This is a genomic window from Occallatibacter savannae, from assembly GCF_003131205.1.
Lineage (GTDB): Bacteria > Acidobacteriota > Terriglobia > Terriglobales > Acidobacteriaceae > Telmatobacter > Telmatobacter savannae.
Genome location: NZ_QFFY01000001.1, coordinates 1,555,800 through 1,609,649 on the forward strand (window position 1 = coordinate 1,555,800; position 53,850 = coordinate 1,609,649).

The window sequence follows — 53,850 nt, forward strand, 5'->3', positions numbered from 1 at the left end:
GGGTGAGCCTGGGTCAGAGCAGCGGCCGACATTGTCGCCAGGCGCTCGGGCGACGTGAGCAGCTGGACGAGATGGTCGAGCACCTTGTCATGATCAGCAAGTTCGGGCTCCTTCACCATGATGGCCGCACCTACGTTCACCATCTCCTCGGCGTTCCAGGTCTGGTGGTCGTCCGCAGCCGCCGCAAAGGGTACGAGCAACGCAGGCTTACCCGCTGCGGCCAGTTCCGCTACCGTCGAGGCGCCGCTGCGCGCCATCACCAGATTCGCCTGCGCAAAACGCGCCGGCATGTCGTCCAGAAATCCGCTGACCCGCCACCGCCCCGGATCCGCCCCGCTTTCGCGGTATGCAGCCTCTGTGGTTTCCGCATGGCGCGCTCCAGCCTGATGCAGAATCGTGAGCCCCGGCACGGCATGCAGCAACGCAGGTGCGATGGCTGGCAGAGTGGTGTTGAAGAGGCGCGCTCCTTGAGATCCACCAAACACCAAAAGGTGCGGCGAGCTGCCCGTAGCCGGAGCAAGTTTAAAAAACTCCGGACGTACAGGGATTCCGGTGACCTCCGCATTCCGAAAATACAGCGCTGCGGCGGGAAAATTTACGGCGGCAGCCTGAACGTGCTTGCCCACCAGGCGGTTCGCAAGGCCCGGCATCGCATTCGGTTCGAAGGCCATGGTGGGAATGCCAAGAGAGATCGCAGCAGCCATTCCCGGCCCGGACGCATATCCCCCGACACCGAGCACAACTTTGGGCTTGAACTCGCCGATGAGTCTGCGACATGCAAAGACGCTGCGCGGCAGATCGAGCATGGTGTTAATGCGCGTCGCCAGAGATACGTTTTTGAGCGGACCCACTTCAATCAGACGAAGCTGAAAACCTGCCGCAGGCACCAGGCGCGATTCCATGCCGCGCGACGTCCCGAGAAAAAGTACGTCAGCGGAATACTTTGTTACAAGCTCGTGCGCAACGGCAAGCGCCGGAATGATGTGGCCGCCGGTCCCTCCTCCTGCGATCAGAACGCGGATACCGGAACCTGAAGTTCCAGTCGCTGTCTGAGCTAAGGTCGCGTCCATGCTCCTATCGTATTGCCCTGCCCCGCGCAGGCCGCGCCACCCGGCCGGCTACTGAACTCCATTTGTCAACAAAGCCTGCCGCGAGTTCTCTGGCCATCCGCGCGTGGTAACCAGATCGCAAAACCTTTGTTTGATTGACAGCAACGACACCCCACGAGATGATCGCCGAAACTCCAACCACAGGAACGAGGGCCCATGTCGACTCAGTGCAGGCTGTGCGGTTTGCATATACCCGAAGGTGTGACGTCGTGCATGATGTGCGGCAACAGGAACCTCGCCCCTGCTGCAGTTGGCGAAACCGTCGTGCCGTCTCTCGGGGTGCAGAGCGCCACAAGAGCTCCGGGACAAGCCTCGTTCTCGAAGTGGCTGTGGGCGGTGGCAATCAGCCTTATCGTCTCGCCCATCATCCGCGTGCTCGCCATCATGAACAATGAACTGCCCAGGTTGAGCAGCGACCAGTTCCAGACCTATGTGCAGAGCCATCCTGGCCTGCTGAATCTTCTCTATTTCGAGATCGGGATGAACGCGTTCCTGGTCATCTCCGCACTGGCTCTGAACTTCCTCTTTTACACCAGGCACAAGAGCTTTCCAATGCTGATGGTGGCCTACGTGTCACTCACAGTCCTGTTCAGGGTGGCCGTGGTGTCCGCGATCAACTCAATGTTTCCCGATGCGAATCTGTCCGCCGGTTACATCACCCTGGTCCGGTACCTGCTTTGGGCGGGAGCAATCATTCCCTATCTGTTGACGTCAGGCGATGTAAAGAAGCGCTTCGTCAACTAGCAGCGTATTTAGCTGTCGAACCCGCACATCCCGCCGCCGCAGCACTGGCCGGAAGCGCACGGAGGTGCAGCGGGCTGCTGGCCGCCTGCGCCCTTGGTGATTGCACCCGCTCCGCCGCTGATCAGACGCCTGACGTGACCACCGCACTCGGGGCACTGCTCGACAGCCGCATCGCTCATCTTCTGACGCTTCTCAAAGTGGCAGGAACACTCTTCGCATAAATATTCGTAGGCAGGCATCGCAACACCTCTATCCCATTCTAGACATCTTCCGCCAGCTACTCCTCCCTTAGGATGCGAGTGCCTTCCGAGCGCCCGCGGCTCAATCGGAGGGGAGCGTTTTCCCAGATTTCGCTCCGAATCTTGCCTCTCTGCGGCATACTGGAGTGCGATGAACGTAGGCAAAAGGCCGTGGCCTCTGGTCGTGATTGCATCCCTTTACCTTCTGGTAGGTGTGATTGGGTTCGTGGCGCACTTTCCGGAGTTGTGGGCGCGTCACCCAGATGCCGTCGCGATCGAGCTCACGGAGCTCACAGGAGCGATCAGCGGGGTGGGGCTGCTCATGCGTCAGCAGTGGGCCCGCTGGCTTGCTCTGGCATGGATACTCTTCCATGTCGGGCTGAGCCTGTTCCATCCGATCGGAGAGCTGGCCGTGCATGCGGCTTTCTGCGCAATGATCGTATGGGCTCTGTTCTGCGCTGAGACATCGACCTGGTTCCGCGGACCGGCCGCTCCAGCCGCATGAACTTTCGTTCATAGTTACCATCGTCAAAAAGCCGATTTAACGTGCTGCAACATTCCTGCATCCAAAGTTGTTGATGAACGCCTTAAAGAAGTCCCTAAGCATATCTACCTGCCTGATTTGCCTGGCCTGCGCGCCGCTTTCGGGACGTTGCCAAAGCGCACTGGAATTGCCCGATGCCCCCGCACCGGCCTCGGTGGCCGAGAGTGCGCGAGCCGCGGCATCACCCGAACCCTTCGGCAACCTCGCCGCCTTTGATGGATCGGCACAGCCCGGGAGACCCCAGGTCGACACCACCACCGGAGAGCCGCAACGAGAAGCCACCTGGCGCAGCATGCCCGGCGATTTCCTGCACGACCAGAAAGATCTCTGGACCTTCCCGGTACGGCTATTCAAGGGAAACGCCCTGGTCCCGACCGCGCTGGTCGTAGGCGGGACCGTCGCGCTGATCTACCTCGACCCGCATGACGCTCCCTACTTCCGCAAGCACCAGAAGAACCTGGACAAAGTCAATGACGTCTTCGATCCCATGATCACGACTGGAGAGGTGATCGCGCTGCCCGCCGGACTGCTGACCGCCGGCTATCTCCGGCACGATAACCGGGAGGTCAACACTGCGCTGCTGGCTACCGAGGCATATGGCGACAGCGTAGTCATCAACCTCGCAATCAAGGCAATCACCCGTCGTCAGCGGCCGAGCGATGTACCTCCGGGCGGCGACTTCGGCGACACCTTCTTCAATGGCGGCAAATCTCCGCTCAAAGGCAGCAGCTTCCCTTCAGGACACTCGACCGCTGTCTGGTCCGTTGCCACCGTCGTAGCGGAACGCTACAGACATCGCGGCAAGCCCTGGGTTCCGGTGCTCGCCTACACCATGGCGACGGCCATCAGCTTCTCGCGCATTACGGAATCGGCGCACTTCGCTTCCGACGTCTTCATGGGAGCATCGCTGGGGTACTCGATCGCGAAATACCAGACCCTGAAACCGAGGTAAGAACTACCCAGAAAATCAGGAACTGGAAACAGAGTCCGCCGCTGCTTGCTCCGCAGGTTTGGCGGACTTCTTCTTCGCAGCGGGTTTCTTCGCGGCGGTTTTCTTCGAGGCTGCCCCCGACGTGCCGGCAAGGAACGTCGACCAGCGGAGATCGGTTGGCGCGGCCGGCGCATGCTCGGCCTTGGCGATCGCCAGGTCGGCCACTTCACGAATGATCCACTCGAAGTTCGCCTTGCCGACTGAATGCAAGTCGGCATCCGGCGCGGGATTCATGAAGTCGATGGCATACGGAATACCGTCCTCGACGGCGAACTCGACCGTGTTGAGGTCGTATCCCAGTGCGCGGCAAAGCGCGAGCGCATCCTTCTCCACGCGGGCCAGCAACTTCGGATCGTACGCCGGCGGGTTCTGGATGTACCGCTCGTGATGCGGCCTCCGCGGGTCGTAAGGCATGATGTGGACCTTGCTCTGGCCTACCACGTAGCAGCGGAAGTACTCGTTGAAGTCAACCGCCTTCTGGTAGAGCATGCAAAGATCGCGCGACTGATCGTAAGCATGAAAGAACTCTTCGCGATTGTGGATGTGGTAGACATCACGCCACCCTCCGCCGTCCACCGGCTTCATAAACCCATGCTCGCCTACGTACTCAAACACTCCGTCCCAGTTCAGCGGGTACTCGAGGTTGCGCATCGACCGTTCCGTCGTGCCCTCTGGATGCTTCTTATGCGGAAGAATGACGGTGGGCGGCACGGCAACGCCTAACTTCTCCGCCAGAGAATAGTTGAAGAACTTATCGTCAGCCGACCACCAGAAAGGATTGTTGATGATGACGGTGCCATTGAGAGCAGCGTGCTTCAGGTACGCGCGATAGAACGGAATGTCGTGTGAGATACGATCGACGATCACCGCATAGGGTGCGGGCTTGTCCAGATGGACTGCGGAAGTTTCGACGAATTCGGCCTGGATGCCCTCTACATTGCGGGCGTTGATGTGCTCCACAAGCGCACCGGGAAAGCTGTTCTCCATGCCAAACAGGACGCCGATCTTCTTCATGCTGACCTCCGCTACCAAACTTTTGACCAGTGTACGGCAGGGAGCGGATTCCCGCGGTCAATCAGTGAGGCGGGTCACTGCCCGGCGTGAGCCGCGGGAGTACGTTGGCTTGTTCGGCGGAACGAGGAGGGCTTCCATGGAATATCGAGTGTTGACGGTATCGCGGGAGTTCGGCAGCGGCGGCGGCCGGATCGCGCAGTCGATCGCGACGCGCCTGGGTTGGAAACTGCTGGACGGCGCTCTCATCGAGGAGATCGCCGGTGAGGCGAAAGTCGATCCGGGAATCGTAAGCCGGTTCGACGAACACGTCGAAGGATGGCTTGCTCGCGTCAACCGGCAGGCGATGCGGGGAGCAGCCATGGCTGCCGGCGTCGCGCTTAAAGAGGAAAAGTGCTTCGATCCGGATGCAATGGCGGATCTTGCGAGGAAGATCATCGAGCACGCGTACGAGATCGGCGATTGCGTGATTGTGGGACGCGGAGCGCAGTGCATCCTGCAAGCGAAAGCGGATGTCTTCCACGCCTTCGTCTATGCGCCCCGGCGAATCCGGATTCATCGTCTGCGTACCCGCCTGGAGCCGGGCGCCAATTTCGAGCAGCGCCTTCAAAAGGTAGATGACGAACGCGCTCTATATCTGAAGCAGCGTTTTGGCAAAGACTGGAAGAACCCGCATCTGTACGACTTGATGATCTCCTCAGGAAACGATGAGGAGATGACTGCACACGTGATCGAGTTCGCGATGGCGGGAGGGAAAACAGCCGGTAGCTGACGGCACAAAAAGTCGCGCTTCGTCTACCCGCTGCTCGCAATCAGCCGATCTTCGCGTCCCAGTCGTAGCTGAGTCCATTGATCGCCTTGCGGAGATTCTCAACTGCCGCGTTCTTCTGCTGCTCCAGGTCGGTCGTGTGTTTGCGCGTGGACTGAAGCAGATCTTCGGCGCGATTGAGCTCATCCACAAACCGGCGGGCCGCTTCATTGCCCTTCAGCGCCGTCAGGTTTTCGCGGCAGCGTGCCTCATCTGCTGAAGCAGTCTGTTCCTGCTGCTTCGATTCGGCGATGGCCTGATCGAGATCGGCGAGCTTCGCCTGCGCATCGAGAACAGGCTTAAGCTGCGCCTCCGCGTCAGGAACTCGCTTGACGAGTTCGAGCAGATAGGAATTTGTGTTCTGGCTGGGATCGATCGTGACGGTGGTGAGCTCCGGCCCGTGCTCGCTGACTTCGAACTTCTCCGTGGTATGCGGTTTCACTGCTACCCGAAAGCGATAGAGGTCGGGCGTAGTGTCCTCGGCCTTTACGCCTTCTCCGAGAGACCAGCCGTTCATGCGGCGCGGGTGTTCGATGAGGACCGTGCGGTCATCGTCGCCTGTGTTGTTGGCCGAGTAAGTCATGGATGCCACATCCATGTAGCTCTCGATCACAAGGCCCTTGCGAATCTGCAGGTGGTGCAGCGTACGGCGCGATTTTTGATCGGCGATCTTAACACGGATCGCCTGGTCGGTCGCATAGCTCAGCAGGCGGCGCTCGCCGGGATGAATCGGATCGAGTAAGCCCTCGCCGGCGAACTCGCCACTTTCGAAGATCGAGAAGCTGCCCGAATCGAGCGTGAGCTTCGATTTGTTCTCGAGCCAGACGGCACGAAGGGGGCGGGGATTGTTCTGGCTCCAGAGCGTGACGTGTTCCGCCGGAAGCTCCTGCTGCAGAATCGGAACCATCGCCGACTCGTTCTTGTGAATGGTCACCGGCTGCGAGAGCGCGTACTCAAAAAAATCGTCGAAAGCCGAGGTGGAGACGTCGCCTTCCTGCAAGGCGTCGCTGGCGCGGTAAACACCTCCACCGTAGCCGCTACCTGCGACACCGGGCGACGCTGCGGCAAGAGCCGCAAAATTCCGGCCATTGATCGGCTGCTGAACAGGCCCCCCGATTGCGGCGTTGTAGCCGCCCTTCAGTTCCTGCCGCAACGATTTCTGTTTGGCCATTGCCGATGGCGCCGTGAGAGCTCCGCTGATCATCTCCGATTGAACTTCGACAGTCTCAGCCGCCTCATGCGTCTGTGGTGAAGTCTGCGCCGCAGTCGCAATCGCGATCTCTGGCCGTCGAGTGTAGAGCGGCTGCGACAGCGGCTGGATAAAGCTCTGCGGCGTTCCGGCCACAAGCGACAGCTGCACGTTATCCCAGTCGGCTCCGACGGTGTTATCAACAACGGCCCAACCTTGAACCGTCGCGTTTCCATTCGCTTCCCTCGGGAACACCATCCGGTAGGTCGCCTTCCACACCGGCACCTCGCTGATATAGCTGACCCGCAGTTGACGTGCGCCGGAACCAAGTGCATCCAGCGTCAGATGGCGCAGTCCGGTCGCATGCGTCGTGGAGAGAAGTTCCAGATAGCGGTCGAGCTGTCCCTGCAGGTTCGTATCAACAGGGCGGACGCTCAGCGTTGGCGTCAGTTCGACAACGCGGACTGCGCCTGAACCCGCGACCAGTGTTAGGAAGAATTTCTGCACGGACGAGGTGCTATCACCAGAGCCGGCTTTCTCCTCGCGCGTCTCGATCGACATCAGCCTGCCGGAGATCGCACCCCCCGGCGCTCCCGTCACCTCAACGCGCTGCCCGCGCAAAGCGCTGAACAGTTCAGTGGAAGTCGGATCCTCCGTCATGCCAAGGGAAAGCGTCTTCAGCTGCTCTGCGAGCGGCGTGGTCGAGTTGTAATTCACACCGGCAATACGGCCGCCACCCTCATCCAGAACCGTCAGCGACTGCAGCACGTCGTTCAGCTGCGGCGAAGTAAAGTCGATGGTCACGCGCTGATTTCCGGTGATGGAACCCGCATGCTCGAAGTAGCCCACACCGTTCTTGTAGAGCACGACCTTGCGGACTGGCAGTGGCTTTTGCGCCCCCTGCTCCACCTTCTGTGAAGTTGGCGTAGCCTTCGGCCCGGTGTGCTGAGATTGCTTGTTTTGAGCTGAAATCGTGACGGCGCTTGAAACGAGAACGAGAACTGCGGTGACCCAGAGACGCATCGATCCTCCTCGGGACTGAGTAATGGCTCAGACCGTTGTATAGCGGGCACAGATAGAACTGCGAACTTCGAAGCGCTATTGCGTTGGACCCCGCAAGTGCAAAAAAGGTTCCCCTACACAGGTCCAACTGCCCATAGAACGAGGAGGCAAGAAGATCTTGCAAAGAATTCTGCAGAGTGAAGTCGCCGTACAGGCTCGGGAGGGAGCAGCAGCGTCCCAGGCTGCTGGATTCTGCCAATTTTCTGTAAAAACGGCTTTAGCCGCGACGCATCCGTGCGAGCCTGAGTGCCCACGCCGATAGCGCGGCCTGTTCAGCCGGCCGCAATGCGCTTGAGCTGATCGAGGTGATTCAAATCGTGCCCCGCCATCGTCTCGACGATCGTCTGGAAGGTCATGGTCCCGCGCTCCGGGTGGGTTACGGGCTTCGATGCCGAGACGGCCAGAGCCTTCCTGATGAGCAGCAGGTTCCAGGTGCGCAAGGCAGTAAAGGCGCTGAGTGCCTCCTTCGCCGGCACTCCGCCGTACGGCGCAGCCCACTTCTCCTGGTCGAACGGCTGCAGCACGTGGTGATCTTCCGCGAGCGTCTGGCGCAGCCGGAACGCGAACGCCACTTCGCAATCGGCCAGATGACACACAATCTCAGCGGGCGACCACTTTCCGGGCGCTGGCGCCTGCACGGTACGGTCGGGCCCGATCATCTGCAATTTATTGGCAATCTCATGCGCGGTGCTGCCGAGAATCGTCTCGAGCGGCCGGCCATCGAGAAACTTCGCGTAGGGATTCAGTTCGGTCATGGGCAGAAAAGCAGCTTGTAGCCAGTAGCTCGTAGCTCAAGCATCAGTTCCCTTTTTACTTCGATTGGAGCGGCGGTACAAGTGAATCGTTGAACTCTTGCCGCGTTGATTGCTTATGGCTTCCGGCTACGGGCTGCCGGCTTCACAGATATTCCTGAATCATCTTCTGCCACGTCGGCCAGTCGTGCGAGTTCCATGTATCCCACGTGTACAGCTTGTGCGGAATTCCCTTGGAACTCATAATCCGATCGAGGTTCTGGTTCTGTCCCAGGCACTGATCATCCCAGCCGGTCGCCAGAATGTATGTATTGCGGCGGTAGTGATCGAAAAACCACGGATCAGCAAGGTTGGGCAGATAGTGCGTCGGCAGGTTGAAGTAGCAATCCTGGTCGTAGTAGCCATGGAGGAAGTTGCTCAGATCGAACGCCCCCGACATCGTCAGCAGACCCGTGAAAATATCAGGGTGGCGCAGCGCGATGTTGGTTGCGTGATACCCGCCGAAACTGCAGCCCAGCGACACCATATGCGCATCCCAGTTCTTCTTGCGTATCAGCGGAACGACCTCATGGATGAGGTAGTCCTCGTACTGAACATGCCGCGCAATGCGCCAGCGCGGTGGGACGCTGCGGTTGTACCAGCTCTCCATGTCCACGGAGTCGACGCAGAAAAACTGCAGATCGCCGCGCTCGACGCGATCGCCGACAGCCGCAATCATCTGCCGCTCTTCGAACTCGTAGAATCGCGCTCCCGATGTCGGAAACACGAGCACTGGGAGGCCGGAGTGGCCGAAGATGAGCAACTCCATCTCGCGGTCCAGCCGGGAGGAATACCACTTGTGGTACTCGCGATTCATGCGACGGGCGGGCTCCTGGGGGCAATATGAGACGCGGTGGTTAGCTGATACTGTAACAGGACGGAGATCAGCATTCAGAGATCGCAGAATGGAGGGAAATGCAGGAGTTGAGCTTGGAGCCACACGAAGATTTCACCTCGGAACAGGCAGCGTCGATGTCAGCGATCGATACTTCTCTGCATCCGCGGCTGCGTCTTCATCGTTCCTTCAATAGCAAGTACCTGCCCTCTGAACGCGATGTGATTGTCTACGTGCCGCCCGGCTACGACGAGGCTCCCCTCCAAAGTTACCCGGTCCTCTACCTGCACGACGGCCAGAACCTCTTCGATGCCCGAACCTCATTTGTCCCCGGTCGTACGTGGCAGGTCCTCGATCACGCGGATGCAGCCGTCGAAGCCGGGGAAGTCGAGCCGCTGGTCATCGTCGGAATCTACAACACCGGCGACCGGCGGATCGCCGAATACACCCACGAGTACAACTGGCAAATGGGCGGGGGACAGGCTGATGCCTACGGCAACCTGATCGTGCACGAGCTCATGCCCTGGATCGCGAGCCGCTATCGGGTCCGGCACAGCCGCGCGAGCGTCGGTCTCGGGGGTTCTTCGCTCGGAGGTCTCGTCAGCCTCTACCTGGGCCTCCGGTATCCAGCCATTTTCGGCAAGCTGGCTCTTCTGTCGCCGAGCGTCTGGTGGAATCACAAAAGCATCCTCGGCTACCTCAACGAGCATGCACCGCAAATGTGGGAGCGCCCGAGGATCTGGCTTGACGTAGGCGATCACGAGGGGCAGAAGACGCTGCGGGATGTCGAGCATCTGGCGCGCAGACTCAAGGGAAATGGCTGGCATCCCGGCGAGACGCTGCACTTCGACAAGGTCGAGGGCGGAACCCACGATGAGGCGAGCTGGGCAACGCGCGTCCGGCCGATGCTTGGATTCCTGTTTCCTCGAAGCCGGCCCTAGGTCAGACCTCGCTCTTGGCCGTATTTTGAGTGAGCTAGCTCACATCCAGATGCTCTAAACAGGCGCAGCATGAAGCCATGACTGAGATCCTCTGGAACACCGATTCGCCCCATTCCCCGCTTCTCGATCACGAGCTGGTTGAGCTTCGGCTCGTGGATCTCGGCGGCGCCGAAGAGCACCGTTACCTTGTCCGCGAAATCCACGCCGCGTGGTCGGCCTCTGCTCAGCAAATCGAGTGGAAGGGCTTCGAAGACCGGACGTACCTGGACGAGCGTGAGGCCGAGCGGTGGTTCGCGAGCCGCAGAGCTCACGTCGCAAATGCCGGGTTCCCGTTCGCCACGTCTCTGAACTAGCTGGCGCCAGTCTTCGCTGCGGCGGGCTCTACAGCAGCTTCTGGTAGAGGCCCCACCCGGGGTCCGGTTGCATTTTCAGGTGGATGCGATGGGTGAAGACGCGGGCCAGCACGTCGTTGTCAAACTTCTGCTGCATGGCGTCAGGATCACGCGCGTAGAAGATGAATTCGCGGATCCCGGGGATCGTGGTCGTGCCGACAAAGATGGACTCCCGGTTCCGCTCGAGCACCTCGCAGAGATCATTCTCGATTCGATTCAGCTCTTCCACTTCACCGGGATTGGGAAAGCCCGCCCTGGTGGTGTCCGTCATCGGAACCGCGAGCGAGACATATTGGCCGTACCCGGTCACTCCCTTGAACTTGCTGTACGCGGTATTGGCTCGCACTTGCATGGTCCGGCCCAGCGGGTCATGAGTCTGGCGCTGGATCCAGGCATCCGGTAAAGGCAGTTTGTCAGGACTGAGGGGCTCTTTCGTGGAAAATGGCCACATGCCGCGGCGGCTCCTGGGATCTGAGGTGAAGGTTGCAATAAGTATGCCGGATTCAGCGACCTGCGCACAGCTCAATTGAGCAGCTTCCTGCACGTTCGGCACCTCAAGCCAAAACGGGAACAGCTTGCTTCAAACGGTCTGTTTCGGCGATACTTAGGTGTTGTGTCTTACGCCCTCAGGGACAGCACTGTCCTGGGGACCCCGGTGCACCGAACAGTGAAGTCCGGGTGGAAACAGGCCGCCGCCTCAGCGCCAGCCGAGAGACCCCGAAAAGACCGCAACAGAGCACCGGAAACTGAAAGGACCTGTATCGCCGTGGTGATGATTCGTTTGGCGCGTGTTGGCGCCCCCAAGCAGCCCTACTATCGTGTCGTTGTGATTGAGAAGGACCGCGCCCGCAATGGCCGGTCAATCGAAGTGGTCGGCACCTACAATCCTCGCACCAACCCGGCTTCAGTCGACTTGAAGCACGACCGCATCGCCTACTGGCGCAGCGTCGGCGCGCAGTTCTCTCCCATCGTGGCCAAGCTGGTCGAGAAAAACCCAGCGAAAGCCGCTACTGCTGAGCCCGCCGTAGCCTAGATTTTTTCCTTTTGTGAAATTCCTCGTGTGCGCTAGATTTTTTGGCATTGCACACACAAAATGCTGACTTTAGGTGGGGTGTGCTGATACTATCTGCGCACCGCTCCAAGTCGCTTCTCCTTGGACAGTTAGGTCAGAGGCAAGTTCATGACCCAAGTTGACATGGTCGCAGTAGACGAACTGGTCCGCGAGATCGCGCGGGCCTTGGTAGACGAACCCGGCGCTGTTGAAGTCGAGTCAGTACAGCGGGACGAGAACACCGTCCTGCGCCTGAGGGTGGCTCCTGGGGATGTTGGAAAAGTAATCGGAAAGCAGGGGCGAACCGCCCGCTCCGTACGCACGATTTTGGGAGCCGTGAGTATGAAGCTGCATCACCGTTACACACTCGACATCCTTGAAGAGGACGACGAAGAGTAGGATGGGCGATCCCTTCGGGGTCACTCATCACTCTGAGCGCAATTGATGGCGTCCGAGGGCTGGGTGTGGCTTGCGCGTATCAAACGCACACAAGGCCGCAAAGGTGAAGTTTTCGCTGAGGTCCTCACCGATTTCCCTGAAAAATTTGCGGAGCGACGGAAGCTGTGGCTGCTGAAAAGCAGTTCAGCTGCCGCTTCGGACATCTCCGCGGACGCACAGGAAATCACACTCCAGCATCACTGGATGCATAAAGGCGGAGTGGTACTCCACTTTGCCGGGATCGATTCGATTTCCGCTGCCGAGCAGCTTGCCGGCTGCGTTGTCGCGATTCCCCGCTCAGAACGAGCACGACTCGATGAGGGAGACGTCTACATCGGCGATCTCATCGGCTGCACGCTGATCGATGTAGTGCGTTCGGAACCCGTTCTTATCGGCGTTATCGAAGATGTGGACCGAAGCGCCGGACCGGTTCCGATGCTGGTGATTCGGCCCGAACTTCACGATCGCAAGTCTCCGAGCGCGAAGGCAGCTGGTGACGAGATCCTGATCCCTTTTGCGAAAGATTATCTGCGCCGCGTCGACATCGAATCCAAACGGATCGAGATGGCCCTCCCTGAAGGCCTTGTGGATCTGAATCGCCCCGACGCCTGAGAACGACTACAACTGCAAACGATCACTGCCTCACGGCTGCGCCCCTGGCGGTACCAGCAATGTCAGCTTCTCGCGCGCCACTTCAATGCGAGCCGGCAGCGCGCCGAGCACCTCGCCATCCGCCTCAACAAAGACGCTCCCCTTGGCGCCATTGAGTGGGCGGCAATCGACCGAGTCTGCGTCGAGAAGCTCGATCGTGCGCGAAAACGTCTGGCGTCCAACTACAGTTGCCAGCAGAAACCGCAGGTAGTCGATGCGGCTGCGCGTTTTGAATGCCACCACGCTCAGGTCGTTCTTGTGCAGTGTGGCTCCTGGTGCAAGCACTCCCAAAGCGCCGCCAAACGAGCGGATCCGCACTGCGAGCAACTGCGAAACCTGTTCTACGCGCCCGGCTCCGTTTCCGTTGCCCGAGAAGCGCGCGTCGAAAAGCGGAAACGGGTTCGTTGCCCAGATCTTGAGTGCTTCCAGAATGTAGAGCGCGTACCCGTACCGGCGCTTTAACTCCGGATCCATGCTCGACATCAGCAGCGCGTCCGCGCCGATACCCGCGGCGACGGTAAAGTACCGCCACCCATCCGTCCCGTTTGTCTCCTTAAAGAAGATGCGCCCCACCGGAACCTGCTGCGGCTTCGCACTGAGGAGCGATTGCATGGCTTTCACCGGATTGCGGCCGAGCCCCAGGTTCTGCGCCAGCGCGTTGGCTGTGCCCAGCGGAACAACTCCGAGCGCCACGTCGGTCCCTACCAGTCCTTGAAGGACCTCGTGCACCGTCCCATCGCCGCCGCAGGCCAGCACGGTATCGTGCCCCTGTTTCACCGCCGCTGCAGCCAGCGCCTTCCCGCTTCCCGGCGCATGCGTCTCCAGCGAATCGGCCTCCACTCCAGCATCACGAAGCACAGCCTTCACGCTCTCGATGCTGGACGAACGCCGCGCCGAGTGCTGGCCAGAAGCTGGATTGTAGATAAGCGCGACGCGGCGCATGGACAGGGCTCTACCTTCGCTCTATTTCCTCTGGTTAAAGCTGCTCGAAGTCGAGGATGGCTTCATTCTACAGACCAGATGTTTAGATGCAGGTGAGCAGAGCATTGAGTTTCAGCAGCCACCCGGCGGCGCATCTACAATCATCCCGATGCTCCTCTGCGTACTCACTGTCTCCGATCGCTGCTCTCAGGGCCTCATGACAGATACTGCCGGCCCGGCCGTGGCCGATCTTCTCCGCCAGCATTGGCCAGGCTCCCGCGTCGCAAACGCCCTCGTCCCCGACAAGGAGGATGAGATCATCGCTCGGCTGCTCGAGTGGTCCAGCATGCATGCTTCGCTCATTCTCACCGTCGGCGGAACCGGCCTCAGCCCGCGCGACCGTACGCCCGAGGCGACCGTCCGCATTCTTGATCGCCTTGTTCCCGGGATCGCCGAAGCCATGCGCGCAATCGGTTCCGCGAAAAATCAGTTTGCCTGGTTGTCGCGTGGAATTGCCGGCCTGCGCGGAAGCACGCTCATCGTAAACCTGCCCGGCAGCAAGCGCGGCGCGGAAGAAAGCCTCTCAGCCGTGATTCCGCTCCTGAACCACGCCATCGAGGTCGCTGGCGGAGGCCAGAACCACCCATCTTGACTAATGGCGGCGGAAACGTTTGCCGGTCCGCTGCCTATTTCAGGTGGCTTTGAAGTCCCTGATAGGCCCGCTCGAGACCCTAACCCGCTCGCTCACCTTCACTTCCCTGCAGATAGCGGCCCCGAAGATTGTTCGTGAAACACGAGAAAATGTCGTAGAATCGTCTCGTCCGTGGGTGGTCCCAGAAAAAACACGAATCGCCTCCGCGCGCCGAGTGCCAGCATCCGCGACGTCGCCCAGCGCGCAGGCGTCTCCATCGCCACGGTTTCGCGGACCGTAAACGGCATCTCCACCGTAGCCCCCGACCTTGCTGAGCGTGTCTGGAACGCAATCCGCGAAGTCGGCTACGTCCCCAATACGCAGGCGCGCGCACTCGTCTCCGGCCGCAGCCGCCTGCTTGGCCTCGTCGTTTCCGAGATCACGAATCCCTTCTTCCCGGAACTGGTGCAGGAATTCGAGAACCTCGCCGTCGAGCAAGGGTACGAGGTCTTCATCGGCTCCACGAATTACGATCCTGCCCGCACCGAGACACTGGTTCGCCGCATGCTCCAGCGCAGCGTTGACGGCGTCGCCATCATGACCTTCGGTATTGAGCAGGAGCTCATCCAGAAGCTTGTCGATCGCGCCTTTCCCATGGTGTTCGTCGATTCCGGGCCAGACATGCCCAACATCCGCGTCCTCAAGGTCGACTACGGCGAGGGCATCCGCGAAGCCGTCCAGCATCTAGCCGCACTCGGTCATCGCAAGATCGCGTTCATCAGCGGCCCTCTGCACATGCGCTCCGCAGTGGCGCGACGCGACGCATTTCTGAAGTCCATGTCCGAGCTCGGCCTCACCGTTCCGGGCGAGCACATCATCGAAGGCACGCACACAATGGAGGGCGGCATCCGAGCGACAGAGAGCCTTCTGCAACTCGGTGAGATGCCCACTGCCATTGTCTGCTCCAACGACATGACGGCGATCGGCGTATTACACGGCCTTCATCGCACCACGCACGAAGTGCCCGATGACGTCTCCGTGATCGGCTTCGACGATATCCACCTTACGCAGTTCGTGCTGCCTCCGCTCACCACGGTCCAAATGTCGTGCAAGCATCTTGCTGCAGCCGCGATCCAGGCGCTGCGTGCCGGCATCGAGCCGGATCTACCCCATGCTCAGCAAACCGAATGGCAGATACCCACTCGCCTGGTGGTTCGCCAATCCACTTCATTTCCGCGGGGCAGCCTCCCCGCTCTCGCCAAAACTCGCCTGACGTCTCGCCGCAGTGCCGCAAAGGTTTAGGGCCCGTTTTCTTCCTATCGAACTTGGTCCAGCTCGGCTGTAACTTGTTCCAGCCCCCGGGTGTCTAATAGATGCTGTAAGGTTCCCCAGCGAGGTCATCATGCTCATCCGCAAGCCCTCCGACATTCCCTCTTCGGAGATCACATCTGAGTCGAGCTACAAGGATTTTCTCAGCAGGCGCCGCTTTCTGCGCACCGCGATCTCAGGCGCTGCCGCCGCCGGAGGAGCCGTCCTCGGAGCGGACCGCGTCGCTGACCTGCTCTCGCCGGGCACAACCGCCCTCGCGGACGCTACGAAGCTTCAGACCGTGAAGAGCCCGCTTTCCACAACGGGCGAGCAGCTCACCAGCTTCGAAGACATCACGCACTACAACAACTACTACGAGTTCGGAGTGCAGAAGAGCGACCCCGCGAAAAACGCAGGCGTCCTTCCTACTCGCCCGTGGACCGTAAAGGTGGACGGGCTCGTCAAGCAGCCGAAGACCTTCGATATCGACGCTCTCCTTAAACTGCGCCCCCTCGAAGATCGCGTTTACCGCCATCGCTGCGTTGAAGCATGGAGCATGGTGATTCCCTGGGTCGGCTATTCGCTCTCTGAGTTCATCAAGCAATGCGATCCGCTACCCAGCGCGAAGTATGTTCAGTTCCTCTCCTACTACGACAAGAAGGTCGAGAAGTGGACCGACGAGTCCAGTATCTTCTGGCCCTACAGCGAAGGCCTGCGCATGGACGAAGCCATGCACCCGCTCACGCTTCTCACCTTCGGTCTCTATGGCCAGGTGCTGCCCAATCAGGATGGCGCGCCCGTCCGCATCGTTGTGCCCTGGAAGTACGGATTCAAATCAGCCAAGTCCATCGTGACCGTGCGCTTCGTCGAGAAGATGCCGGAAACCACCTGGTACCAGCAGAACCCCCGTGAATACGGCTTTTACTCCAACGTGAATCCCAACCACGACCACCCACGCTGGAGCCAGAAGACGGAGCGCCGCATCGGCCAGCCTTTTTACGCCCAGCGCCGCACCACGCTGATGTTCAACGGATATGCCGAGCAGGTCGCCTCGCTCTACAACGGCATGAACCTCGACAGAAACTACTGAGCGGAGTTCGCTGCGCTTCGCACAAAGCATCGGAGTTAGTAACCTCGTCACGAACTCCGCTAACACGCGCGAAGCGCGGCTAGCCCCGCTAACAGGCGCGGAGCGCCGCTGAAATCCCATGTCCCGCAAGACTCTCATCACGCTCAAGACCCTCACCTGGATCGCCTGTCTCGGTCCATTTCTAATGCTCGTCTACGAGGCCGTCACCAACAACCTCGGCCCCGATCCGTCATCAAACATTGCGCTCACCACCGGCTACAACGCGCTCCTGATCCTGATTCTTTCGCTCGCCGTTACGCCTCTGCGCCTTCTCTCTCCCCGGCTCTCGTGGCTCATCAAGTTCCGCCGCCTGCTCGGCCTGTTCGCCTTCTTCTACGCGACCATCCACCTCGCCACGTATCTCGCGCTCTATCTCAACTTCGACTGGAACGTCTTCAAGACGGACATCACGAAGCGCCGTTTCATCATCGCGGGATTTGCTGCCTGGATACTTCTCGTCCCGCTTGCGCTCACATCCACGACCTGGGCTATTCGCAAGCTCGGCGGCAAGCAGTGGAACCGTCTCCACAAACTCGTCTACCTCGCCGCAATCGGCGGGATCATTCACTACTGGTGGCAGGTGAAACCCGGTGTCCTCAGCCCGATGAATCTGACGATCTCGCTCGCCGTGCTGCTCCTCGCGCGCCCCGTTCTGCTCTTCATCCAGAAACGAAAAACGCGCCGCGCTGTCGCGGCTTGATCGAAAGCACTCGGGAAGTCAGTTGTGAGCTGGCGACCGAGTAAGCAGAATGTTCACATCGTTTACATCGCTGTGCACGCGCAAGGGCATCTCTTTCTCCAAATACAGGCGTTCGCCTCGGCCGGTCCCCTCCTCAGCGTCGTCTTTCGCCCCACCTACGCGCAGAACGTAGCTATCCTCCGGAACGTACTCGAATCGAAAACTGCCGTCGTTGTCGATCGAAGCCGTTCTGGCCTGCTCGTGATCATCTGCGTACAACAGCGTCACCGTCGCATGAGAAGGAGCGTGGCCATCCTCCACCGCTTCCACACGGCCGCCGACCGTGCGAAGTCCTGAAACGGGGATCACGATATCCGCTCCATGCTCCACTTCGCCCTCGCTCACCTTGATCGAATTTGCAGCCTTCCGGCGCAACACATTTCCCAGGCACACGCGCGGCGCAATGTCTTCTGAGTCAATCGGCATCAATGCGCACACGATGTATTCACCGGCCGCAAGATTCTCCACTGCATAATGACCGTGGCTGTCGCTGGTCGTATCGATCGCCCAATTGTTGAAGAGCGGAAGCCCCACCGGACCCCACTCCTTATTCGCGTTCTTCCTGAACAGCTGAAAGCGCATGCCGATTGCCGGACTTCCATCATCGAAGCTGACTGTCCCTTCGATCTCCGCAGCCCGCCGCAACTGGATCGTGATCTCTGAAACTCGGCGCACTGCAACCTTCACGGCGGTCAGATTCTCTTTCCATTGCTTGACCGCGGCCCATTCCTGTTCCGATGTCGTACCCTTCGCGCTGATCTGCCCGAAGTCGAGCCCGCGCATGGGATCGAGATACCCATCGAGCGTCCCAAACGCGTAATATTCACCGGGAGGTACAGCCTCCATGCGAAAGCGTCCATCAAGCCCGGTTTGAATCGTCGCTACCGGCGCCAGCGGTGGATCATCATTCGGCTCTGAGTGTATCTGTGGAATCGGCGTCAGGTTCACAGTAGCGAATCGAGCAGGCTTGGCGGTGTCAGCACAGATGACAAGGCCGCTCACCACGCCCTTCGTTGGATCAGGCTTGTTCGAGCGCTTTTCGCAACCGGCAAGTAAGACGAGCGGAACAGCAATCCAGAGCAGCTGCAGACGTTCCATGGCGCAGCCTCCGCGATCTAATCGACTGCGATCTCCATTGTCTCGCTGAATCCGAAGGTCGTCTGTATCACCGGGCTCCAATTCTTCCGATGCAGGGGAGTGGGTCCCAGCCGGTCCAGCGCCGCCCGATGCTCACGCGAGCAGTATCCCTTGTGCTTTGCCAGCCCGTATCCGGGGTACACCGCATCCAGTTCCACGAGCATTCGGTCGCGATATACCTTGGCCAGGATGCTCGCCGCAGCAATGGAATAGCTTGTCCCATCCCCGTGGATCACCGACTCCTGCGGGCACGGCCAGTCGATCGTGTCGCATCCGTCGATGAGCAAGTAATCCGGCTCCATTCCAAGCTGCTGCACGGCAGTCCGCATGGCAAGCAGGGACGCATTGCGAATGTTAATCCGGTCGATCGTCTCCACATCGATGGCTGCGATGGCAAATGCCAGAGCCTTCGCCCGGATGATCACGTCCAGTTCATTGCGCTTGGCTTCAGAAAGCTGCTTCGAATCGTTCAGCCCCGGGATCCTGCAGCCCAGCGGCAAAATGGCAGCGGCGGCAACCACCGGCCCGAACATGGGCCCGCGGCCCACCTCGTCGCACCCGGCAATCCGCAGAAAGCCGCACTTCGCCGCAGCCTTCTCCAGCTTCCAACCGCAAACGACCTTCGCCATGCACCCAGTATAGAAACGAATTGAATCTGCGAAACGACCCTCTCCTGCGGAAAACCCGTACCGTGAAACGAACTCGTTACGCCATCGCCGGCTCTGGGCTCAACTCGACGACTCTGAGACCTTTCTTCTGCTGCCGGAACTGCGCCGGCGGGGCATTGTAGGCACGCTTGAACGCACGGTTGAAGGCGGCCTCGGAGTTGTATCCCACATCCATTGCCACCTCCACCACGCTTTTGTCCGTCTTCTCCAGCGCGTCCGCTGCAATTCTCATCCGCCAATCTGTCAGGTAAGCAATCGGCGACATTCCCAGGAAATGCCGGAACCGCTCCGCCAGCCTGGTGCGTGAGAGCCCCACATCTTTTGCCAATGCTTCTACAGTCCAGTCGCGCGCTGGATCGCGATGCATCAGAGCCAGCGCCTTCGCCAGGTTCGGATCCCGCAGCCCCGCAAGCCATCCGGTCTGTTCCTTGGGCAGCAAACTGATGTACGAGCGCAGCGTTTCGACGAAGAGAACCTCTGACAGCTTACCGACCACCAGAGAACTGCCCTCGTTTGATCCGGTCGACGCATCGACTGAAAACCGAATTGAGTTTTCGATCCATTTGCCCGATGGTCCGGCCGCCACCGGCACCCTCAAAAGCCGAGGCAATCCCGACAGAAATACGTCGGCAAGTCGCGGATCGCAAGCCATATACCCACACACGAACTTGGTCTTCTCCCCACCGCCTCCGAACTTCACCGCCCTCAGACCTTGTGCCAGGCTTGCGGCAAACTCACGGAACGAATCGACAGGCTCGCCCCGGAGCGGGCCGTTGCCCAGCAGGTGAGAGTCGCCGCCCGGCAACACCACAATGTCACCAGCGTCGAGGTCCACGCGCAACTCTCCAAGCCTCGCGTATGCGCGTCCCTCCGTGAGGAAGTGAAACATGATCAAATGCGCATTCGGAAAAGGAAGATGCGGCTCAATACCGGCTGCACCGGACGAGCTGATGCACCACGGCGCACTGAACTCGGCGTTGAAAAAGATCGCGCCACGCAGTCGAACGGTACTCAACACCTCTGACAACACGTCCATTGCACTTGCACGCTTTCAGAAAAATGGGCGTTTGAGCTAACCATGCGGGCGGTTCAGTCAAGTAGGCAAGTCCGCTTCCGCGCATAGTAGAGCTTGATCTTACTTGATCAAATCCCCGCCGAGGAAGATTCAAAACATGAGTACAGGAGCCGCGGTTTCCCCCAGCACCAGCAATTCCGTCAGCGAAATCAACCAGTTGAAGGCACGTCTGAAAGCCACCTGGATGACCGGAGACTACGACGTCTTCTCCCGTTACCTCGAGCCCGACGCACACCTCTTCTTCCGCCGCATCGGAGTGGAACCCGGGCAGAAGGTTCTCGACGTCGGCTGCGGCACCGGCCAGCTTGCTCTCATCGCAGCGCGCGCTGGAGCCGTTGTCACCGGCTGCGATATCGCCACCAACTCACTCGAGCGGGCTCGCTCCCGGGCTCTCCAAGAGAAGCTCGCCGCAACCTTCGACGAAGGCGATGCCGAAGCTCTCCCCTACCCCGACGCGCACTTCGATGTAGTAACAAGCCTTGTTGGAGCAATGTTTGCCCCGCGTCCAGACCTCGTCGCGTCCGAGCTCGTCCGCGTATGCAAGCCGGGAGGCAAAATCGCAATGGCCAACTGGACCCCCCAGGGTTTCGTCGGCCAGATGTTCAAGATTATCGCCCGCTACATTGCGCCAAATGGAATGCCCTCCCCCGTACTCTGGGGCGATCAAGCGACAGTACACGAGCGCTTCCGTGAGGGAGTCCTCGATCTGCGATGCACTTATCGCCACTACCAGTTCGAATATCCGTTCCCGCCCGACGTGGTGGTCGACTTCTTCCGCGAGCATTACGGCCCTATGACACGCGCGTTTGGAGCGCTCGATCCGGAAGGTCAGAAACAGCTCAAGGCCGACCTCGTCGCTCTCTGGAGTGCCAACAACCGCGGTGTCGGCAACGCAACCCTCGTCGACTCGGAGTACCTCGAGATCATCGCCATTCGCGGTGATCGCGATCCCGATCTCCCGTTCATCCACTCAATCCCGGTCAAGAGCCGGAAAACGAATCACCGTGCGAAGCTGCTCGCCGATCGCATTGAAGAAGGCGCGGCCCGTCTCGCCGACTTCGCCGGCCGCTTAACAGATGCCGAGTGGGCCACACCCACCATCGAGGGCGGCAAGCAGGGTCGTACAGCCGGCGTCATCATCCATCACGTCGCCAGCATGTATCCCATTGAGATTGGGGTCGCGCAGTCGGTCGCTTCCGGCAAGACCGTCACCGATGTCACATGGGAGGTTGTTGCAGGAATAAACGCCCGACATGCAGCCGACAGCGCCAGCGTGGGACGGGCAGAAACGATTGAACTGCTTCTCAAAAACAGCAGGGAGGCCGCCGATGTTGTTCGCGCTTTCACAGACGAAGAACTCGACCGCGCCGCACCCTTCTCGCTCAACTCGGGTGCCCCGGTGACAGCGCAATTTGTGGTGGAAGACCATGCGCTCCGCCACAGCTGGCACCACCTCGCCCGGTTGCGAGAGATTCTGGGCCATCACACCGTTACGCCATCTTCAAGGATTAGCTGAAGGTCCCAGAAAAGAATCTTGAGAACTAGCCCGGACTTGCCTCGCCTCGTCCGGGCTTCAACCTTGCGCGAACCCCACCGAGACCGGTCTTACTCCTTCGGATGGTATTGCTGCTTCAGATCGTCGTCGTGCTTCTGCAAGTCTCTTTGCGCTCCCTTGTACTGCCAGTACGTCAGGCCAAAGATCACCGCGAGGCCAACCAGAATCACAATCTCAAACAGGGGGAATTTTCGTTTCACTCTTCACATCCTCAACTCAAAAATCTTCCAGTCCATTTACCGAACTTTCAGGGAGGCCCGTGATTGCATAAACCCGGACTTTGTCGTGCTCGCTCTTGTTGCATCCAACAAGCTCAGGAGGAGCAATGACCACCAACGCGAAGCCTACGCATGAACAGCCTGGCGGACTTCAGGATCCCAATGTTGAGCCTGATGACGGTCTGGTAAACGACTCACTCGGATCAGTGGACATCGCCGACTCCACGGGCCTCGATGAAGACAAAGAGACCGGGGATGCGAAGCGGCTCAACAAGAACACCCGGGAAGACTGATCCAGCTCCCGGCTCTCACTCTGAAACAAAAACCCCGGCTCGAGCCGGGGTTTTCCATCTTGTGAACGGGCACTCCTACGCCTTGGCGGTCGCGCGCTCCACTTCCTTCAGGCGGGCAGCCTTTCCGCGGAGTCCGCGAATGTAGAACAGCTTGGAGCGGCGAACCTTGTAGCTGCGAACCTTCTCAACCTTATCCACAACCTTGGAATTGAAAGGGAAGATGCGTTCAACGCCCTGCCCAAAGCTCATTTTTCGCACGGTGAAGGTGCCCTGAGGCCCCCGGTTTACCGCAATCACAAGGCCTTCAAACGCCTGCAGACGTTCCTTATCGCCTTCTTTAATCTTGACTTGCACACGAACCTGGTCGCCGGGCACGAAACTGGGCAGATCGGTGCGCTTCAGCTTTTCTGCCAGGCGCTGCATAACGGGATGGATGGACATAGCTTCTTCCTGCTGATGGACTCAGAACCTTGATTCTAACAGAGAAGCAGGCCAAAAGCCTAGTCTTGCAGCCTGGGCCACTGAACCCGGCCGTCCTCTCAAGCTATATTGGCTCGCATGGACAAGAAACGCGAACTTCTCCGCCATACCGTCGCCGCCCTCGCTTACCGCGCCAGCCGAGCGCATCACGACGCGCCAGAAGCCTTCGCCGGGTTCGACAGCTGCGGCCGTAAGCCGATTCCAGATCCTTTGTCATATGGGCGACCTGTTCGACTGGGCCCTCAGCGCGGTTCAGGGGAAAGAGCGCTGGCGCAACTCCACTCCGCTTCCATGGACGGAGGAAAAGGCGCGCTTCTTTGCCGCCCTGAGAGCGTTTGACGGTTACCTCGCGTCCGACGCTGAACTGCACGCATCTGCCGAGGCGCTCTTCCAGGGACCGATCGCCGATGCGCTCGGGCACGTCGGTCAGCTTGCGATGTTGCGCAGGTTGGCGGACTCGCCCACGCGGGGAGAGAATTTCTTCGTTGCCAAGATCGATCTTGGTCAGGTCGGTGCCGATCAGCCTCAACCGGTTCAGCCCTTCCGCTAGACGCCAGGTACTGGCTGAACAGTCTATCTAACGAACGGCAAAGAGGCCGGCGTCGTCGCCTTGTATGGTTCGAATTCGTCGCCGAATCGATCCGACAGCAGCTGCTCTTCGGCACGCACGCGGATCTCGGTTCCGACGATAAACAAGATCACGCCCGCAACCAGCAGAGGCCACCAGGTTTTCGAGCATCCCGTCGCGAGCAGCATCCCCAGCATGGATGCATAGATTGGATTTCGAATCCATCGGTATGGACCGCTCGTAATCAGCTTGTGATCTTCGCTAAGTGCGGCTTCAACACGCCATTGCTTGTCTAAATGCCGAGTTGCCATCCACACGAGCGCGACAGATGGCGGTGCAACAAGCATTGAGGCGATCAGTGAGGCGGTGGACTTCTCAAAATCTTTAGGCATTACGAATGCCCAGACGCAGCCATAACCGCACATGACCAGCAGAACACCCCAGCGAGAGGAGGAGGCCCGCACCGACCTTTTCTGCCCTTGGGCGCGCTTCCTCGGCTTCACAAACGCCATCGACCATGCGATCCAGCAGATGGCGAGTTCAACCCAGGCGGCAATCTGGAGTGGAGTGACTTTCATGGTGTACCGTTCTTCTTTCTTAAGAGCTCGAGGATGCTGAGGTCATCATCGCTCAATTGAGCTTTCTCAAGCAGGTCCGGCCGATTCCGAAACGTCTTGCGCAGCTGCTGTTCCCTTCTCCAGCGCCTGATCTGCTGATGGTCGCCATTCAGCAGTACCTCCGGTGCTTTCAGTCCCGCAAACTCGGCCGGTCGCGTGTAGTGCGGATAATCCAGCAAACCGCCCGCTCCATGCTGCGACCGTGGCACGCCGTCCACATCCACTTCAATCTCCGCGTCGCCCACGCCAAAGCTCTCGAACTCACCCGAAGCCTCATTTCCCAGCACACCGGGCACAAGGCGCATCACCGTGTCAACCACGACAGCCGCCGCCAATTCCCCGCCGCTCAGCACATAATCGCCGATCGACAACTCCACGTCGCAATAAAGCTCGTTGATCCGCTCGTCCACGCCCTCATACCGGCCACAGATCAGAACCACCCGCTCCAGCTTCGCCAACTCGCGCGCCACCGCCTGCGTAAAGGGTCGTCCCTGCGCGGACATAAGAATCACCTTCAGGCGTTCCCTCGTCCCCTCGTTCCCTTGTTCCCCGGCCTTCTGATCCCTGTCCCCTGATCCCTGTTCCCTGTCTTTGGGCAGAATGCCCAAAGACTCCAGCGCTTCAGCCAGCGGCTCCGGTTTCAGCACCATGCCCTCGCCACCGCCGAACGGCCGGTCGTCCACTGTCCGATGCCGGTCATGCGTGAAAGCGCGCAAATCGTGCACGCCGATGTTCACCCGGCCCTCGGCCTGCGCGCGCCGCACAATCCCATGCTCAAAGATCCCGGCGAAAAACCCCGGAAAAATCGTGATGATCTCAAACTGCATAACGGTCATTCACGATCATAGAACCTGCCGTCTTGTGACACTCGCGAAACTGTATGCAACGGCCTCTCTGGCATCATCGCGCTCGCTAATCTCAACTCAACTGTCCCGAAGAAGAGTTCAAATTACGACGGGCTACTCACCAAAGCTTCAATCGTCTTTTGTGCTCTAATGGTGCGAAAAATCATGCCTGACTACGAATCGCTTCTAAACCGCTGGCTCTCCGCCGGCGTCCTCGACGCTGAAGCAGCCGCTCGCATCCGCATATGGGAGTCGGCCCAGCAGTCATCAAGCACTCGCGAAATCGCCGCGCCAGGGCCAGCAGCTCGCGAATCCGGCCTGGCATGGCAGGGGCGACTCGCACTGATCCTTGGCGGGATCCTCCTCGCCAGCGGCATCGTGCTCTTTGTCTCCTCTCACTGGGACCAGCTCGGACCTGCCATGCGCTACACGCTTGTCATGGCGATGGTCACGATATTCCACCTCGGCGGAGCGTTCACGCGCAATCAATACCCGGCGACCTCAAGTACGCTGCACGCCGTCGGGACCGTCTCGACCGGAGCAGCCATCGCCCTCGTCGGCCAGATCTTCAACATTCAGGAGCACTGGCCTGCCGCCATCCTCCTGTGGGCCATTGCCGCCCTCTGCGGATGGAAGCTCCTGCGCGACCAGGCCCAGCAGACGCTCTCCCTGCTTCTCGTTCCCTCGTGGCTCATCTGCGAGTGGGGCTACGCCGTCGACAATCACATCGGAGCGGAGATCTACGTCGGGCGATTTCTTTTCGTATGGGCCATCCTGTACCTCACGCTTTTCATTGACACGCGCCGCCGCATCGTCCGCGGAATCCTCTTCGGCGTCTCCACTCTCGCTGCCGTAGCAAGCGTGTCCCTCCTTCTGACAAGCTGGCGATCGTGGAGCGGGATGCAGCCGCTTCCGCTGCTTCATACCCGGTTCTGGGGATGGGTCGTCATCGCCGTCGTCCCGCTTCTCTTCTCGCTGTTCAGTTTTCGCAAAGCAACAGCGCCCGTCCTCGCGGCTATCGCTTTCGTCATCGCGCTTCCCTGGTGCGAACGTGTCTGGATCGAGCACTACCCCTACGGCAACACCTACGGCTTCTATACCCGCAATGAACCGAACCTGCTCGCCCACGCTCTCGTTGCCGGCTTCTGCGTCTTCCTCATCTGGTGGGGAGTGCGCCAGGCAAGCCGCGGCCTCGTCAACTTCGGCGTCATCGCCTTTGGCATGAGCGTCGCCTGGTTCTACTTCAGCAACATCTTCGACAAGTTCGGCCGCTCGCTCGGACTCATCGGCCTCGGCATCCTGTTCCTTGCCGGAGGCTGGGCTCTCGAAAAGACGCGCCGCGGATTGCTCGCTCGCATGGCCCAAATGCCCGCGCCGCTCGAGGAGGCACGATGAAACTTGCCCGCGTCTCTCTCCTTCTGCTTGCCGTTCAGGTCGCCCTGGTCTCGACCGTGGCCCTCAAATACTTCTACCAGCGCGCGACATGCCCTCGGGTATGGACGCGGGCTGCCGCTTACGATCCCTCGCTAATCATGCGCGGCCGATACCTCAGCCTGCAGCTTACGGTCGACGGTTGCAGCAGCACTCTTCCGTCCGCCAAAAACGCCCAATTCCCGCGCAACGCCGGCGGCACCGTCACCGTGCGCAGCCCCAACTTCAATGTCACTGCACCCGACACGATATGGTTTCAAGCACGGCTCGGGGTCAAAGATAACAAGCTGATTGCAATCCGGGTCCCTGAACCGGAAAGCACGACTTCAACACAAAACGTCGCAGCCTCGCCTGGATCTCCGTGCGACCAGATGCGCCTCGCCGTGCCCGTCGATTTCTACATCTCCGAGCACGCCAGTGATCCGACATTCCTGAAGAAAGGCCAGGAGCTTTGGATCGAGGTCACCGTGCCGCCCAAAGGCCCGCCGCGACCGCTGCAACTCGCCCTCAAAGACAATGGCGCGTGGAAACCGCTGGCATTCCAGTAACCGGTCACCGTCATGCAAGAACTCGCAACCGCAAAAAGCCCCATCGGCCGTACAGGCTCGATGGGGCTTTGCTTTGCGTGGAAGTGCCTACGCGACGAATCGTTACCGGTTCCAGCCCACCACTGCGCTGAGGTTGGCGGTGCCCACTTCGAATCCTGGCGTGAACTGCGAAACTCCGTAGACCTTGTTGAGCATCGCCGACATGGACGGATCGAGCGTCAGTTTCACGCCCTTGAGCCAGAGGGTGTTCCCGTTCGGCTTGAGGGGAAGCGTCGTCCCGGCAGGAAGCGTGAGGTCGAAGAGGTTGTAGCGGCCCCAGACCGCGTTATTCACGACCACCTCGCCTGAAAGCACAGGTGTCTTCGAAGCGGTGCTGATGACGAAGGCCTGAAGGCTGACCTTGGTGTTATCGGACGCGGCATCGAACGTGAGCGAGCCAGAGTGAAGAAGCGTGCCGGCACTGGTCTTCAGGTCGATCACTCCGCTGACGATGGGGAAGGTCGCGGTTGCTCCCGAGACAACGGCGGGATGATCGTATCCGATCTTGACGCCGAGCGAACTGAGCGCTGAGGTCAGGGTCGAGGAGAGGGTGACGTCTGTGGAGCCTCCATATGCGGTGACTGCACTCTGCGCGGTTGCGTTGATGGGGAGCAGCGCGAAGAGGGCCGCTGCGCAGAGAGATACGATTCTCAGCTTCATGATCTGGTCTCCTGATGATGCGAATGGGGAAGGCGCCGGGATGTTGCCGACGAATCCGAAGAGACAGATGCGAGGTCCGGAAGGAGGGTGGGCTGAAACGATGGTGAATTTTGATGCCGCGGAAAGAACAGGAGCTGGTGAGTAGTGAGTTGGGCGTAGTGAGTACCAAACAGCTCAGGGAGCTTGGCTGGATCGGCCGCCGATCCAGTTAGCGCCAGAAGTAGCCCGATCCGGAAAGACAGCTGATCTCCAGCGCAATCGCGGCAGAGAGCACGGCGGCGGAGATGGCGAGGACCGTCAGACGCGGGTGCCGTTCGGCAAGTGTTGCGGGAGCGTTGGCGGCGAATTCAAAGAGCTGATCGTGCGTCACGTGAGCCGGGTTGAAATGCGGCTCTGCGATCGCTGCGCTTAACGATGAAGTGCGTCTGCGATTCTGTACCGGCGACTGGACACACGTCGACTGTTCTTGTTCTGCGATCATTCTGGCCTCTTGCTTTGCCGGCCGGACCCCATCCAGCCTGTGATGGTCGGCACAATGAAGTGCCTCGATATGCACCATCGTCACATGACGATTGAGTGGCCGAATGTGAGAGGGATCACAGTGCTGTCAGTGATCAGAGATGACGTGAGCTGGGGGCCAGAAGCCACAAGCCAGGAGCTAGGAGCTAGGCTGTGAGCGTAACCTGAATTGCTGTCGGGAGGTGAGGCGATGGCTCGAACGAAGGTCTTCGCGAGAGGTGATGTGCTTGCCGAGGTGGTGCGGAGTTTTGCAGTGAATGAGGAAATCAATCAATTGTTGATTGAAAAGTTGGATTCACGAGCCTGGCGGGTGCCCGGAGCCTGCCCTGAGCGAAGCCGAAGGGTCCCTCGCGCTTGGGGACCCGGGACAGACTCTGATTTAGCAACCCGCGCCCGATCGAGTTCGAGCACCCGGACCATCGCGGCAATCTTCGCGCACATGCATCATGTGCGGCGGAAGTGGATTCGGCTTTCGGCGCCGCATCTTCCCTTGCCTGCTGAACTCGATCGCAACTGCACGCAGGCGCAAGCATGCAAGGCGCTGGCTGCAAGCGGCGCTCTGTGCGTCAAGATGATCGAGCATCTGCTGACTGCATCGCCGGAGCTGAATCCATCTCCAGAGAAGAGCCCGAAGTTCTTGCGAGATGGATGGGCGCGGGCGTGGCCCGCCGGGCCGATGATGGTGGCCTACATGATTACGCACGAGGCGCACCACCGCGGACAGGTCTGCATGCTGGCGAATCAGCTGGGATTCAAGCTGCCCGGCGCGGCGACTTCGGCGATGTGGAGGTGGGAGAGTCTCACTGTTGAGTGAAAGAGGCATTTTATGCCTTATAAGCCAAATATTTCCCTAAACTCTGCATAATTTGCTTTATAATGCATAAATGCAGACGTTACAAGAACTTGGCAAAGCCATCCAGGAAAGAAGAAGGACTCTCCACCTGGGACAGGGATTGGTAGCGGGCCAGGCCGGACTCCGACAAGACCAACTGTCGCGATTGGAGCGCGGACAACTGACTGAGTTCGGTTCACGCAAGCTCCTGGCTGTGCTTGCCGTTCTCGGCATAGAGATCGCATTTGTTGAGGTCGGCGCGACCGGCACGCTCGATGAGCTGCGGCGTGAGCGGAGCGGATCATGAAGCTGAATGTTCACGTTCTCGACAAGCATGTCGGCGTGCTGGAGCAGGTGGGAGACTTCCGCAGTGTGATGGCATACACGCCGGATGCAGCGCCGGAAGATCTCGTTTCGCTGACCATGCCGGTTCGCACCGAGTCCTACCCGTGGGATGACGAGCTTCACCCAATCTTCCGCATGAACCTGCCCGAGGGATACCTGCTGCAGGTATTGCAGGAGGAGTTCGGGCCGCATGTGGGAGCCAGTCCGGTTGCACTGCTATCGGTGATCGGCCGCAACATGGTGGGCCGCGTGAAGGTCGCGCCACCGGATGCGACTCTCAACGAGAATGCAAAGCCGATCGAAGTGGATGAATTGTTGAAGGGAGACAACTCAGAGGAAGCGTTCGCTCAATTGGTTCGAGAGCATGCGCGGAGCGGCGTCTCCGGCATTCTGCCCAAGTTTCTTGATGCCGGGAAAAGCAGCAAGACCGGGCTGGGGCGTCATCCCAAGGCGACCATGCTGACCCATCGCCACATTGTGAAGGGCTCGTCATCGCGCCTGCCCTTTGCGACGGCCAATGAGCACCTGTGCATGCAAGTGGCGGCGAAGGTGATTCCGACGGCGAAGACGGAACTCTCGGATGACGGAAATGTGCTGGTGGTGCATCGCTTCGATGTGGACAAGAGCGGAAGGCCGCATCTTGCACTTGAGGACTTCTGTTCGCTGCTGGGGCTGCGCCCCGCGCAGAAATACGAGACGACCTGGGAAAGAATTGCAAAGGCGGTTCGCGCGCATGTGCCTGGACGCGACCAGTACGAAACTTTCCGCAGGCTCTCATCGATGTTGTTGCTGACCTACGCGCTTCGCAACGCCGATTGCCATGCGAAGAACGTTGCGCTCGTATATACGTCGCGGGATGATGTGAGCCTGGCGCCGGCGTACGACTTCTTCACGACTTCGGTATACGCCGGATATCAGCATAATCCGCCGGCGATCAGCATCATGGGAAAAAAGACGTGGTTGCCGGGCAAGACGCTGACTCGATTCATCGCCGGAACTTTCGGCATTCCCGAGCGAGAACAGAAGGTGGCTGTCGAACAGATCAGCGATGCGGTTGCGGATACCGCGAAGGCGGTTCACAAGACGATGAACGAACTTGCTGGCTTCAGGGACTCGGGAAAGCGGATGCTGGCGGCGTGGAAAGAGGGTGTGAACCAGCTTCGCGACTCGCGCATGTACGGCCTGAGCGAGTGGAAACTGGTCAAGGAGTTTGAGGCGATCTCCGATGCGCCGAAGCTGGCGAGTTCGAGAACGGTGACTGGCAGGTCGGAGTTGCTCGGAGCACGTGGTAAGCGCAAACCATGATGGCTAGCGGAATCCCGCGCGCGATCAGTCCACCTTCTTCGAAATGTTGAGGAGAATGCCGATTCCTGACAGCGTGAAGAAGAGGCTGGTGCCGCCGGAGGAGATGAAGGGCAGCGGGATTCCCTTGGTGGGCAGGAGCGACAGCACCACGCTGATGTTGAAGAAGGCCTGAAGCAGGATCGCCGTCGTGAGTCCGAAGGCGGTGAGGCGCGCAAACGGATCCGTAGACCGGAAGGCGGTGCGGAGGCCGCGGTATCCGAGGACGATGAAGAGGATGAGGATGGCCATGGCGCCGAGGAAGCCGAGCTCTTCAGCGATGTTGGCGTAGATGAAGTCGGTTTGCGCTTCGGGCAGGTAGAAGAGCTTTTGCATGCCCTCCATGTAGCCGCGGCCCATGAAGCCGCCGGTGCCGACGGCGATGAGGGACTGGTTGATGTGGAATCCGGCGCCCTGGGGGTCGAGGTCGGGGTGCATGAAGGCGAGCATGCGGGCGCGACGCCAGGGGACCCAGAAGAGAAGGACGGCGAGGCCGGGCGCGGCGGAGGCGGCGGCAAGGGCGAGATACTTCCAGTCCATGCCGGCGAGGAGCAGCAGCATTGCGGAGACTCCGGCGACGACGAGAGCGGTGCCGAGGTCGGGCTGCTTGACGATCAGCAGAATGAAAACGACGGGCATGAGCGCGGCTTTGAGCAGCGTGTTGCGCCAGTCGTTGATCTGGTCGAGGCGGGTGGAGAGGAACCAGGCAAGAAAGAGAATGATGACGGGCTTGGCGATTTCAGACGGCTGGAAGGTGAAGAGCGAGCCGAAGCGGATCCATCGGTGGGTGTTGTGCGAGTCGCGAAAGAAGTAGACCAGCAGGAGCAGCATGGTCGTAATTGCCAGAGCGGGGAAGACGAAGCGGGGCGTGTTGTAGCGGGTGTAATCAATCCGCGAAAGCACGAGCATGGCGCAGATGCCCGCCAGCGCCCATGCGGCCTGGCGTCCCACAAAAGCATAAGGCGAGTTGAAGCGGGCCTGCGCGGTGACGGCAGAGGCGGAAAAGACCATGACGAGGCCGACCACCACGAGCATGAGCGTGGTGAAGAAGATCCACTTGTCGACGCCTACGCGTTTGGCCATAGTCTCTCGAAATCGAAACGTACCGTCTCCCATGTCTCAGAATCGAGACGTGGGCACCCAGGTTCTTGCTGATGCTTGGTTCATGGTTTCACGGGTAGCTTGTGGAGATTTGGATGGGGTGCGGAGTGGGGATCAAAGTGGTCAAGTTGGTTGGCAGCAACTGCGGGTTGTCATCCCGAGCGGAGCGGCTTCCTTTTGCAATGAGGCTGTCATCCTGAACGGAGCGGCTTTCATCAGCGGAGTGAAGGATCTGCTTTTCCGTAAGCGCCCGTCTCGAGAACCTCCCTGGTCAGGTGCGGAAACCAGTCGGCGCTCAGATCCTCCCAGGTCGGGTTCGCGGCCTGTATCAGCTCAACCTTCTTCGATCGAAGCCAGCCTTTGAGCTCCTTCTCACGTTGGATTGCGGCGCTTACATTATTGGACCGTTCAAACCAGACGAGGCGATTGCAGTTGTAGCGCGAGGTGAAGCCTTCGTAGGCTTTGGTCTTGTGCTCGAATACACGGTGGCGAAGGTCGCTGGTGACTCCGATGTAGAGGGTGCGGCTCTTGCTGGCGACTATGTAGGTGAAATACACGTGCTCGCGCATATCTCGAAGCTAACGGACATGCTCGCGTACTGAAGTGTCATGGATCACTAGGATCACAAGAAGCAGATCCTTCGCTTACCACCCCCACGCTGAAGAAAGCGCGTGGGGCCCCGTGCGCTCAGGATGACAGTGGTGATTTAAGAGCGTGTCCTGGAGCTGCTTAATGGGTGCATTCAAGAAGTGTGGGGATGCATGCCGCGGGAGGCTTCCCAGTCGCTGACCAGCTGCTTAAACACGCGGCCGCGTTGTTCGTAGTTCTCGAACTGATCGAACGAAGAGCATGCCGGGGCAAGCAGAACCACCTCCGCCGGATGCGCCGCGGCAGCAATGGCGCCAACAGCCTTATCGAGCGTCTCGCAAGAATGGATGGGCACCACGCCCCGGAGCTGCGACTCAATCTTCGCGGCCGCCGAGCCGATCGTATAGACCGCTTTGACCCTCGCCCGCAGCAGCTCGTTGAGCTCGGTGTAGTCGGAGTTTTTGTCTTTGCCGCCGAGGATGAGGTGGATGTTGCCGGGGAATGCGGCGATGGCCTTGGCCGTGGCGTCGACGTTGGTGGCCTTGGAGTCGTTGTAGACCTCGACTCCGTTGACGGTGGCCACGTACTCGAGGCGGTGCTCGACGGCTTTGAACTCCTCGACGCCTTTGCGGATCGATTCGAAGGCGGCTCCGGCGAGGCGCGCTGTGCAGACGGAGGCGAGCACGTTCTCGATGTTGTGATCGCCCTTGAGGGGAATGGCGCTGAGCGGCATCACTGTCTCGGGCACGGATGAGGGCGAGGTGCGGAAGACGATTGTCTTGCTTTCGACCCAGGCGCCTTGGTTGACTGCGTGCTTCAAGGAGAACCAGTAGACGCTGGATTTGGCGCGCTCGGCGGCAGCGGCGGCGCGAGGATTGTCGGCGTTGAGCACGCAGTAGTCGTCCTGGGTCTGGGAGAGGAAGATGCGCTCCTTGGCGAGCGCGTAGTTCTCGAAGGTGCCGTGCCGGTCGAGATGGTCGGGCGTGATGTTGAGGATGACGGCGATCCGGGGGTGGAAGACCTCGGTCGTTTCAAGCTGGAAGCTGGAGACTTCGAGAACGTTCCAGGTGTCGTCTGCTGAGCCTTCAATCAGGGCTACGACGGGAACGCCGATGTTGCCGCCAACCTGGGTGCGGAGGCCGGACTTCTCGAGGATCTCGCCAATCAGCGAGGTCGTGGTCGTCTTGCCGTTCGAGCCGGTGACGGCGAGGATCTGGCCTTTGAGGTAGCGGGCGGCGAGTTCGAGTTCGCCGATAATGGGACGGCCGAGGTTGCGGGCCTGCACGAGTTCGGGAGTGTCGAGCGGTACCCCGGGGCTGACGACGATGAGGTCCTGACGGCGGAAGGTGAGCAGGCCGTGTCCGCCGGCTTCGACGTTAATTCCCTCATCAAGGAGAGCGGGGATGTCTTTGGCTAGGGCTTCGGCGGAGCGGATGTCGGAGACGGTGACGTGGGCTCCCTGGCGGCGCAGGAAGAGCGCGGCGGCGAGGCCGGATTTGCCGAGTCCGACGACGAGGACTTTTTTGCCTTTGAGCTCGAGCATGGGTGCAGGACAAGGATAATGCATTCCAGCGGGGCTCGCGGAGTTAGCGCGCTCACGCGCGTTAGACGTCTAGCGAAGTTTGAGGGTAGTCAGCGCAAAGAGGGCGAACACCAGCGCTAGAATCCAGAAGCGCGCGATAACCTTCGACTCGCTCCAGCCCAACTGCTCGAAGTGGTGGTGCAGCGGGGCCATTTTGAAGATGCGCTTCTTGCGGAGTTTGTAGCTGCCCACCTGGAGCATGACTGAGAGCGCTTCGATCACGAAGATTCCGCCGATAAAGGGCAGCAGAAATTCCTGCCGGATGATGACGGCCACGGTGCCGATGGCTCCGCCCAGCGCGAGCGAGCCCACATCGCCCATGAAGACTTCAGCCGGATGGGCGTTGTACCAGAGGAAGCCAATACTCGCCCCGACCATCGAGCCGCAGAAGACCGTGAGTTCGGCAACGAGCGGCATGCGCTGCAGTTCGAGGTAGTCGGCAAAGACAACGTGGCCGCTGACGTAGGTCAGCACTGTGAGCGCACCGGCAGCGATGATGGTGCAGCCGATCGCGAGACCGTCGAGACCGTCGGTGAGGTTGACGGCGTTGGATGTGCCCATCAGCACGAAGATGACAAAGGCGATAAACGGAAGGTAAACAAGGAAGCCCAGGTGCGGAATGGTTGCCGGCCACATGTGCCACTGGAAGTTGGGATGAAGCACCTTGATGAACGGAACGCTGACCTGCGTGGCGAACAGCTTGAATTGCGTGAGGACGACGAGTACGACGCCGACTCCCGCGCCGGCGAGCGCCTGCCAGAAAAGCTTGGCGCGGCCGGTGAGTCCGAGGTTGCGGCGGTGGACGACCTTTGTGTAATCGTCCGCGAATCCGATAGCGCCGTAAGCCAGCGTGGAGCAGACGGCGATCCACACGAAAGGATTGCCGGGGTCAGACCACAAAACCGTGGGCAGAAGGATCGCGATGACGATCAGCACTCCGCCCATCGTGGGCGTGCCGGATTTCTTCTGGTGCGACTTGGGGCCCTCTTCGCGGATGTACTGGCCGATCTGAAATTCGCGCAGCTTCTGGATGACATAAGGCCCGATGAACATGGCAATCAGCAGCGCCGTGAGCGACGCGAAGACGGTTCGGAACGTGAGATAGCGGAAGATCCGGAAGGGGTGGAAGAACGGGAACAGCTTTTCGTAAAGCAGCCAGTAGAGCAAGGGTTCTCCAATGCCGGATCAGGGGCGGAATCAGAGTTGATTCTACTAGGGGTGGGGCTCAGAAGAGCGCGGATGAAGAGGCGCCGAATCTGGGGAGTGAATGGGAGGCAGCGGCGTCGGCGGGGTTAGGATGGGATCGCTGAAACGATCGAGGCAATCCTGCTTTGAGGTGATGCAATCATGACGGTCCCGACGGAGTACCAACAGGCAAATATCGCGTTCTACAACTTCCTCACCGATGTGCGCGATCAGACGAATTTCGACTCCACTCATCCGGCCTATACGATCGCGCAGGGCGTATTCCAGGCCTTCCGGCGAAGGCTGGGGATCAGAGACGCCATCCGATTCTGCAACGTGCTGCCGGTCGGGCTCCGCGCACTCTTTGTTGCCGATTGGGATCCGGATGAGCCGTTGCGGTGCTTTGAAGATCGCGACACGATGACGCGGGAGGTGCAAAACTTGCGGCCCCTGCACAACTACGCTCCGGATGATGCGATTCAGATGGTCGCGCGCGCGTTACGGCGTAATGTGGACCGGGAGGTTTTCGATCGCGTGCTGACTACGCTGCCGGAGGGAGCGGCGGATTTCTGGAAGGTGTAAGGACTCGGAGCGCCGGCTTGTCCCACTCGTCGCGATAAAGCTGCGATGAATGGGGCACAGCGGCGTCAGTGTTTGTTCGCTGATTGTTTCTTGAGTTCGGCTTCAAAGGCCTCCTGGCGGTCGGCAATGTAGGCCTTGTAGCCGGCGGGATCGATGAACGCGTTCGTGTCGCCCTTCTTGAACCGTTCGTATTTCTCGTGCAGATCGAAGTAGCCCCCGTGGGCGCCTAGGAAGATATCGCAGGGTAGTTTGCTCAGGACTTCGAATTGGTGTTTGTAGTCAGCGGCAATCTGCGGATAGGTCTTGTTGTTGACGAGTTTGTAGCCCGGATTGACGTTGGGGCTCCCAACAATGACGACGTGCAGGGTGCGTCCGTTGTCCTGCTCGTCGAGGGTCCAGGTGGTGGTGCCCTTGGTATGGCCGGCGGTCAGGTGCGCCGTGAGAGTAGTACCGCCGAGAGAAACGGTGTCGCCATCGTGCAGGGTTCTATCCACTTTGGTTCGCGGAAACCAGAATGACTCTCTGGAGCTGTAGTTGAAATCGTTGTGGCCGCCGGATTCTACGACGGGGATGTCCTGCGCCATCACTTCGTACTTCGCACCGGTTTCACGCTTGATCTGAGCGCTCCCTGCGCAGTGGTCGAAGTGGCCGTGACTGATGAGGAGGATTTTGGTGTCTTTGTATTTGAACCCGAGCGACTCGACTGCCTGCCTGATTTGCGGAGGCGAAGACTCGAGATTTGAGTTGATGAGGATGTTGCCCTGCGGAGTGACGATCAAATAGGCGGCGAGATCCTGCGAACCGACGTAGTAAAGATTGCCTGCGATCTTGAAAGCTGGGAAGGGTTGAACCCACGATGGGTTGTCCTTGCTGAAAGAGTCTTTCTGGGCAGAGGCCCCGACCGCTGACAAGACGGAGACGATGAGAAAGATGAAAGTCGTCCATCTTGGTTTCCCACCCATGCGACACAAAACGTCGAATGGATGGGGCACCCAACCTTCTCGTAAATCGAACGTTGCTTTCACTGCGACTCCGATGAACTCGTGGCGATATGTTCTTTCAGCACTTCGATAGCGCGCTCCAATTGCACTCCGCGCGAGCCCTTAACCAATACCACGTCCCCGGGCTGGATGTTCTTCGCGAGCCACTCGCCGGCGGTCTGCGCATCGGGCAGAAAGATCGATGCGGTGCCGCCCCAGCAGGCTGCCGCTGCAAGGTGCTGCGCGTTCCCGCGAACCCCGACGACGAGATCGATGCCCGCTTCCGCTGCCGCTTTGCCACAGGCAGCGTGCGCAGCCTCAGCGTGCGTGCCCATCTCAAGCATCTCGCCTGCGATAAGGATTCGTCGGTGCGCCGGACGTGCAGCCAGCGACTGGATCATCGAGCGAAGCGCTTCCGGGTTGGAGTTGTAGCTGTCATTCAGAATCGTGGCTCCGCTAATCTCGAGAACTTCGCCGCGCTTGTTACCCGGCGTGAGCGACTCGAGCGCGGCGATGGCGTGATTAATATCCACTCCCGCCTCGAGAGCGACAGCCAGCCCGGCGATCGCGTTCTGCGCGTTATGGCTGCCAAGAAGATGCAGAATGAAACGCCCATCGTTCTCGCCGGCGCGATAGTGAACGTGCAGCCCGGTCTGATCTTCCTTTACATCCAGAATTGCTGGATCCCCGCAGGGGCCGACCCCGAAGTAAACGACCTTGCCATGGAAGTCGCGGCCGAACTGCGAAACATAGGGATCCGAGCAATTGAGAAAGGCTGTGCCCGACGAGGGCAGCGAAGCAATGAGCTCGTACTTGGCGCGCGCGATGCCGGCCTGCCCCTCGGTGAAGTTTTCAATGTGCGCGGTGCCGACGTTGGTGACGACTCCCCAGTCGGGTGAGGCAATCCGGCAGAGCGCCGCAATCTCGCCAAGGTGATTCATGCCCATCTCGATCACCGCGTATTCGTGCTCGGGCTCGAGACGTAGAAGCTGCAGCGGAAGTCCGTAGGCATTGTTGAGATTGCCGATGGATTTCAGGACGTTGAACTTCGCGGAGAGTGCGGCGGCGATGGCTTCTTTTGTAGTGGTCTTTCCCGCGGAGCCGGTGATGGCGACAACGCGCTTGCCCCACTGCCGGCGCACATGCGATGCGAGCGATTGAAGCGCGAGAAGCGCATCTTCCGCGACGAGAAGAGGGACTGCAAGTGCCGCGTCGGGTAGAGTGGACAGCTTTGCGCGGGAGACAACTGCGCCAATAGCCCCGCGTTCGATGGCGGCGGGAATAAAGTCGTGCCCGTCGAAGCGCTCCCCTTTAACAGCGAAGAACAGCTCGCCCGCACCCACAGTGCGCGAGTCGATGGAGTATCCGGTAGCTATCCGGCCGCCGGCAAACGAAAGGCTCGAGGGCGCTTCAAGCATGGCTCCGGCGCCGATGGCGGCTTCTGCAAGGGTCAATTTCATGACTCTTTACCGTAACCCAAATCGCGCAATGCTGCGAGCGCTACTTCGGCGTCGTCAAAGGGAACGGTGCGATCGGCCAGGATCTGTTCCCTCTCGTGCCCCTTGCCCGCGATGAGAACAACGTCGTTGGGCTGAGCCGAATTGAGCGCGAGATGGATGGCCGCGGCGCGGTCGGGCTCAATGGTGTAGTGCGTTCCGGTGGCCTTCAGTGCGGGCTCAATCTCGGCGAGGATGGCCCGGGGATCTTCCGATCGCGGATTGTCGCTGGTGGCGATAACCAGGTCGCTTCCCTCCCCTGCCGCATAGCCCATCTTGGGGCGCTTGGTGCGGTCGCGATCGCCTCCGCAGCCGAACAGGGTGATGATGCGGCCGTCGTTCGCAGCCACAAGCTGCCGGGCGAGAGCGGTGAGATTGCGAAGTGCATCGTCGGTGTGCGCGTAGTCCACAATGACGGTGAAGGGCTGGCCGGCGTCGACGGGCTGGAATCGGCCGGGCACCGGCTTCAGATGCGGAACAGCGTCGACAAGCTCGTCAAAGGCAACACCCCGGGCGTGTGCAGAAGTGAAGGCGGCGAGCAGGTTGAGAACGTTGACGTCTCCGGCCAAATGCGAGTTGAGTTGGGCGGATCCGACGGGAGTTTCGAGCTGAATGGTGGCTCCCCCAGGAGTGAGCTTGTGCGACGTGGCGCGGAAGTCGCCGATTCCGATCCCATAGGTGCAGATGCTGGAGCCGCCCCCGCGAGCGGCCTCGATGAGATCGAGAGTGCGTTCGTCGTGGGCGTTCAGAACGGCCACGCGTGGCGCCGGATAAACCGTCCCGTCGAAGAGAAGGCGCTTGGCAGCGAAATACTTCTCCATCGTGACGTGATAGTCGAGGTGGTCGCGCGTGAGATTGGTAAACACGGCAACGTCGAAGGGGATACCGAAGTTGCGTCCCTGATCAAGGCCGTGGCTCGAGACTTCAGTGACGAGTTCGGTGGCTCCGCGAGCTGCACCTTCCGCGAGGAGTTCGAAGACGTCACGCGACTCCGGCGTGGTGTGGACCGAATGCCGTATTTCGCCGGCCACGTGGTATTCGATTGTCCCGATGAGGACAGTCTTGCGCGCAGCGGCGTTGAGCAGCGCTTCGGTGAGGAAGGCAGTCGTGGTCTTTCCGTTCGTGCCGGTGATGCCGGTTGCTGCGATCTTGCGCTCGGGATGGCCAAAGAATGCGGCGGAGGCCTCGGCGAGAGCACGGCGGCCGTGCTCGACCTCAACTACCGGGATTTCGGATTTGTAGACGACGAGATGGTCGAAGGTCCGCGAGGAGTCGGTAATGATGCCGAGCGCTCCGGCGGCGATGGCTTTGTCGACGTAGCGATTGCCGTCCGTAGTGCCGCCTTTCATCGCGACAAAGACGGAGCCGGGGCGAACGCGGCGGGAGTCGTACTCCACCCCCGTGATCGGCTGCGACGAGGAGCCGGACGAGCCGACAGCAGTGAGTTCGGCGATGAGGTCGGACCAGAGCATTGTGGATGATTGTAGATGGGGCGGATGCAGTCTGTTGTGACGGGGTCAGTCGAAGAGTGGCGAGTTCATGGTGCTGCATTGACTCATCTGATTTTTGAAAAGCAACTGCGGGTCCATCAGCTCAGCTCGGGATGACAGTCGATATGAATGAGCGAAGGGCCTTGCAACGATAGGTTCGTTTATCTGCCGCACCGGACTACTACCTTTGTTCCGCTAGGGACTTTGGTGCCCGGGGCAGGGGCTTGTTCGCGGACGGTGCCGCTGCCGGTGATCTGGACCTGGAGACCTTGTGCGGCGGTCATCTCGATGACGGTGCGAATGGGCAGGCCCACAAGCGAAGGCACGTTGAGCTTCTTGCCGTCGCTGATGGCAACGTACGTTGGCTTAGGTTCGGCAACAGGCGCGGTGTCCGAAGAGATCGTCGTGGCCGGCTGCGATTGGTCGGCGGTAGACGACGCCTGATCGCCGGATGCCGTTGATCCAGACTGCGGTTGGGCTGCGGCGGCTTGTTGCGATGCTCCGGGTGCGGGCTGTTGCGGCTGGCGAAGCGGATCATCGGCAGGAAGATCGTTGACCGCCGCGAAGAGAGCGTTGACATTGGCCTGATCGGCGTCGGCGTCGTCCTCGTGGATGGGCTTCTCGAGCTTCGCCTGCTTCAGCGGCGATTTGGCCTTCGGCTGCCGGACGTCTACGTCGTGAGGCACGTTCAGATACTCGAGCACCTGCTGGGCGACCTCAGAGAAGACCGGTGCGGAAACTTCAGCGCCGTAATACTGGCTTCCCTTCGGGTTGTCCATGATGACCGCGACTGCAATCACCGGATTGTTGACGGGGGCAATGCCAGCAAAGGAGGCGATGTGCATCGTCTTCGAATAGAGGTGCGTTGCCGGGTCGATCTTCTGCGCCGTGCCCGTCTTCCCGCCGGAGGAATAGCCGTTGAGCTGTGCGGATTTTCCCGAGCCGTAGAGCACGACGCCCTCCATCATCTTGCGCATTTGGGCTGCTGCAAGCTCCGAGATTACGCGATGAGCGCCGGACGGAAGAGGATCGGGCATATCCTCGCCCACTCTAAAAGGCTGGCTGCGCATCTGCGCATCAGATGTGCTCGTCGCGGACATCAACACATGAGGAGGCAGATAGGTGCCACCGTTGGCAATCGTGGAAACCATCGAAACCAGCTGAAGAGGCGTAACACCGACCTCCTGCCCCATGGCGATCGAACCAATCGAGGACGGCTGCCACTTCTTCACGGGACGAAGCAGACCGCGTGTCTCGCCCGGCAGCTCTACTCCTGAGCGCGACCCAAATCCGAAAGCGTGAACGTAGTCATTGAACTTATCCTGGCCAACCTTGAGCGCCATCTTGATCGCACCTACGTCGCTCGATACTTCCAGAGCCTTATGGACGGGAATCACGTGGTAGTGCTCGCCCTGGTTGTCGTGAATCGTTCGCCCGGCAAGAGTGATGACTCCGCCCTGACAGTCGACTAAGTCATCTGGCTTGACGAGGCCCTGATCCAATGCGGCTGAGTATGCCACCAGCTTGAACGTCGACCCCGGCTCGTAGACGTCGCTGACCGCGTGGTTCTTGAGTAACGCCGGCGTGGTGTGGCGGAACTGGTTCGGATTGAACGTGGGGCGAATAGCAAGCGCCAGAATCTGTCCGGTGTGTACGTCCTGCACGACAACAGTGCCGTTGTCGGCGTGCGTCTTCTCCATGTTGTGGTCGAGCGCGCGCTCGGCCATGAACTGGATGTTTTCGTCGATGGTGAGCTGAAGGTTCTGCCCGGCCTGGGGTTCCTGCGCGTTTGAGCCGATCACATGCCGCCGAGCGTCCATGGCGGCGAGCATGCGGCCGGGGGTGCCGTGGAGCTTGTTGTCAAACTTGCCTTCAATGCCGCCGAGGCCGTTGTCGTCAAGCCCGACGTAGCCGAGCACCTGCGCGGCGATCTGCGCGTCGGGATAGAAGCGCTGGAATTCCTTCTGGTAGTAGATGCCCTTCATATTGAGGGCGTGCAGCTTCTGCGAAACTTCAGGCGAGACGCGCCGGGCGATCCAGGCGAAGTTCTTCCCGTCCTGCAGGCGATGCGCGATCTGGTCGACGCGGGTGAGCTTGTCTTCAGGATCGGTGTGAACGATGGCGGCAAGCGTGCGCGCGGCGGCCTGCGGATTGTCGATCTCCGATGGATCGGCATAAACGGAGTCGACCTGCACAGTCATCGCCAGCTCTCGCATGTTCCGGTCGAAGAGGATGCCCCGCCGCGGAGAAACCTCAAACGTGCGCTGCTGCTGCTTGAGAGCGCGCTCCATGTAGTCGTGATGGCTCACGATCTGCAGCCAGAAGAGGCGGGTAGTGATCGCCAGAGCCCAGAAGAGAAAGAAGCCGGAGATGATCCAGAAGCGCGACAGCTTCATGGGCGTGGCGCGCGTGGTGACGGTGCGAAGACGAGTTGCGCGGAGTGCTGCCTGCATGGTGACCAACGATTCGGTTTCAGGTTAGAGCATTGAGACTCGCGCAAGACGCACGAATCCCACCATGTGCGCGGAGAGGTATCACGGGAATTACATCGGTGGCTGTTCAGCCCTGGAGTGTCTGCGCGAGAACCATAATCGCGCCTCTGTTTTGAAAGGGCACGACTTCAGTCGTGCCGCACAAGTCCGATCAAAGTCGCCTGGGCTTCAGCCCCTAAGGAAAGCGCTCTAATAGGTCGCGTTCGGTTGCGCTGTGTTGTTCTGCGCCAGCACCGGGGCGCTGTTCTCGAGGCGCGGCGTGGCGTGCACCACCTGGCCGGGCTGCGGTTCGGCGAGGCCTAGCTGGCGCGCCATTCCGTCGATGCGGCCGGGGCGGCTGAGCTGTGCTTCGCTGAGGCGAAGCTGGCGGTTCTCTTCGCGGAGCTGATTCAGCACCTGCTTCTCCGACTCGATGCGATACGAGTTCTCGATCGCATAGAAGTGCTGGAGACCGTAGATCATGATGAGCGAGAAGAGCACGGTGCATGCGGCTGCGAACACACGCATCTGGCGCGCGCGAACCGGATCGGCTGCTTTCACGAGTCGCGAATTATCGAAGCTGTGCGTGAAGAGGACTTCCGGAGTACGGATTCCACGGCGACGCATGGGCTGCTGCGCTAAGAGAGTGGCGTTGCGCTCGGAAACGCGAGCGGTCCAGCCGGGTTTTGTATCGATAAGTGTTGCCGTGCATGCAGCCATGTGTTTCTCCTAGCTTCTAGCCGCTAGCCTCTAGCTGCTAGCCGGGATCTTACTTAATCTTTCTTCTCGACTCAGCGGAGTAAACATCCGCTCGAGGATCAATCTTCATTCCGCTCTTTCGAGCTAATAGCTAGTAGCTAAGAGCTAGTAGCTGTTCTTACTGCTGCTCGCATCTTTGCGCTGCGTGAGCGCGGGTTGCGATCCACTTCTTCTTCGCCTGCTGTGATCGGCTTCTTCGTCAGCAGTTCGAAAGTTCCCTTGTGCGCGTATTCGCGCAGAATATCTTTGGCGATGCGATCTTCCAGCGATTGGAAGCTGATGACGACGATTCGTCCGGAGGGCTTAAGCAACTTAGGTGCGGCCTCGAGTAACGATCTGATTTCGTCCAGCTCTCGATTGACATAAATCCGGAGCGCCTGGAAGGTGCGTGTTGCCGGGTGAATCCTGTCGGTCTTCATTGGTGGGGCGGCTGATGCAACAATCCGTGCTAACTGCCCGGTGGTTGTAACTGGCCGCCCGCGCACAATGGCTCTGGCGATTCTCCGCGACCTCCTTTCGTCTCCGTATTCGTAAATAAGGTCGGCCAGCTCGTGCTCGCTCGCCTCATTCACCACTTGTTCGGCGGTAGTGCCGGACCGCGTATCCTGACGCATGTCCAAGGGCCCGTCCGCCATAAAACTGAATCCTCTGCGCGCCTCGTCCAGTTGCAGGCTGCTCACGCCGAAATCGGCGAGTATGCCGTCGAGCGAACCCGGTTCGACATGACGGCTGATGGAACTGAATGCCTCGCCGATCAACTGGATCTGCGGTGCCCGATCGCCGAGTTCCGCTCCGACCTGGTCGAGGCGAGCCTTGGCAAGTTCCATTGCCTCAGGATCTCGATCGAAACCGATCAGGCGTCCATTCGGGCCGAGGCGGCGGATGATTTCCGTCGCGTGCCCCGCGAAGCCGAGTGTGCAGTCTGCAATGACGCTTCCTGCGCGTACATTGAGAAGCTCAATCGCATCTTGTAAAAGAACCGGCACATGACGTTCGCTTTGCTTCGGCATGTGCTCCCCCCTGAGGGGTGAAACTTACGACTTCTTGCGGAGAATCTCCGCCATTGCTTTGCGGTCGTCTTCGGTCAACTGATTGGCCGCAAGATTCTGCTCGAAGATCTCGCGGTTATGAACTTCCAGGTAGGTCCTCATTCCGAACACCGTCACTTCACCATCGAGCTGGGCAGCATTGCGGAGAATCTGGGGGAGGAGTAACCGTGCCTGGTTATCCATCTCCACCTGCTGTCCGTAGTAGCTGGTCACGTTGAGATATTTGCGAACCGCGTCGTCCATCGTGCTGGACTCGGCGAGCTGCTCTTCCCTTTTCTCCCACTCCGGCAACGGCCAGATCTCGGCCGACTTGCCGTCCGTGGAGGTGACATAAAACTGGGTCACGTTCGAGGCATCGACCAGCTGCTTGAAAGCAGAAGGCATCTTGAGCCTTCCCTTTTCATCGACTTTCGCTGGATGATTGCCACGGAACATTGCTGTCTTTCGCCTCGTACGCGGTGCTGAAGCTGGTTCCGGGAGTGAAGCCTGATTTCCGGAATCTGCTCTGAAGAGGGTGAATCGGAGGTATTCTTGTTGTGAAAGCGGGCTGGTTGCTCCCGTTTGCTCCACTTCACTCCACTTCAGACACGATATTAGCCCAAGGAGATTTCCACTCCAACGGCAAAATCTGTTCAAATCCTGTTACTTTCGTGGGTTAGCGCCAGAGCGGACCTGAATTCCCATCCCGGGAAACCTCTAATAGAGACACAGGAATACAGAACCACAACAGGTAGTGTTTACGCCTGTGGTTCCGGGACACGGAATGCCCCTTTTCAGACGAATCGGAAAGGTGTAGGCGAAATAAAGGCGAAGATCGGGAATCGAGGGCGAAACTACTCGGTCTCAGCTGCAAGCCCAGGCCGACGGCGCGCCACCACGATCTTGAGCAGGTAAACAAAGATCACCGAGTTCACGATCAGCAGGGCCAGCCGTACGGAAGTAGCCCGGTGCAGAACCTCGAAGATCTCCCAGGGCAGAAAAGACGCGGTGATTCCCAGGGTCAGGTATTCGGCCCAGGCCTTTTCGAGATATAGGCCGATGCCCTCGGCCAGGCTGACCGCAGCGTAGACAAAGGCCAGCAGTCCGATCCGCTTGAGGAGCGGCTCGCTCATCATCGACGAGTGGTCGTACAGAAAATTAACAAATTTCGACTCAGGATTGAGGCGAAGGAAGTCGCCCAGTTGGCTGATGACGTCGTCAATGTCTTTATTGAGCAGATGCAAGGCCGCGACGCCGAGCGCTACAAAGAAGAGTGCAAGCAGCACCTTGTAGACGGCGATCACCAGCAATCCGCGCGTGTGCCGAGCCCGTTCCACCGTTCTTTCGGAAACCGTAGTGATGGAGTCCCCTATAAGCGCCTGCTGCACGCCGACACCGCCTGTCTAGGTTAACTGATCGCTTTGCCGGTTCCCAACCGCACGGGGAGGCAAACACAAGCCGCGTCAGCCAAATCGTATCGACAAGCCTACCGTGAAGTTTCGATGCCATTGAAGTGGAGAGTGTACGCCCGGTAATCCAAAGTTTGATCGCGCTCTTATTCTCAAGAAGAGCAACGGTTTGGCCGTTCCATGAGTTCCTACCTATCGAAGGGGAGAATGCGGCAACGATTTGTCACATCGCAATGGGTTCCCTACCCGCTTGAGGTCGTCTTCGGGTTCTTCGCCAACCCGAACAACCTGCCGCTTCTCACGCCCGAACCGCTGAAGATGCGCATCGATGACATGAAGCTGGTGCAGGCTCCCGCGCCTGCTGGAACGGCCGCCTCCCTGCTTCCCGCGCCTGCGATCGCAGCGGGCGTGGGGACCGAAATGAAGCTCAGCTTCCAGCCTGCCCCTTTCGTCCCGCTGCGCGTGAGCTGGGTGGCCCGCATCACCGAGTTTGCCTGGTTCGACCACTTCTGCGACGAGCAGGTCAGCGGACCGTTCGCTTTCTTCCGGCATACGCACGGTGTCCAGACGAAAACGCAGCAGGGCCGCGCCGGAACTGAGGTCACCGATGAAGTGGAATTTGAAGTGCCGCTCGGGCCCATCGGCGCGCTCGGCGGTGGCGTCGTCCGCCGGCAGATGGAGCAGATGTTCCGGACAAGGCAGGAGCGGCTGCCGCAGATTCTCGCAGCGCAAGCGAGAAAGCCGTCTTGAGCGCCGCCTGCGCTACTTGCGCGGCTTGAGAAGCGCGTCGCGATCGACGACGTTGCCCTCGAGGAGCATGGTAGAGATGCGGCGGACGTTCCAGATGTTCGCGGTGGGGTCGGCATCAAGAACGAGGATGTCGGCGCGGCGGCCCGCAGAAATCTGCCCCAGCTCGTTCCAGCCAAATTGAATTGCGTAGTTGTTCGTCGCGGCTGCAAGAGCTTCACGCGGAGAGAGCCCGATGCGCACCAGCATCTCGAGCTCCGTGTGGAGCGAAATGCCGGGCATCGTTCCCATGGTGGCCGCGCCGGAGGCAGCCAGGTAATGGGGCGAGGCGCCGGCGATCGTCTGATTGATACGCCACAGACGGAGCGCGGCCTGATCGGCCTTCTTTCTCTGACCTTCCTGCATGTATCTCGTCGCAATTGCCGGCAGGTGGCGCGTCCAGGGAGCGAGCGGGTAGTTCAGCTCACCGGTCGCCGGATCAGAGGGCATGTACATATTGGCCGAGTTCAGGATCGACGCGACCGGCTCCTTCCAGAGATTTCTGTGTCCCGGAAGGCTGAGGTAGTACTGGCTGAAGGTGGGCATCAGCGCTGCATGGTGCACGGAGATGAAGTGCCCGTAGTTGCGGTAGTGAGGATCGGTGGGCGGAAGATGTTCGGCGTAGTCGTACGCGGTTGACGCGGCTGCCCCATACGGATCGTTGACCAGAGGACGCTGCAGCTCGTCGGGGATGACGCCGATCTCGTAGCGGCCCATGTGCAGCAGCGCGTCCACTCCCGCGTCGATGCCGACGGTGTACGGCGTAGAGATGAACTCGCCGTACGTGACCAAGCCCATCTGGTGAGCGCGCGAGATGATCCATTGCGCGTTCGCGGCCGTGATGTCCCAGCCGAGCCAGAGCACGCGTGTGCCGAGCTTGGCGGTAGCAGCGATCTGCCGCGCCGTGTCGTCGGTGTTCAGTTCGACCGGGCGGGCGCCTTCGCGCAGCTTCGCCGACCAATCGTCATGGCCGTTGAGCAGGCTCCAGTTGTCGGTGGTGCCGACGGAGTCGAGCAGATAGAGATGAGGCTTGGGATTCGCGGAGAAGTCAATGCGGCCGCGGTGATTGTCGCTGCTGGCAACAATCGTCGTGATGCCCATGTAGAGATCGGCGCTGGCCTGTGCCTGGCTGTTCATGCCGGTGAAGCCGTCGACGAGACCGGGGACGAGGAACTTGCCCGTACAGTCGATGATCTGGGCGTCGGGAGGAGTCTCGATCAAAAAGCGCGAACCGGCCTGCGTGATCTTGCCGTTCTCGATGATCACGATGGAGTTCTGCTGGTCGAGTGCCGAACGGCCCCAGTCGCTGACGTTTACGATGGTGCCGCCGAGAAGGACGAGCGGAGGCTTTGCCGAAGCTGGAGGCGTCGGGTTCTGCGCCAGTGCCGTGCCGGCGGCGAGCAAGACGATCAGTGCCAGCAGGTTGCGGAATGATTGCATACGAAAAGCGCTGTCTTGAGGATTAGACCACATCGCGTCCGATCAGCTTGCGACGAGCGTCGGGCGCTTGCGGGAGCGCAGGAAAGGCTGGAGCTGGTTGTAAGCCTCATCGACAGTGAGGCCGTATTTCGCTCGAAGGGACTCGATCTTTCCGTGCTCGATGAAGTGATCGGGCCACCCGATGCGAACTACCGGAACGGAGCAGCCGAGTTCCTGCAATGCTTCGAGAACGGCGGAACCGAAGCCGCCCATCTTCACATGATCTTCAAAGGTGACGAAGGCGGCGACGCGGCGGGCGTACTGCGCGATGAGCTCGCGATCGATGGGCTTCACGAAGCGCGGATTGATGACCGCGGCGGAGAGGCCGTCGCGCTGAAGGCGGTCGGCGAGTTCGCGCGCGTAGGCGGTCATGGGCCCGAGGCCGAGGATCGCCACGTCCGATCCGTCTGACAGGACTTCTGCCTTCCCAATCGGAAGCACCTGCGGCTCGGGCTTGCACTGCACGTCGGCGACTGCGCCGCGCGGATAGCGAATTGCGCTGGGGCCATCGATGGTGAGCGCGGTAGCCATCATGTCTGCTAGTTCGTCTTCGTCCTTCGGCGCCATCAGAACCATATCTGGGACGCCGCGCAGATAGCTGATGTCGAACAGACCGTGATGCGTTGGGCCGTCGTCCCCGGAGAGACCAGCGCGATCCATGCAGAAGACAACCGGCAGCTTCTGCAGCGCCACGTCGTGAACGATGGGATCGAATGCGCGCTGAAGGAACGTGGAGTAGATGGCGCAGTAGGGGCGGAAGCCGCGCGTGGCCATTCCGGCGGCGAAAATCACCGCGTGCTCCTCGGCGATGCCCACGTCGAAGTAGCGCTTCGGATGATGCGGGCGAAAGAGATCGAGCCCTGTGCCGTTCGGCATGGCCGCGGTAATCGCAACTACACGCTCGTCCTTGTCGGCGAGTTTGGCCAGCGAAGTGGCGAAGGCTTCGGCGTACGTCGGAACACCTGCGGGCTTGGTGAGGCCGGTCTCGGGATCGTACGGCCCGAGGCCATGGAATTTCTTCTGGCCGTCCAGCGCAGGCTGGAACCCCCTGCCCTTCTGCGTGAGGACGTGCAGCAGTACCGGCCGATTCTCCGTCTTGAGAAATTTGAATGTCTCAATCAGCAGCGGCAGGTTGTGGCCATCGATGGGGCCATAGTACGTTAGGCCGAACTCTTCGAACATGATTGAGGGCCACAGCATGCTCTTGGCGGCCTCTTCGGCGCGGCGGACAACTTCGACCGCGGTTTTGCCGCCGATCTTTTCAACGATGCGTTTGGCGGAGTCGTGCAGGCGGTTATACCGTTCATTGGTCACGATGCGCGTGAAGTAGCGCGCGATGGCGCCGACGTTGCGATCGATGGACCACTCATTGTCGTTGAGAACGATGATGAGCCGCCGGGTCTGCTCGGCGATGTTGTTCAGCGCCTCGAACGAAATGCCATTGGTGAACGCGGCGTCTCCGGCGACCGCGATGACGTTCTCTCTGCCTCCGGCAAGGTCGCGTGCCACGGCCATGCCAAGCGCCGCGGAAAGAGCGGTCCCGGCATGCCCTGCCCCGTAGCTGTCGTGCTCGCTCTCGGTGCGGAGCATGAAGCCGTTGAGTCCGCCAGGCTGGCGGATAGTCTCAAAGCGATCGAGGCGGCCGGTCAGGATCTTGTGGATGTACGCCTGGTGGCTGACGTCGAAGACGAAGCGATCGGCGGGAGTGTCGAAGACGGTGTGGAGCGCCAGCGTGAGTTCGACTACGCCGAGATTGGGGCCGAGGTGGCCGCCGGTTTTTGAAAGGGTCTGGATGAGAAAGGCGCGGATCTCGGCCGCAAGGGCCGTCATCTCGTCGGGGTCCAAGCGCTTTAGGTCGGCCGGTGAATGGATGGTTTCAAGCAATGAACCCATATGTTCCTTTCCACCGGAAGAGCCGGGATTTCAAGGGCAACCGGAGCGGGAGAATCTGGTCGAATCTGCACCGGGTTCGCCAGAGATGAGTATACCAATCAGGCAACTCCGGCGCGCTGTCGTTAGACGCGAAAACGGCGCTAAGGTATTGCTTTGATTAGGGCAAAGTGGTTTGGTCGCGGCGGCTGGGCCGGGGTGAGTTGTAGCATTCTGAGGAAGAGATGGGGAAGCACATGAACGGATTGAGAATGCAATGGCGGCTTAGGCTGGGTCTGGTGTTGGCAGGGGCGCTGGCGGTTTGCGGCGCGAGGCAGGGCTGGGGCCAGATTGGACTACCCGGGGGTGGCGTCGAGCAGAGCACGCCCAATCCGCTGATGGATCCGACGGCCAAGCCCGGCAAGGTGCTGCTCTACGACCTCGAAGCGCGATTCGCCAGGGACACAAAAGAGCGCGGAGGTGCCGGGTTCGCATCCTGGTTTGCGGAGGACGGCGTGGCGCTTGGCAATGGGCAGCCGCCTGTGATCGGTCGCGTGGCGATCGAAAAGTCGGCGAACTGGGCTCCGCAGGTGTACCAGCTGACATGGACGCCAACCGACGCGCAGATGGGCCCCTTCGGCGACATGGGCTACACCTGGGGCCACTTCGAGGGCCGCAGCAAAGATGCGAGCGGAAATCCGGTACTGACGTCCGGGCGTTATATGACGATCTGGCGCAAGCAGCCCGACGGGAGCTGGAAGGTCGTCCTCGACGCAGGTGCCAACGAGCCGGCCGCGGAGGGAGACTGCTGCAAGCTGCCGAACTCATGAGGAACGCTCTACCACGTGTGAGGCTTCCTGGAGGTCGCCGATGATCGACGCAAAACGAAATCGAGAACGGCTCCAGAAGCTCACGAAGATCTGCCTTGCTCTACCCGGCGCCGCAATGGAGGAGATGCACGGGCATGTGGCGTTCAAGGTGGGTAAGAAAACATTCGCGTACTACCTGAACGATCATCATGGCGACGGAATCGTCAGTGTCTGCTGTAAGGTGCTGGCGGCCGACAACAAGCGGCTGATCGAAGCGAATCCGCGCAGGTTCTATATGCCGGCCTACATCGGCCCGCGCGGATGGGTGGCGCTCCGCCTCGATCGCGCAACCGTCGACTGGAGCGAAGTGCAGGAACTGGTGCGCGGCAGCTACGAGCAGATGGCGCCGAAGAAGCTTGTGCAGCAGCTTGGGCGTGATTAGAGTGACGCGAAGAACGACGGGTCGAGCAATCCGGTCCGGTGATTCCCTTCCCCATCGCGAGCCGTCAGAATGGGGAGTGGTGGTTCGCAGACATCTCAACGGCGACAGCGGCGCATGTAGAACTTCGTGCGGGCTCGCACTCACGTTCGCCGTTGCTTGCTTTCTGCTGCTCGGACTCGCCGCCCCGAGCGCCCGAGCCCAACAAGCCCCTGGGCAGGTTTCCAATCAAACCATCACCGTCCACGGGATCGTGCGCGTGGGCGCGTCCGGCGATCCGCTGCCGCACGCGCTCGTTCGCATCGGCGGCGACGCTTCGAACGGCGCACTCACGGATGGGGACGGAAGATTTGAGATCGCCGACATCCCGGCCGGGCCACAGGAGTTCACCATCACCAAACCCGGATATCTGGACGAGGCCGAAGCCGCCGCAGACAGCATCGCGTGGAACGCGCATGGCTATGGCCACAACGTGATCGTCGCGGCAGAGATGGGTGACGTGGTCTTCACCATGGAACCGGCCAACTCGATACGCGGGCAGATTCAGCTCTCTACCGGCGATGTAGCCGAGGGCATCCAGGTAACGCTTCTCCGCCGCACCATCCGCGACGGACGCGCCGTGTGGCAGGAAACCGGAACCGCTCGCACCAACAGCGAAGGCGCTTACCGGTTCGGCGGTCTGACCGACGGACAGTATGCGGTCTACACCATGCCCGCGATGGAGAGCGACGCGCCTGGCTTTGTGCAGGTGGGCTCTGCCGCAAGATCGGCGCGTGCCGGATACGCAAGCGTCTTCTATCCGGATGCGCGAGACCTCGGCAGCGCAGCGAAGATCCAGCTGCACGGCGGCGAGCAGGCCCAGGCCAACATCGCCCTGACCCTCGAGCCGTTTCAGCCGGTCGTGGCCGCGGTGACGATACCCAGAACGGCAGACAACATCTCCGTGCAGGTACTGGACGCACAGGGCAACGCGCTTCCCTACAGCGCACAGTACGACGCTTCAACGCACTCAGCGCAGGCCCTGCTGCCGGAGGGTAGTTACTCGCTCAACGCGTCAATGGCTTCCCGCGTCCTTCACATCGCAGCAACACGCAATGCGAATCGATCTGAATTGACCCCGCTCGGGACGCGCGGTTTTGCGGGCCAGGTGAGCTTTACCGTTGCCGCGCAACCGGTGACCAGCCTTCATCTTTCCATGGCCGCAGCCGGAAGCAGCCCGATCCAGGTGAGCTTATCGCGCACGCGGACAGCGCAAGCGCCTTCGAATCCGGCTGCGCGCGATGCGTATAACGATCCCCCGGTCTTCATCACCCTCACGCAGACGGGCGGCTGGCTCTCCGACGGCATGGTCACCAGCTACGCCGAAGGCCCAGCCACAGGACCGCTGCAGACGAACGCAGTGCCGGCCGGTTCGTACTGGGCGAGCACAGCCATCGGGCCGCGCACCATGTGCGAGTCCTCCTTCACCGCGGGCGGAGCAAGCCTGGCACGCGAGCCGCTCGTGCTCGGCGTAACAGGAACTACCGCTCCATTGACACTGAGTTTGCGTGACGACTGCGCAAGGCTGACGCTCTCACTGCCGGGCTCACTGGGATACAGCGCCGGCGAGGAACGCGCTTTCACCGTTTACGTCGTTCCCGATTTCGATTCGACTCAGGCCGTCGTTCCGCAGACTCTTCGCCTGTCCAGCGGCGGGCGCGTGATGCTGACCGGGCTCACTCCCGGAACCTACCGCGTATACACATTCGACCGGCCGGTCGCTCTTGAATACCGAAATCCCGAAGTGCTCGCCGCCCTGCCCAGCCAGGCTGTTTCCCTCGAATCCAACGCCGAAGCGGAGCTTGCCGTTGAGGTGCCGCAAAGATGAGGCGCCTCGTTGCAAATCTGTGGATACTGGCCTGCGTAGCGGCGGTGCTCATCCCTGCACTCGCAACAGCGCAGGCTCAGCCGCCGGCGCCAGCGGCAGCAACCGGGCAGTTTCGAATCGCCGGCATCCTTTCGAATGCAGCCACCGGAGAGCCGGTCCGGCGCGCCCTGGTGCAGGCCATGGATGCGACGGGACACACCGCAGGTACCAGCACCACCGATGCCGACGGGCATTTCCTGCTCCCTCACCTGCCCGCGGCAAAGTATCAGCTCACCGCCTCCAAGCGTGGATTTCGCACCGCCTCTTACGATGAGCACGATGAATTTGCCACATCCATCGTCACCGGGCCCGATCAGGACACAACGCATCTCGACTACAAGCTGATGCCTAACGCCGTTCTCCACGGAGTCGTCACCAGCGATGATGGCGAGCCCGTGGCCGGTGCGAGCGTGATGCTGTTCAAGCGTTCGAAGCGCGACGGGCAGAAGATTGAGCGTGCCGGGGGTGCGCAGACGGACGATACCGGCGAATACGAAATCGGCGACCTCGCCTCCGGTGAGTACATGCTCGCCGTCTCTGCCGAGCCCTGGTACGCGGTGCACAGCGGTGCGGCCGCCAAAAAGAACAGCGCCCTCGATGTCGTGTACCCGGTCACGTTCTTCGACTCCACCACCGACGAGCGCGCGGCAACACCCATCGAGCTCGCCGGCGGTATGCGGCAGGAGATCAACATCAGCATGCACGCCGTGCCTTCGCTCCATATCTCCATCCCCGCTCCGGAGCGCGCCGACGGCAGCGTCGTAGTTCCGCAGTTGCAGCGCATTGCATTTGGAACCGTGATCGACACGCAGAGCTCGGGCGATTTCTTCGGCGGCGCGCAGGGCCGCACACTCGAGCTCGGCGGAGTCGCTCCCGGCCGCTACGAACTCGCCATGGGCGAGCCGCAGCGTGTCATGGACGTCGACCTGAGCGCGAACCAGCAGATCGATGCCGATGCCGGAGCCGCGGCCAGCGCCGTCAAAGGAGTGGTACGGATGATTGCCGGCTCCGCGTTGCCCGAAGAGATGACGCTCACGCTCAATCGCCTCGATGGAGGCGCGGGACAGGCGCAGTTCGCCACAGAAGCGCGCGCAGGGCGATTCACGTTCATGCCCGTCCCGCCCGGCGACTACGAGGTGCTCGCCACCGCAGGAGACAAGGCGCTGCCTGTCGTTGCAACTGCCGTCGGACTAAAA

The 53,850-nt window shown here is 60.3% G+C and carries 58 protein-coding genes (2 of these 58 running past the window's edge); 27 read left to right on the forward strand and 31 right to left on the reverse strand.

The window, feature by feature from the left end; translation table 11 throughout:
* Positions 1–1,070, reverse strand: partial view of an undecaprenyldiphospho-muramoylpentapeptide beta-N-acetylglucosaminyltransferase gene (gene murG, locus DHV10_RS06840; RefSeq protein WP_109485495.1) — the 5' portion only. The gene continues 49 nt to the left of window position 1, outside the view; the window shows 1,070 of its 1,119 coding nt (coding positions 1–1,070); it begins with the start codon at positions 1,068–1,070; its stop codon lies off the left edge, out of view.
* 195 nt (positions 1,071–1,265) lie between these two features.
* Here murG and DHV10_RS06845 point away from each other — a divergent pair, with 195 nt between their 5' ends.
* The gene (locus tag DHV10_RS06845; RefSeq protein ID WP_109485496.1) at positions 1,266–1,853 is read left to right on the forward strand and encodes a DUF2569 family protein; all 588 of its coding nucleotides are present in this window, start codon (positions 1,266–1,268) and stop codon (positions 1,851–1,853) included.
* A gap of 8 nt (positions 1,854–1,861) precedes the next feature.
* Here DHV10_RS06845 and DHV10_RS06850 read toward each other — a convergent pair whose 3' ends face one another.
* A complete protein-coding gene (locus tag DHV10_RS06850) occupies positions 1,862–2,092 on the reverse strand; it encodes an FmdB family zinc ribbon protein (protein ID WP_109485497.1) in 231 nt (76 codons plus the stop codon).
* Positions 2,093–2,243: 151 nt separating this feature from the next.
* Here DHV10_RS06850 and DHV10_RS06855 point away from each other — a divergent pair, with 151 nt between their 5' ends.
* Both DHV10_RS06855 and DHV10_RS06860 read left to right on the forward strand, forming a co-directional pair.
* Positions 2,244–2,597, forward strand: a complete 354-nt coding sequence (locus DHV10_RS06855) for a hypothetical protein (RefSeq protein ID WP_109485498.1) — start codon at positions 2,244–2,246, stop codon at positions 2,595–2,597.
* Between the two features lie 166 nt (positions 2,598–2,763).
* Positions 2,764–3,588 carry a phosphatase PAP2 family protein gene (locus tag DHV10_RS06860; RefSeq protein WP_162601271.1) on the forward strand — a complete coding sequence of 275 codons (825 nt, stop codon included), beginning with the start codon at positions 2,764–2,766 and terminating at the stop codon, positions 3,586–3,588.
* A 15-nt stretch (positions 3,589–3,603) separates the two neighbouring features.
* Here DHV10_RS06860 and DHV10_RS06865 read toward each other — a convergent pair whose 3' ends face one another.
* On the reverse strand, positions 3,604–4,641 hold the full coding sequence (locus DHV10_RS06865) for an ATP-grasp domain-containing protein (protein WP_109485500.1): 1,038 nt from the start codon (positions 4,639–4,641) through the stop codon (positions 3,604–3,606).
* Positions 4,642–4,777: 136 nt separating this feature from the next.
* Between DHV10_RS06865 and DHV10_RS06870 the strand changes: the two genes are divergently transcribed.
* Positions 4,778–5,410, forward strand: coding sequence for a cytidylate kinase-like family protein (locus tag DHV10_RS06870; protein ID WP_162601272.1), 633 nt, complete (start codon positions 4,778–4,780; stop codon positions 5,408–5,410).
* Positions 5,411–5,450: 40 nt separating this feature from the next.
* Here DHV10_RS06870 and DHV10_RS06875 read toward each other — a convergent pair whose 3' ends face one another.
* The 3 genes from DHV10_RS06875 to DHV10_RS06885 all read right to left on the reverse strand — a co-directional run bounded on the left by DHV10_RS06875 (position 5,451) and on the right by DHV10_RS06885 (position 9,305).
* Positions 5,451–7,658, reverse strand: a complete 2,208-nt coding sequence (locus DHV10_RS06875) for a DUF4139 domain-containing protein (protein ID WP_109485501.1) — start codon at positions 7,656–7,658, stop codon at positions 5,451–5,453.
* A gap of 311 nt (positions 7,659–7,969) precedes the next feature.
* Entirely contained in the window at positions 7,970–8,452 is a 483-nt protein-coding gene (locus DHV10_RS06880; RefSeq protein WP_109485502.1) for a DinB family protein, read from the reverse strand.
* Between the two features lie 142 nt (positions 8,453–8,594).
* Positions 8,595–9,305, reverse strand: coding sequence for an esterase family protein (locus DHV10_RS06885; protein WP_109485503.1), 711 nt, complete (start codon positions 9,303–9,305; stop codon positions 8,595–8,597).
* A 113-nt stretch (positions 9,306–9,418) separates the two neighbouring features.
* On the opposite strand from DHV10_RS06885, the gene DHV10_RS06890 reads away from it, so the two are divergent.
* Together DHV10_RS06890 and DHV10_RS06895 are read left to right on the forward strand one after the other, a co-directional pair.
* On the forward strand, positions 9,419–10,264 hold the full coding sequence (locus DHV10_RS06890) for an alpha/beta hydrolase (RefSeq protein ID WP_162601273.1): 846 nt from the start codon (positions 9,419–9,421) through the stop codon (positions 10,262–10,264).
* Positions 10,265–10,341: 77 nt separating this feature from the next.
* On the forward strand, positions 10,342–10,617 hold the full coding sequence (locus tag DHV10_RS06895) for a hypothetical protein (protein WP_109485505.1): 276 nt from the start codon (positions 10,342–10,344) through the stop codon (positions 10,615–10,617).
* Positions 10,618–10,645: 28 nt separating this feature from the next.
* On the opposite strand, the gene DHV10_RS06900 is transcribed toward DHV10_RS06895, so the two are convergent.
* Positions 10,646–11,107, reverse strand: coding sequence for a DUF695 domain-containing protein (locus DHV10_RS06900; protein ID WP_162601274.1), 462 nt, complete (start codon positions 11,105–11,107; stop codon positions 10,646–10,648).
* A gap of 321 nt (positions 11,108–11,428) precedes the next feature.
* On the opposite strand from DHV10_RS06900, the gene rpsP reads away from it, so the two are divergent.
* The 3 genes from rpsP (at position 11,429) to rimM (ending at position 12,757) form a co-directional block, all read left to right on the forward strand.
* Positions 11,429–11,689 carry a 30S ribosomal protein S16 gene (gene rpsP, locus DHV10_RS06905; RefSeq protein WP_109485507.1) on the forward strand — a complete coding sequence of 87 codons (261 nt, stop codon included), beginning with the start codon at positions 11,429–11,431 and terminating at the stop codon, positions 11,687–11,689.
* Between the two features lie 147 nt (positions 11,690–11,836).
* Positions 11,837–12,106, forward strand: a complete 270-nt coding sequence (locus DHV10_RS06910; protein ID WP_239461311.1) for a KH domain-containing protein — start codon at positions 11,837–11,839, stop codon at positions 12,104–12,106.
* Between the two features lie 45 nt (positions 12,107–12,151).
* Positions 12,152–12,757, forward strand: a complete 606-nt coding sequence (rimM, locus tag DHV10_RS06915) for a ribosome maturation factor RimM (protein ID WP_239461312.1) — start codon at positions 12,152–12,154, stop codon at positions 12,755–12,757.
* A gap of 30 nt (positions 12,758–12,787) precedes the next feature.
* Here the strand turns inward: rimM and DHV10_RS06920 are convergent, their stop codons facing one another.
* Positions 12,788–13,738: a diacylglycerol/lipid kinase family protein gene (locus DHV10_RS06920; protein WP_109485509.1), complete on the reverse strand. Its 951-nt coding sequence runs from the start codon at positions 13,736–13,738 to the stop codon at positions 12,788–12,790.
* Here DHV10_RS06920 and DHV10_RS06925 point away from each other — a divergent pair.
* From DHV10_RS06925 to DHV10_RS06940, 4 genes are all read left to right on the forward strand, one after another.
* Positions 13,737–14,369, forward strand: coding sequence for a MogA/MoaB family molybdenum cofactor biosynthesis protein (locus tag DHV10_RS06925; RefSeq protein WP_239461313.1), 633 nt, complete (start codon positions 13,737–13,739; stop codon positions 14,367–14,369). The two genes, DHV10_RS06920 and DHV10_RS06925, sit on opposite strands and share 2 nt — an antisense overlap.
* A 171-nt stretch (positions 14,370–14,540) precedes the next feature.
* The gene (locus tag DHV10_RS06930) at positions 14,541–15,650 is read left to right on the forward strand and encodes a LacI family DNA-binding transcriptional regulator (RefSeq protein WP_109485510.1); all 1,110 of its coding nucleotides are present in this window, start codon (positions 14,541–14,543) and stop codon (positions 15,648–15,650) included.
* A gap of 100 nt (positions 15,651–15,750) precedes the next feature.
* Positions 15,751–16,746, forward strand: a complete 996-nt coding sequence (gene msrP, locus DHV10_RS06935; RefSeq protein WP_109485511.1) for a protein-methionine-sulfoxide reductase catalytic subunit MsrP — start codon at positions 15,751–15,753, stop codon at positions 16,744–16,746.
* Positions 16,747–16,864: 118 nt separating this feature from the next.
* Positions 16,865–17,485 carry a protein-methionine-sulfoxide reductase heme-binding subunit MsrQ gene (locus tag DHV10_RS06940; RefSeq protein ID WP_109485512.1) on the forward strand — a complete coding sequence of 207 codons (621 nt, stop codon included), beginning with the start codon at positions 16,865–16,867 and terminating at the stop codon, positions 17,483–17,485.
* Between the two features lie 18 nt (positions 17,486–17,503).
* Here DHV10_RS06940 and DHV10_RS06945 read toward each other — a convergent pair whose 3' ends face one another.
* From DHV10_RS06945 to DHV10_RS06955, 3 genes are all read right to left on the reverse strand, one after another.
* The gene (locus tag DHV10_RS06945; RefSeq protein WP_109485513.1) at positions 17,504–18,622 is read right to left on the reverse strand and encodes an MSCRAMM family protein; all 1,119 of its coding nucleotides are present in this window, start codon (positions 18,620–18,622) and stop codon (positions 17,504–17,506) included.
* A 17-nt stretch (positions 18,623–18,639) separates the two neighbouring features.
* Complete coding sequence (locus DHV10_RS06950) at positions 18,640–19,290, reverse strand: ribonuclease HII (protein WP_109485514.1); 651 nt, start codon at positions 19,288–19,290, stop codon at positions 18,640–18,642.
* 76 nt (positions 19,291–19,366) lie between these two features.
* A complete protein-coding gene (locus DHV10_RS06955; protein ID WP_109485515.1) occupies positions 19,367–20,365 on the reverse strand; it encodes an AraC family transcriptional regulator in 999 nt (332 codons plus the stop codon).
* A 136-nt stretch (positions 20,366–20,501) separates the two neighbouring features.
* Between DHV10_RS06955 and DHV10_RS27705 the strand changes: the two genes are divergently transcribed.
* Positions 20,502–21,920, forward strand: a complete 1,419-nt coding sequence (locus DHV10_RS27705) for a methyltransferase domain-containing protein (RefSeq protein WP_239461314.1) — start codon at positions 20,502–20,504, stop codon at positions 21,918–21,920.
* A gap of 89 nt (positions 21,921–22,009) precedes the next feature.
* Here DHV10_RS27705 and DHV10_RS26970 read toward each other — a convergent pair whose 3' ends face one another.
* Positions 22,010–22,159 carry a hypothetical protein gene (locus DHV10_RS26970; RefSeq protein WP_162601275.1) on the reverse strand — a complete coding sequence of 50 codons (150 nt, stop codon included), beginning with the start codon at positions 22,157–22,159 and terminating at the stop codon, positions 22,010–22,012.
* Positions 22,160–22,284: 125 nt separating this feature from the next.
* Here DHV10_RS26970 and DHV10_RS06965 point away from each other — a divergent pair, with 125 nt between their 5' ends.
* Entirely contained in the window at positions 22,285–22,470 is a 186-nt protein-coding gene (locus tag DHV10_RS06965) for a hypothetical protein (RefSeq protein WP_109485516.1), read from the forward strand.
* A 75-nt stretch (positions 22,471–22,545) separates the two neighbouring features.
* On the opposite strand, the gene rplS is transcribed toward DHV10_RS06965, so the two are convergent.
* The gene (rplS, locus tag DHV10_RS06970; RefSeq protein ID WP_109485517.1) at positions 22,546–22,911 is read right to left on the reverse strand and encodes a 50S ribosomal protein L19; all 366 of its coding nucleotides are present in this window, start codon (positions 22,909–22,911) and stop codon (positions 22,546–22,548) included.
* A 256-nt stretch (positions 22,912–23,167) separates the two neighbouring features.
* On the opposite strand from rplS, the gene DHV10_RS06975 reads away from it, so the two are divergent.
* The gene (locus DHV10_RS06975) at positions 23,168–23,500 is read left to right on the forward strand and encodes a hypothetical protein (protein WP_109485518.1); all 333 of its coding nucleotides are present in this window, start codon (positions 23,168–23,170) and stop codon (positions 23,498–23,500) included.
* Between the two features lie 23 nt (positions 23,501–23,523).
* On the opposite strand, the gene DHV10_RS06980 is transcribed toward DHV10_RS06975, so the two are convergent.
* Together DHV10_RS06980 and trmD are read right to left on the reverse strand one after the other, a co-directional pair.
* Positions 23,524–24,096 carry a methyltransferase family protein gene (locus DHV10_RS06980; protein ID WP_109485519.1) on the reverse strand — a complete coding sequence of 191 codons (573 nt, stop codon included), beginning with the start codon at positions 24,094–24,096 and terminating at the stop codon, positions 23,524–23,526.
* A complete protein-coding gene (gene trmD / locus DHV10_RS06985) occupies positions 24,093–24,962 on the reverse strand; it encodes a tRNA (guanosine(37)-N1)-methyltransferase TrmD (protein ID WP_109485748.1) in 870 nt (289 codons plus the stop codon). Before trmD ends, DHV10_RS06980 begins: the two co-directional genes overlap by 4 nt.
* A gap of 183 nt (positions 24,963–25,145) precedes the next feature.
* Here trmD and DHV10_RS06990 point away from each other — a divergent pair, with 183 nt between their 5' ends.
* Together DHV10_RS06990 and DHV10_RS06995 are read left to right on the forward strand one after the other, a co-directional pair.
* Positions 25,146–26,375, forward strand: a complete 1,230-nt coding sequence (locus tag DHV10_RS06990) for a DUF2157 domain-containing protein (protein ID WP_162601276.1) — start codon at positions 25,146–25,148, stop codon at positions 26,373–26,375.
* Positions 26,372–26,959 carry a GDYXXLXY domain-containing protein gene (locus DHV10_RS06995; RefSeq protein ID WP_109485521.1) on the forward strand — a complete coding sequence of 196 codons (588 nt, stop codon included), beginning with the start codon at positions 26,372–26,374 and terminating at the stop codon, positions 26,957–26,959. Before DHV10_RS06990 ends, DHV10_RS06995 begins: the two co-directional genes overlap by 4 nt.
* Before the next feature lie 102 nt (positions 26,960–27,061).
* On the opposite strand, the gene DHV10_RS07000 is transcribed toward DHV10_RS06995, so the two are convergent.
* Together DHV10_RS07000 and DHV10_RS07005 are read right to left on the reverse strand one after the other, a co-directional pair.
* A complete protein-coding gene (locus DHV10_RS07000; protein ID WP_109485522.1) occupies positions 27,062–27,658 on the reverse strand; it encodes a hypothetical protein in 597 nt (198 codons plus the stop codon).
* A gap of 208 nt (positions 27,659–27,866) precedes the next feature.
* A complete protein-coding gene (locus tag DHV10_RS07005; protein WP_109485523.1) occupies positions 27,867–28,139 on the reverse strand; it encodes a hypothetical protein in 273 nt (90 codons plus the stop codon).
* 228 nt (positions 28,140–28,367) lie between these two features.
* Between DHV10_RS07005 and DHV10_RS07010 the strand changes: the two genes are divergently transcribed.
* From DHV10_RS07010 to DHV10_RS07020, 3 genes are all read left to right on the forward strand, one after another.
* Positions 28,368–28,991, forward strand: coding sequence for a DinB family protein (locus DHV10_RS07010; RefSeq protein ID WP_109485524.1), 624 nt, complete (start codon positions 28,368–28,370; stop codon positions 28,989–28,991).
* Between the two features lie 70 nt (positions 28,992–29,061).
* Positions 29,062–29,316 (forward strand): helix-turn-helix domain-containing protein, encoded by a 255-nt coding sequence (locus tag DHV10_RS07015; RefSeq protein WP_109485525.1) that lies wholly within the window; start codon positions 29,062–29,064, stop codon positions 29,314–29,316.
* Complete coding sequence (locus DHV10_RS07020) at positions 29,313–30,659, forward strand: type II toxin-antitoxin system HipA family toxin (protein ID WP_109485526.1); 1,347 nt, start codon at positions 29,313–29,315, stop codon at positions 30,657–30,659. The genes DHV10_RS07015 and DHV10_RS07020 overlap by 4 nt, the downstream gene beginning before the upstream one ends.
* A gap of 24 nt (positions 30,660–30,683) precedes the next feature.
* Here the strand turns inward: DHV10_RS07020 and ftsW are convergent, their stop codons facing one another.
* From ftsW to mraY, 4 genes are all read right to left on the reverse strand, one after another.
* Positions 30,684–31,778: a putative lipid II flippase FtsW gene (gene ftsW, locus DHV10_RS07025; RefSeq protein WP_109485527.1), complete on the reverse strand. Its 1,095-nt coding sequence runs from the start codon at positions 31,776–31,778 to the stop codon at positions 30,684–30,686.
* Positions 31,779–32,011: 233 nt separating this feature from the next.
* Positions 32,012–32,365: a GIY-YIG nuclease family protein gene (locus DHV10_RS07030; RefSeq protein WP_109485528.1), complete on the reverse strand. Its 354-nt coding sequence runs from the start codon at positions 32,363–32,365 to the stop codon at positions 32,012–32,014.
* A 173-nt stretch (positions 32,366–32,538) separates the two neighbouring features.
* On the reverse strand, positions 32,539–33,951 hold the full coding sequence (murD, locus tag DHV10_RS07035; RefSeq protein WP_239461315.1) for a UDP-N-acetylmuramoyl-L-alanine--D-glutamate ligase: 1,413 nt from the start codon (positions 33,949–33,951) through the stop codon (positions 32,539–32,541).
* A 45-nt stretch (positions 33,952–33,996) separates the two neighbouring features.
* Positions 33,997–35,133, reverse strand: coding sequence for a phospho-N-acetylmuramoyl-pentapeptide-transferase (gene mraY, locus DHV10_RS07040; protein WP_109485530.1), 1,137 nt, complete (start codon positions 35,131–35,133; stop codon positions 33,997–33,999).
* A 180-nt stretch (positions 35,134–35,313) separates the two neighbouring features.
* On the opposite strand from mraY, the gene DHV10_RS07045 reads away from it, so the two are divergent.
* Entirely contained in the window at positions 35,314–35,733 is a 420-nt protein-coding gene (locus DHV10_RS07045; protein ID WP_109485531.1) for a DUF2267 domain-containing protein, read from the forward strand.
* Between the two features lie 65 nt (positions 35,734–35,798).
* On the opposite strand, the gene bla is transcribed toward DHV10_RS07045, so the two are convergent.
* The 8 genes from bla to DHV10_RS07085 form a co-directional block, all read right to left on the reverse strand.
* On the reverse strand, positions 35,799–36,695 hold the full coding sequence (gene bla / locus DHV10_RS07050) for a subclass B3 metallo-beta-lactamase (RefSeq protein WP_109485532.1): 897 nt from the start codon (positions 36,693–36,695) through the stop codon (positions 35,799–35,801).
* A 59-nt stretch (positions 36,696–36,754) separates the two neighbouring features.
* Positions 36,755–38,173, reverse strand: coding sequence for a UDP-N-acetylmuramoyl-tripeptide--D-alanyl-D-alanine ligase (locus DHV10_RS07055; RefSeq protein WP_109485533.1), 1,419 nt, complete (start codon positions 38,171–38,173; stop codon positions 36,755–36,757).
* Entirely contained in the window at positions 38,170–39,681 is a 1,512-nt protein-coding gene (locus tag DHV10_RS07060; protein ID WP_109485534.1) for a UDP-N-acetylmuramoyl-L-alanyl-D-glutamate--2,6-diaminopimelate ligase, read from the reverse strand. Before DHV10_RS07060 ends, DHV10_RS07055 begins: the two co-directional genes overlap by 4 nt.
* A 179-nt stretch (positions 39,682–39,860) precedes the next feature.
* Complete coding sequence (locus DHV10_RS07065; protein WP_109485749.1) at positions 39,861–42,152, reverse strand: penicillin-binding protein; 2,292 nt, start codon at positions 42,150–42,152, stop codon at positions 39,861–39,863.
* 228 nt (positions 42,153–42,380) lie between these two features.
* A complete protein-coding gene (locus DHV10_RS07070) occupies positions 42,381–42,890 on the reverse strand; it encodes an FtsB/FtsL family cell division protein (protein ID WP_109485535.1) in 510 nt (169 codons plus the stop codon).
* Between the two features lie 137 nt (positions 42,891–43,027).
* Positions 43,028–43,939, reverse strand: coding sequence for a 16S rRNA (cytosine(1402)-N(4))-methyltransferase RsmH (gene rsmH / locus DHV10_RS07075; protein WP_109485536.1), 912 nt, complete (start codon positions 43,937–43,939; stop codon positions 43,028–43,030).
* 24 nt (positions 43,940–43,963) lie between these two features.
* On the reverse strand, positions 43,964–44,413 hold the full coding sequence (locus tag DHV10_RS07080) for a division/cell wall cluster transcriptional repressor MraZ (protein WP_109485537.1): 450 nt from the start codon (positions 44,411–44,413) through the stop codon (positions 43,964–43,966).
* 398 nt (positions 44,414–44,811) lie between these two features.
* Positions 44,812–45,261 carry a DUF2127 domain-containing protein gene (locus tag DHV10_RS07085; RefSeq protein WP_162601277.1) on the reverse strand — a complete coding sequence of 150 codons (450 nt, stop codon included), beginning with the start codon at positions 45,259–45,261 and terminating at the stop codon, positions 44,812–44,814.
* Positions 45,262–45,573: 312 nt separating this feature from the next.
* Between DHV10_RS07085 and DHV10_RS07090 the strand changes: the two genes are divergently transcribed.
* Complete coding sequence (locus DHV10_RS07090) at positions 45,574–46,116, forward strand: SRPBCC family protein (protein ID WP_162601278.1); 543 nt, start codon at positions 45,574–45,576, stop codon at positions 46,114–46,116.
* Positions 46,117–46,128: 12 nt separating this feature from the next.
* Here DHV10_RS07090 and DHV10_RS07095 read toward each other — a convergent pair whose 3' ends face one another.
* Together DHV10_RS07095 and dxs are read right to left on the reverse strand one after the other, a co-directional pair.
* Positions 46,129–47,592 (reverse strand): amidohydrolase family protein, encoded by a 1,464-nt coding sequence (locus DHV10_RS07095; RefSeq protein ID WP_162601279.1) that lies wholly within the window; start codon positions 47,590–47,592, stop codon positions 46,129–46,131.
* Between the two features lie 42 nt (positions 47,593–47,634).
* Positions 47,635–49,524 carry a 1-deoxy-D-xylulose-5-phosphate synthase gene (dxs, locus tag DHV10_RS07100; protein WP_109485541.1) on the reverse strand — a complete coding sequence of 630 codons (1,890 nt, stop codon included), beginning with the start codon at positions 49,522–49,524 and terminating at the stop codon, positions 47,635–47,637.
* Between the two features lie 221 nt (positions 49,525–49,745).
* On the opposite strand from dxs, the gene DHV10_RS07105 reads away from it, so the two are divergent.
* From DHV10_RS07105 to DHV10_RS07120, 4 genes are all read left to right on the forward strand, one after another.
* Entirely contained in the window at positions 49,746–50,330 is a 585-nt protein-coding gene (locus DHV10_RS07105) for a YybH family protein (RefSeq protein ID WP_109485542.1), read from the forward strand.
* Positions 50,331–50,370: 40 nt separating this feature from the next.
* Positions 50,371–50,751 (forward strand): MmcQ/YjbR family DNA-binding protein, encoded by a 381-nt coding sequence (locus DHV10_RS07110; RefSeq protein WP_109485750.1) that lies wholly within the window; start codon positions 50,371–50,373, stop codon positions 50,749–50,751.
* A gap of 79 nt (positions 50,752–50,830) precedes the next feature.
* Positions 50,831–52,615 carry an MSCRAMM family protein gene (locus DHV10_RS07115; protein WP_162601280.1) on the forward strand — a complete coding sequence of 595 codons (1,785 nt, stop codon included), beginning with the start codon at positions 50,831–50,833 and terminating at the stop codon, positions 52,613–52,615.
* A protein-coding gene (locus DHV10_RS07120; protein ID WP_109485544.1) for a carboxypeptidase regulatory-like domain-containing protein crosses the window boundary here: on the forward strand, positions 52,612–53,850 show its 5' portion. The gene runs 387 nt beyond the window's last position; 1,239 of the gene's 1,626 nt are visible here — the first part of the coding sequence; the start codon lies at positions 52,612–52,614; its stop codon lies beyond the right edge, outside the window. Before DHV10_RS07115 ends, DHV10_RS07120 begins: the two co-directional genes overlap by 4 nt.

Excerpts from the sequence above, each read along its gene's own strand:
- DHV10_RS06880 (WP_109485502.1), bottom strand. The coding sequence starts at position 8,452 with ATGACCGAACTGAATCCCTACGCGAAGTTTCTCGATGGCCGGCCGCTC.
- DHV10_RS06950 (WP_109485514.1), bottom strand. The coding sequence starts at position 19,290 with ATGGCGAAGGTCGTTTGCGGTTGGAAGCTGGAGAAGGCTGCGGCGAAG.
- bla (WP_109485532.1), bottom strand. The coding sequence starts at position 36,695 with ATGGGTGGGAAACCAAGATGGACGACTTTCATCTTTCTCATCGTCTCC.
- DHV10_RS06940 (WP_109485512.1), top strand. The coding sequence starts at position 16,865 with ATGTCCCGCAAGACTCTCATCACGCTCAAGACCCTCACCTGGATCGCC.
- DHV10_RS07030 (WP_109485528.1), bottom strand. The coding sequence starts at position 32,365 with ATGCGCGAGCACGTGTATTTCACCTACATAGTCGCCAGCAAGAGCCGC.
- DHV10_RS07090 (WP_162601278.1), top strand. The coding sequence starts at position 45,574 with ATGCGGCAACGATTTGTCACATCGCAATGGGTTCCCTACCCGCTTGAG.
- DHV10_RS07080 (WP_109485537.1), bottom strand. The coding sequence starts at position 44,413 with ATGTTCCGTGGCAATCATCCAGCGAAAGTCGATGAAAAGGGAAGGCTC.
- trmD (WP_109485748.1), bottom strand. The coding sequence starts at position 24,962 with ATGCAGTTTGAGATCATCACGATTTTTCCGGGGTTTTTCGCCGGGATC.
- murD (WP_239461315.1), bottom strand. The coding sequence starts at position 33,951 with ATGCATTATCCTTGTCCTGCACCCATGCTCGAGCTCAAAGGCAAAAAA.
- DHV10_RS06925 (WP_239461313.1), top strand. The coding sequence starts at position 13,737 with ATGGACAGGGCTCTACCTTCGCTCTATTTCCTCTGGTTAAAGCTGCTC.
- DHV10_RS06920 (WP_109485509.1), bottom strand. The coding sequence starts at position 13,738 with ATGCGCCGCGTCGCGCTTATCTACAATCCAGCTTCTGGCCAGCACTCG.
- DHV10_RS07105 (WP_109485542.1), top strand. The coding sequence starts at position 49,746 with ATGGGGAAGCACATGAACGGATTGAGAATGCAATGGCGGCTTAGGCTG.
- DHV10_RS07000 (WP_109485522.1), bottom strand. The coding sequence starts at position 27,658 with ATGAAGCTGAGAATCGTATCTCTCTGCGCAGCGGCCCTCTTCGCGCTG.
- DHV10_RS06885 (WP_109485503.1), bottom strand. The coding sequence starts at position 9,305 with ATGAATCGCGAGTACCACAAGTGGTATTCCTCCCGGCTGGACCGCGAG.
- DHV10_RS06955 (WP_109485515.1), bottom strand. The coding sequence starts at position 20,365 with ATGGACGTGTTGTCAGAGGTGTTGAGTACCGTTCGACTGCGTGGCGCG.
- DHV10_RS07010 (WP_109485524.1), top strand. The coding sequence starts at position 28,368 with ATGGCTCGAACGAAGGTCTTCGCGAGAGGTGATGTGCTTGCCGAGGTG.
- DHV10_RS06855 (WP_109485498.1), top strand. The coding sequence starts at position 2,244 with ATGAACGTAGGCAAAAGGCCGTGGCCTCTGGTCGTGATTGCATCCCTT.
- DHV10_RS06870 (WP_162601272.1), top strand. The coding sequence starts at position 4,778 with ATGGAATATCGAGTGTTGACGGTATCGCGGGAGTTCGGCAGCGGCGGC.
- DHV10_RS07045 (WP_109485531.1), top strand. The coding sequence starts at position 35,314 with ATGACGGTCCCGACGGAGTACCAACAGGCAAATATCGCGTTCTACAAC.
- rimM (WP_239461312.1), top strand. The coding sequence starts at position 12,152 with ATGGCGTCCGAGGGCTGGGTGTGGCTTGCGCGTATCAAACGCACACAA.
- ftsW (WP_109485527.1), bottom strand. The coding sequence starts at position 31,778 with ATGGCCAAACGCGTAGGCGTCGACAAGTGGATCTTCTTCACCACGCTC.
- rplS (WP_109485517.1), bottom strand. The coding sequence starts at position 22,911 with ATGTCCATCCATCCCGTTATGCAGCGCCTGGCAGAAAAGCTGAAGCGC.
- DHV10_RS07055 (WP_109485533.1), bottom strand. The coding sequence starts at position 38,173 with ATGAAATTGACCCTTGCAGAAGCCGCCATCGGCGCCGGAGCCATGCTT.
- DHV10_RS06895 (WP_109485505.1), top strand. The coding sequence starts at position 10,342 with ATGACTGAGATCCTCTGGAACACCGATTCGCCCCATTCCCCGCTTCTC.
- DHV10_RS07005 (WP_109485523.1), bottom strand. The coding sequence starts at position 28,139 with ATGATCGCAGAACAAGAACAGTCGACGTGTGTCCAGTCGCCGGTACAG.
- DHV10_RS07095 (WP_162601279.1), bottom strand. The coding sequence starts at position 47,592 with ATGCAATCATTCCGCAACCTGCTGGCACTGATCGTCTTGCTCGCCGCC.
- rsmH (WP_109485536.1), bottom strand. The coding sequence starts at position 43,939 with ATGCCGAAGCAAAGCGAACGTCATGTGCCGGTTCTTTTACAAGATGCG.
- DHV10_RS07015 (WP_109485525.1), top strand. The coding sequence starts at position 29,062 with ATGCAGACGTTACAAGAACTTGGCAAAGCCATCCAGGAAAGAAGAAGG.
- dxs (WP_109485541.1), bottom strand. The coding sequence starts at position 49,524 with ATGGGTTCATTGCTTGAAACCATCCATTCACCGGCCGACCTAAAGCGC.
- DHV10_RS06975 (WP_109485518.1), top strand. The coding sequence starts at position 23,168 with ATGGGCGACCTGTTCGACTGGGCCCTCAGCGCGGTTCAGGGGAAAGAG.
- msrP (WP_109485511.1), top strand. The coding sequence starts at position 15,751 with ATGCTCATCCGCAAGCCCTCCGACATTCCCTCTTCGGAGATCACATCT.
- DHV10_RS07060 (WP_109485534.1), bottom strand. The coding sequence starts at position 39,681 with ATGCTCTGGTCCGACCTCATCGCCGAACTCACTGCTGTCGGCTCGTCC.
- DHV10_RS06850 (WP_109485497.1), bottom strand. The coding sequence starts at position 2,092 with ATGCCTGCCTACGAATATTTATGCGAAGAGTGTTCCTGCCACTTTGAG.
- rpsP (WP_109485507.1), top strand. The coding sequence starts at position 11,429 with ATGATTCGTTTGGCGCGTGTTGGCGCCCCCAAGCAGCCCTACTATCGT.
- DHV10_RS06980 (WP_109485519.1), bottom strand. The coding sequence starts at position 24,096 with ATGAAAGTCACTCCACTCCAGATTGCCGCCTGGGTTGAACTCGCCATC.
- DHV10_RS07110 (WP_109485750.1), top strand. The coding sequence starts at position 50,371 with ATGATCGACGCAAAACGAAATCGAGAACGGCTCCAGAAGCTCACGAAG.
- DHV10_RS06875 (WP_109485501.1), bottom strand. The coding sequence starts at position 7,658 with ATGCGTCTCTGGGTCACCGCAGTTCTCGTTCTCGTTTCAAGCGCCGTC.
- DHV10_RS06995 (WP_109485521.1), top strand. The coding sequence starts at position 26,372 with ATGAAACTTGCCCGCGTCTCTCTCCTTCTGCTTGCCGTTCAGGTCGCC.
- DHV10_RS07020 (WP_109485526.1), top strand. The coding sequence starts at position 29,313 with ATGAAGCTGAATGTTCACGTTCTCGACAAGCATGTCGGCGTGCTGGAG.
- DHV10_RS06990 (WP_162601276.1), top strand. The coding sequence starts at position 25,146 with ATGCCTGACTACGAATCGCTTCTAAACCGCTGGCTCTCCGCCGGCGTC.
- DHV10_RS06910 (WP_239461311.1), top strand. The coding sequence starts at position 11,837 with ATGACCCAAGTTGACATGGTCGCAGTAGACGAACTGGTCCGCGAGATC.
- DHV10_RS27705 (WP_239461314.1), top strand. The coding sequence starts at position 20,502 with ATGAGTACAGGAGCCGCGGTTTCCCCCAGCACCAGCAATTCCGTCAGC.
- DHV10_RS07070 (WP_109485535.1), bottom strand. The coding sequence starts at position 42,890 with ATGGCTGCATGCACGGCAACACTTATCGATACAAAACCCGGCTGGACC.
- DHV10_RS06900 (WP_162601274.1), bottom strand. The coding sequence starts at position 11,107 with ATGTGGCCATTTTCCACGAAAGAGCCCCTCAGTCCTGACAAACTGCCT.
- DHV10_RS06945 (WP_109485513.1), bottom strand. The coding sequence starts at position 18,622 with ATGGAACGTCTGCAGCTGCTCTGGATTGCTGTTCCGCTCGTCTTACTT.
- DHV10_RS06965 (WP_109485516.1), top strand. The coding sequence starts at position 22,285 with ATGACCACCAACGCGAAGCCTACGCATGAACAGCCTGGCGGACTTCAG.
- DHV10_RS07065 (WP_109485749.1), bottom strand. The coding sequence starts at position 42,152 with ATGCAGGCAGCACTCCGCGCAACTCGTCTTCGCACCGTCACCACGCGC.
- DHV10_RS06865 (WP_109485500.1), bottom strand. The coding sequence starts at position 4,641 with ATGAAGAAGATCGGCGTCCTGTTTGGCATGGAGAACAGCTTTCCCGGT.
- DHV10_RS06845 (WP_109485496.1), top strand. The coding sequence starts at position 1,266 with ATGTCGACTCAGTGCAGGCTGTGCGGTTTGCATATACCCGAAGGTGTG.